This window comes from Finegoldia sp. P2-F-LR (assembly GCF_052932265.1).
The window spans coordinates 1-57,671 of sequence record NZ_JBRFJF010000005.1 but is presented as its reverse complement, the minus strand read 5'-3'; the positions used below and the strand labels follow the sequence as shown (position 1 = coordinate 57,671).

62 protein-coding genes and 1 rRNA gene (1 of these 63 running past the window's edge) are annotated in these 57,671 nt (G+C 30.7%); 5 read left to right on the top strand and 58 right to left on the bottom strand.

All coding sequences use genetic code 11. From position 1 onward, the window contains the following. Together typA and ACU68W_RS04280 are read right to left on the bottom strand one after the other, a co-directional pair. On the bottom strand, positions 1-1,782 hold the 5' portion of the coding sequence (gene typA, locus ACU68W_RS04285; protein WP_094223627.1) for a translational GTPase TypA. Its footprint begins 78 nt before the window's first position; the window shows 1,782 of its 1,860 coding nt (coding positions 1-1,782); it begins with the start codon at positions 1,780-1,782; its stop codon lies off the left edge, out of view. Positions 1,783-1,872: 90 nt separating this feature from the next. After that, positions 1,873-2,265 carry an ATP-binding protein gene (locus tag ACU68W_RS04280; protein ID WP_094208806.1) on the bottom strand — a complete coding sequence of 131 codons (393 nt, stop codon included), beginning with the start codon at positions 2,263-2,265 and terminating at the stop codon, positions 1,873-1,875. Positions 2,266-2,430: 165 nt separating this feature from the next. Here ACU68W_RS04280 and rd point away from each other — a divergent pair, with 165 nt between their 5' ends. After that, positions 2,431-2,592, top strand: coding sequence for a rubredoxin (rd, locus tag ACU68W_RS04275; RefSeq protein ID WP_002836766.1), 162 nt, complete (start codon positions 2,431-2,433; stop codon positions 2,590-2,592). A gap of 109 nt (positions 2,593-2,701) precedes the next feature. Here rd and yihA read toward each other — a convergent pair whose 3' ends face one another. The 8 genes from yihA to kdpF all read right to left on the bottom strand — a co-directional run bounded on the left by yihA (position 2,702) and on the right by kdpF (position 11,000). Next, on the bottom strand, positions 2,702-3,307 hold the full coding sequence (gene yihA, locus ACU68W_RS04270; RefSeq protein ID WP_094205921.1) for a ribosome biogenesis GTP-binding protein YihA/YsxC: 606 nt from the start codon (positions 3,305-3,307) through the stop codon (positions 2,702-2,704). A gap of 86 nt (positions 3,308-3,393) precedes the next feature. Then, the gene (locus ACU68W_RS04265; protein WP_094223592.1) at positions 3,394-5,322 is read right to left on the bottom strand and encodes a DUF4118 domain-containing protein; all 1,929 of its coding nucleotides are present in this window, start codon (positions 5,320-5,322) and stop codon (positions 3,394-3,396) included. A gap of 1 nt (position 5,323) precedes the next feature. After that, complete coding sequence (locus ACU68W_RS04260; RefSeq protein WP_002836769.1) at positions 5,324-6,043, bottom strand: response regulator transcription factor; 720 nt, start codon at positions 6,041-6,043, stop codon at positions 5,324-5,326. Between the two features lie 110 nt (positions 6,044-6,153). Beyond that, a complete protein-coding gene (gene kdpC, locus ACU68W_RS04255; protein ID WP_094223593.1) occupies positions 6,154-6,756 on the bottom strand; it encodes a potassium-transporting ATPase subunit KdpC in 603 nt (200 codons plus the stop codon). Positions 6,757-6,768: 12 nt separating this feature from the next. After that, positions 6,769-8,826 (bottom strand): potassium-transporting ATPase subunit KdpB, encoded by a 2,058-nt coding sequence (gene kdpB / locus ACU68W_RS04250; RefSeq protein WP_278735326.1) that lies wholly within the window; start codon positions 8,824-8,826, stop codon positions 6,769-6,771. Positions 8,827-8,834: 8 nt separating this feature from the next. Further along, on the bottom strand, positions 8,835-10,571 hold the full coding sequence (locus ACU68W_RS04245; RefSeq protein ID WP_278735324.1) for a potassium-transporting ATPase subunit KdpA: 1,737 nt from the start codon (positions 10,569-10,571) through the stop codon (positions 8,835-8,837). A 26-nt stretch (positions 10,572-10,597) separates the two neighbouring features. Further along, complete coding sequence (locus ACU68W_RS04240) at positions 10,598-10,900, bottom strand: tetratricopeptide repeat protein (protein ID WP_002836773.1); 303 nt, start codon at positions 10,898-10,900, stop codon at positions 10,598-10,600. A 22-nt stretch (positions 10,901-10,922) separates the two neighbouring features. Next, a complete protein-coding gene (gene kdpF / locus ACU68W_RS04235) occupies positions 10,923-11,000 on the bottom strand; it encodes a K(+)-transporting ATPase subunit F (RefSeq protein ID WP_080545264.1) in 78 nt (25 codons plus the stop codon). A 285-nt stretch (positions 11,001-11,285) separates the two neighbouring features. Between kdpF and ACU68W_RS04230 the strand changes: the two genes are divergently transcribed. Continuing rightward, positions 11,286-13,175 carry a sensor histidine kinase gene (locus tag ACU68W_RS04230; protein ID WP_278735323.1) on the top strand — a complete coding sequence of 630 codons (1,890 nt, stop codon included), beginning with the start codon at positions 11,286-11,288 and terminating at the stop codon, positions 13,173-13,175. 98 nt (positions 13,176-13,273) lie between these two features. On the opposite strand, the gene ACU68W_RS04225 is transcribed toward ACU68W_RS04230, so the two are convergent. Further along, complete coding sequence (locus ACU68W_RS04225; protein WP_002836776.1) at positions 13,274-13,765, bottom strand: ferritin; 492 nt, start codon at positions 13,763-13,765, stop codon at positions 13,274-13,276. Between the two features lie 60 nt (positions 13,766-13,825). Beyond that, the gene (locus tag ACU68W_RS04220) at positions 13,826-14,101 is read right to left on the bottom strand and encodes a hypothetical protein (RefSeq protein WP_002836777.1); all 276 of its coding nucleotides are present in this window, start codon (positions 14,099-14,101) and stop codon (positions 13,826-13,828) included. A 106-nt stretch (positions 14,102-14,207) separates the two neighbouring features. Between ACU68W_RS04220 and ACU68W_RS04215 the strand changes: the two genes are divergently transcribed. Beyond that, positions 14,208-15,401 carry a S41 family peptidase gene (locus ACU68W_RS04215; RefSeq protein WP_094223597.1) on the top strand — a complete coding sequence of 398 codons (1,194 nt, stop codon included), beginning with the start codon at positions 14,208-14,210 and terminating at the stop codon, positions 15,399-15,401. Between the two features lie 30 nt (positions 15,402-15,431). On the opposite strand, the gene ACU68W_RS04210 is transcribed toward ACU68W_RS04215, so the two are convergent. The 20 genes from ACU68W_RS04210 to uraA all read right to left on the bottom strand — a co-directional run bounded on the left by ACU68W_RS04210 (position 15,432) and on the right by uraA (position 33,472). Next, on the bottom strand, positions 15,432-16,328 hold the full coding sequence (locus tag ACU68W_RS04210; protein ID WP_275077102.1) for a cation diffusion facilitator family transporter: 897 nt from the start codon (positions 16,326-16,328) through the stop codon (positions 15,432-15,434). A gap of 22 nt (positions 16,329-16,350) precedes the next feature. Then, positions 16,351-16,572: a cation transporter gene (locus ACU68W_RS04205; protein WP_275542315.1), complete on the bottom strand. Its 222-nt coding sequence runs from the start codon at positions 16,570-16,572 to the stop codon at positions 16,351-16,353. 10 nt (positions 16,573-16,582) lie between these two features. After that, positions 16,583-17,128, bottom strand: coding sequence for a glutathione peroxidase (locus ACU68W_RS04200; RefSeq protein ID WP_094208814.1), 546 nt, complete (start codon positions 17,126-17,128; stop codon positions 16,583-16,585). Between the two features lie 9 nt (positions 17,129-17,137). Continuing rightward, on the bottom strand, positions 17,138-17,587 hold the full coding sequence (locus tag ACU68W_RS04195; RefSeq protein ID WP_094223598.1) for a MarR family winged helix-turn-helix transcriptional regulator: 450 nt from the start codon (positions 17,585-17,587) through the stop codon (positions 17,138-17,140). 43 nt (positions 17,588-17,630) lie between these two features. After that, a complete protein-coding gene (locus ACU68W_RS04190; RefSeq protein ID WP_102163980.1) occupies positions 17,631-18,362 on the bottom strand; it encodes an aminotransferase class IV in 732 nt (243 codons plus the stop codon). Then, entirely contained in the window at positions 18,359-19,687 is a 1,329-nt protein-coding gene (locus tag ACU68W_RS04185) for an anthranilate synthase component I family protein (RefSeq protein ID WP_094223600.1), read from the bottom strand. The genes ACU68W_RS04190 and ACU68W_RS04185 overlap by 4 nt, the downstream gene beginning before the upstream one ends. Continuing rightward, complete coding sequence (locus tag ACU68W_RS04180; RefSeq protein WP_446756159.1) at positions 19,674-20,267, bottom strand: anthranilate synthase component II; 594 nt, start codon at positions 20,265-20,267, stop codon at positions 19,674-19,676. Before ACU68W_RS04180 ends, ACU68W_RS04185 begins: the two co-directional genes overlap by 14 nt. Positions 20,268-20,354: 87 nt before the next feature. Then, positions 20,355-21,560: an ABC transporter permease gene (locus ACU68W_RS04175; RefSeq protein ID WP_094223602.1), complete on the bottom strand. Its 1,206-nt coding sequence runs from the start codon at positions 21,558-21,560 to the stop codon at positions 20,355-20,357. Continuing rightward, entirely contained in the window at positions 21,550-22,233 is a 684-nt protein-coding gene (locus tag ACU68W_RS04170; RefSeq protein WP_094205934.1) for an ABC transporter ATP-binding protein, read from the bottom strand. The genes ACU68W_RS04175 and ACU68W_RS04170 overlap by 11 nt, the downstream gene beginning before the upstream one ends. A 2-nt stretch (positions 22,234-22,235) precedes the next feature. Next, entirely contained in the window at positions 22,236-23,372 is a 1,137-nt protein-coding gene (locus ACU68W_RS04165) for an efflux RND transporter periplasmic adaptor subunit (RefSeq protein WP_094205935.1), read from the bottom strand. 47 nt (positions 23,373-23,419) lie between these two features. Continuing rightward, a complete protein-coding gene (pepD, locus tag ACU68W_RS04160) occupies positions 23,420-24,817 on the bottom strand; it encodes a beta-Ala-His dipeptidase (RefSeq protein WP_094223603.1) in 1,398 nt (465 codons plus the stop codon). Then, on the bottom strand, positions 24,817-25,263 hold the full coding sequence (locus ACU68W_RS04155) for a GatB/YqeY domain-containing protein (RefSeq protein WP_094223604.1): 447 nt from the start codon (positions 25,261-25,263) through the stop codon (positions 24,817-24,819). Before ACU68W_RS04155 ends, pepD begins: the two co-directional genes overlap by 1 nt. A gap of 10 nt (positions 25,264-25,273) precedes the next feature. Next, positions 25,274-25,903 carry a phosphatase PAP2 family protein gene (locus ACU68W_RS04150; RefSeq protein WP_094223605.1) on the bottom strand — a complete coding sequence of 210 codons (630 nt, stop codon included), beginning with the start codon at positions 25,901-25,903 and terminating at the stop codon, positions 25,274-25,276. Positions 25,904-26,003: 100 nt separating this feature from the next. Further along, the gene (locus ACU68W_RS04145; protein WP_094223606.1) at positions 26,004-26,639 is read right to left on the bottom strand and encodes a phosphatase PAP2 family protein; all 636 of its coding nucleotides are present in this window, start codon (positions 26,637-26,639) and stop codon (positions 26,004-26,006) included. Then, positions 26,636-27,661: a molybdopterin-binding protein gene (locus tag ACU68W_RS04140; protein WP_094223607.1), complete on the bottom strand. Its 1,026-nt coding sequence runs from the start codon at positions 27,659-27,661 to the stop codon at positions 26,636-26,638. Before ACU68W_RS04140 ends, ACU68W_RS04145 begins: the two co-directional genes overlap by 4 nt. Before the next feature lie 90 nt (positions 27,662-27,751). Then, entirely contained in the window at positions 27,752-29,707 is a 1,956-nt protein-coding gene (locus tag ACU68W_RS04135; protein ID WP_094223608.1) for an ABC transporter permease, read from the bottom strand. Further along, positions 29,697-30,461, bottom strand: a complete 765-nt coding sequence (locus ACU68W_RS04130; protein WP_094223609.1) for an ABC transporter ATP-binding protein — start codon at positions 30,459-30,461, stop codon at positions 29,697-29,699. Before ACU68W_RS04130 ends, ACU68W_RS04135 begins: the two co-directional genes overlap by 11 nt. 92 nt (positions 30,462-30,553) lie before the next feature. Continuing rightward, positions 30,554-31,441, bottom strand: a complete 888-nt coding sequence (locus ACU68W_RS04125; protein ID WP_242428002.1) for a sensor histidine kinase — start codon at positions 31,439-31,441, stop codon at positions 30,554-30,556. Between the two features lies 1 nt (position 31,442). After that, positions 31,443-32,135: a response regulator transcription factor gene (locus ACU68W_RS04120; protein ID WP_094223611.1), complete on the bottom strand. Its 693-nt coding sequence runs from the start codon at positions 32,133-32,135 to the stop codon at positions 31,443-31,445. Between the two features lie 80 nt (positions 32,136-32,215). Continuing rightward, on the bottom strand, positions 32,216-33,472 hold the full coding sequence (gene uraA, locus ACU68W_RS04115; RefSeq protein WP_094208828.1) for a uracil permease: 1,257 nt from the start codon (positions 33,470-33,472) through the stop codon (positions 32,216-32,218). A 122-nt stretch (positions 33,473-33,594) separates the two neighbouring features. Between uraA and ACU68W_RS04110 the strand changes: the two genes are divergently transcribed. Together ACU68W_RS04110 and ACU68W_RS04105 are read left to right on the top strand one after the other, a co-directional pair. Continuing rightward, a complete protein-coding gene (locus ACU68W_RS04110; protein WP_094223612.1) occupies positions 33,595-34,017 on the top strand; it encodes a Fur family transcriptional regulator in 423 nt (140 codons plus the stop codon). After that, positions 34,010-34,855 (top strand): helix-turn-helix transcriptional regulator, encoded by an 846-nt coding sequence (locus ACU68W_RS04105; RefSeq protein WP_094205947.1) that lies wholly within the window; start codon positions 34,010-34,012, stop codon positions 34,853-34,855. Before ACU68W_RS04110 ends, ACU68W_RS04105 begins: the two co-directional genes overlap by 8 nt. Before the next feature lie 39 nt (positions 34,856-34,894). Here ACU68W_RS04105 and yaaA read toward each other — a convergent pair whose 3' ends face one another. The 26 genes from yaaA to rrf form a co-directional block, all read right to left on the bottom strand. Further along, positions 34,895-35,629, bottom strand: coding sequence for a peroxide stress protein YaaA (gene yaaA, locus ACU68W_RS04100; RefSeq protein ID WP_446756158.1), 735 nt, complete (start codon positions 35,627-35,629; stop codon positions 34,895-34,897). A gap of 94 nt (positions 35,630-35,723) precedes the next feature. Next, complete coding sequence (locus tag ACU68W_RS04095) at positions 35,724-36,374, bottom strand: V-type ATP synthase subunit D (protein WP_094205949.1); 651 nt, start codon at positions 36,372-36,374, stop codon at positions 35,724-35,726. Then, positions 36,374-37,762 (bottom strand): V-type ATP synthase subunit B, encoded by a 1,389-nt coding sequence (locus tag ACU68W_RS04090; RefSeq protein ID WP_094205950.1) that lies wholly within the window; start codon positions 37,760-37,762, stop codon positions 36,374-36,376. Before ACU68W_RS04090 ends, ACU68W_RS04095 begins: the two co-directional genes overlap by 1 nt. Continuing rightward, positions 37,762-39,525 (bottom strand): V-type ATP synthase subunit A, encoded by a 1,764-nt coding sequence (locus tag ACU68W_RS04085; protein ID WP_094223614.1) that lies wholly within the window; start codon positions 39,523-39,525, stop codon positions 37,762-37,764. The genes ACU68W_RS04090 and ACU68W_RS04085 overlap by 1 nt, the downstream gene beginning before the upstream one ends. A 13-nt stretch (positions 39,526-39,538) precedes the next feature. Next, complete coding sequence (locus ACU68W_RS04080) at positions 39,539-39,850, bottom strand: V-type ATP synthase subunit F (RefSeq protein ID WP_002836812.1); 312 nt, start codon at positions 39,848-39,850, stop codon at positions 39,539-39,541. Next, positions 39,843-40,841 (bottom strand): V-type ATP synthase subunit C, encoded by a 999-nt coding sequence (locus tag ACU68W_RS04075; RefSeq protein WP_446756157.1) that lies wholly within the window; start codon positions 40,839-40,841, stop codon positions 39,843-39,845. The genes ACU68W_RS04080 and ACU68W_RS04075 overlap by 8 nt, the downstream gene beginning before the upstream one ends. An 8-nt stretch (positions 40,842-40,849) precedes the next feature. Beyond that, a complete protein-coding gene (locus tag ACU68W_RS04070) occupies positions 40,850-41,404 on the bottom strand; it encodes a V-type ATP synthase subunit E (RefSeq protein ID WP_094205952.1) in 555 nt (184 codons plus the stop codon). An 11-nt stretch (positions 41,405-41,415) separates the two neighbouring features. Further along, positions 41,416-41,892, bottom strand: a complete 477-nt coding sequence (locus ACU68W_RS04065; protein ID WP_002836815.1) for a V-type ATP synthase subunit K — start codon at positions 41,890-41,892, stop codon at positions 41,416-41,418. Positions 41,893-41,901: 9 nt separating this feature from the next. Continuing rightward, positions 41,902-43,842, bottom strand: a complete 1,941-nt coding sequence (locus tag ACU68W_RS04060; RefSeq protein WP_446756156.1) for a V-type ATP synthase subunit I — start codon at positions 43,840-43,842, stop codon at positions 41,902-41,904. Then, entirely contained in the window at positions 43,842-44,153 is a 312-nt protein-coding gene (locus tag ACU68W_RS04055) for a hypothetical protein (protein WP_446756155.1), read from the bottom strand. The genes ACU68W_RS04060 and ACU68W_RS04055 overlap by 1 nt, the downstream gene beginning before the upstream one ends. Before the next feature lie 79 nt (positions 44,154-44,232). Beyond that, on the bottom strand, positions 44,233-44,862 hold the full coding sequence (upp, locus tag ACU68W_RS04050) for a uracil phosphoribosyltransferase (RefSeq protein WP_002836820.1): 630 nt from the start codon (positions 44,860-44,862) through the stop codon (positions 44,233-44,235). Positions 44,863-44,906: 44 nt separating this feature from the next. Further along, on the bottom strand, positions 44,907-45,935 hold the full coding sequence (locus ACU68W_RS04045) for an L-threonylcarbamoyladenylate synthase (RefSeq protein WP_446756154.1): 1,029 nt from the start codon (positions 45,933-45,935) through the stop codon (positions 44,907-44,909). Between the two features lies 1 nt (position 45,936). Further along, positions 45,937-46,923: a gluconeogenesis factor YvcK family protein gene (locus tag ACU68W_RS04040; protein WP_278725567.1), complete on the bottom strand. Its 987-nt coding sequence runs from the start codon at positions 46,921-46,923 to the stop codon at positions 45,937-45,939. After that, positions 46,892-47,749, bottom strand: coding sequence for an RNase adapter RapZ (rapZ, locus tag ACU68W_RS04035; RefSeq protein ID WP_094205957.1), 858 nt, complete (start codon positions 47,747-47,749; stop codon positions 46,892-46,894). Before rapZ ends, ACU68W_RS04040 begins: the two co-directional genes overlap by 32 nt. Positions 47,750-47,757: 8 nt before the next feature. Next, complete coding sequence (locus ACU68W_RS04030) at positions 47,758-48,507, bottom strand: PHP domain-containing protein (RefSeq protein WP_094224893.1); 750 nt, start codon at positions 48,505-48,507, stop codon at positions 47,758-47,760. After that, a complete protein-coding gene (murB, locus tag ACU68W_RS04025; RefSeq protein ID WP_446756153.1) occupies positions 48,497-49,402 on the bottom strand; it encodes a UDP-N-acetylmuramate dehydrogenase in 906 nt (301 codons plus the stop codon). The genes ACU68W_RS04030 and murB overlap by 11 nt, the downstream gene beginning before the upstream one ends. Further along, positions 49,389-50,636: a bifunctional folylpolyglutamate synthase/dihydrofolate synthase gene (locus ACU68W_RS04020; RefSeq protein ID WP_094223622.1), complete on the bottom strand. Its 1,248-nt coding sequence runs from the start codon at positions 50,634-50,636 to the stop codon at positions 49,389-49,391. Before ACU68W_RS04020 ends, murB begins: the two co-directional genes overlap by 14 nt. Before the next feature lie 88 nt (positions 50,637-50,724). Continuing rightward, positions 50,725-51,792, bottom strand: a complete 1,068-nt coding sequence (prfA, locus tag ACU68W_RS04015) for a peptide chain release factor 1 (RefSeq protein WP_094207346.1) — start codon at positions 51,790-51,792, stop codon at positions 50,725-50,727. Between the two features lie 2 nt (positions 51,793-51,794). Continuing rightward, a complete protein-coding gene (gene prmC / locus ACU68W_RS04010; RefSeq protein WP_094223623.1) occupies positions 51,795-52,586 on the bottom strand; it encodes a peptide chain release factor N(5)-glutamine methyltransferase in 792 nt (263 codons plus the stop codon). Continuing rightward, the gene (locus ACU68W_RS04005; protein ID WP_094223624.1) at positions 52,580-53,476 is read right to left on the bottom strand and encodes a DUF1385 domain-containing protein; all 897 of its coding nucleotides are present in this window, start codon (positions 53,474-53,476) and stop codon (positions 52,580-52,582) included. The genes prmC and ACU68W_RS04005 overlap by 7 nt, the downstream gene beginning before the upstream one ends. 78 nt (positions 53,477-53,554) lie before the next feature. Continuing rightward, positions 53,555-53,758 carry a 50S ribosomal protein L31 gene (gene rpmE, locus ACU68W_RS04000; RefSeq protein ID WP_002836835.1) on the bottom strand — a complete coding sequence of 68 codons (204 nt, stop codon included), beginning with the start codon at positions 53,756-53,758 and terminating at the stop codon, positions 53,555-53,557. Between the two features lie 100 nt (positions 53,759-53,858). Then, complete coding sequence (rho, locus tag ACU68W_RS03995) at positions 53,859-55,175, bottom strand: transcription termination factor Rho (RefSeq protein WP_094223625.1); 1,317 nt, start codon at positions 55,173-55,175, stop codon at positions 53,859-53,861. Positions 55,176-55,186: 11 nt separating this feature from the next. Continuing rightward, positions 55,187-55,870: a cytochrome c biogenesis CcdA family protein gene (locus ACU68W_RS03990; protein ID WP_094205966.1), complete on the bottom strand. Its 684-nt coding sequence runs from the start codon at positions 55,868-55,870 to the stop codon at positions 55,187-55,189. Continuing rightward, positions 55,863-56,489 (bottom strand): thioredoxin family protein, encoded by a 627-nt coding sequence (locus ACU68W_RS03985; protein ID WP_446756152.1) that lies wholly within the window; start codon positions 56,487-56,489, stop codon positions 55,863-55,865. The genes ACU68W_RS03990 and ACU68W_RS03985 overlap by 8 nt, the downstream gene beginning before the upstream one ends. A 782-nt stretch (positions 56,490-57,271) precedes the next feature. Beyond that, positions 57,272-57,457 (bottom strand): hypothetical protein, encoded by a 186-nt coding sequence (locus tag ACU68W_RS03980; protein ID WP_094205968.1) that lies wholly within the window; start codon positions 57,455-57,457, stop codon positions 57,272-57,274. A 106-nt stretch (positions 57,458-57,563) separates the two neighbouring features. Continuing rightward, positions 57,564-57,671 (bottom strand): 5S ribosomal RNA (rrf, locus tag ACU68W_RS03975); the annotation flags it as partial.

The following is a 57,671-nucleotide window of genomic DNA, read 5'->3' as shown; positions in this document are numbered from 1 at the left end:
AATTTCAATTAATTCATCTTCTTCAACAAATTCCATCATTTCTTCCAAACTCATGATTTTTGGAGGAGATAGTTTTAATGATTCATCTGCTGCGGATGATCTGATATTTGTTTGTGCTTTTTTCTTACAAATATTTACTTCAATATCCAATCCTTTTGCATTAGATCCTACAACCATTCCTTCATATACTTCATCTTGAGGTTGTACGAATAAAATTCCCCTGTCTTGTGCTGAATTTAATCCATAAGCTGTAGCAACTCCTGTATCAAATGAAATCAATGAACCTAATTGTCGTTTAGGAATTTCGCCTTTATATGGCTCATATCCTTTAAGTTCTGTGTTGATAACTCCATTACCCTTTGTATCGCTCAAAAACTCTTGACGATATCCAATAAGACCTCTAGAAGGAATTTCAAAAGTAAGCCTTGTATATCCGCTAGAAGTATTTGAAATATCTTGCAACTCACCTTTTCTTGTTCCCAATTTCTCAATTACAGTACCGACAAATCCTTCTTCGACGTCAATCGTAACTATTTCAATTGGTTCAAGAACTTTTCCATCTTCATCTTTTTTGAATAAAACTTCAGGTTTTGAAACTTGGAATTCAAATCCTTCACGTCTCATATTTTCTATCAAAACAGATAAGTGAAGTTCTCCTCTACCACTAACTCTAAAAGTATCTGTAGAATCAGTATCTTCAACTTTTAGACTTACATCCGTTTCTAATTCTTTGTACAATCTAGCACGAACTTGTCTACTTGTTACAAACTTTCCATCTCTGCCAGCGAATGGAGAATTATTAACTGAGAAATTCATCGCTAACGTAGGACTTGAGATGCTTACAAATTCAATAGGTTCACAATCTTCTTCATTTGCTAATGTGTCTCCAATTTCTATTCCCTCTACACCAGTCAAGGCTACGATAGAACCGAATTTAGATTCATTAACTTCGACTCTGTTTAATCCATCGAATTCGTAAATCTTAGTTACTTTAATCTTCTTTTTCTTATCTGGATTATTGTAATTTACTATAACACAGCTATCATTAACTTTTACTTTACCTTGTTCAATCTTACCAATTCCAATTCTACCAACGTAATCGCTAAAATCAGTTGTAGAAATCAAAAGCTTGAACGGTGCATCTTCTTCTCCTTCTGGAGCTGGAATGTAGTCTATGATTTTGTCCAATAAAGCAGTCATATCTTCTGGTCTTTCTTCCAAATCGTCAGTTGCAAATCCTTCCCTTGCAGAAGCAAATACAAATGGAGAATCCAAATAGGATTCATCTGCATCTAATTGAATAAATAAATCCAAAATTTCATCTACTACTTCATCTACCCTAGCTTCTTTTCTGTCAATTTTATTGATACAAATAATTGTAGGTAAATTTAATTCAAAAGCTTTTTTCAATACAAATTTTGTTTGTGGCATAGGTCCTTCAAAAGCATCTACTACCAACACCACTCCACTCGTCATTTTCAATACACGTTCTACTTCTCCTCCGAAGTCAGCGTGACCCGGAGTATCTATAATATTAATTTTATGATTTTTGTAGTCAATTGCAGTGTTTTTAGAAAGAATAGTAATTCCTCTTTCACGTTCTATATCATTACTATCCATTACACGATCTTGTACGTCTTGATTTTCTCTAAAAATACCACTTGTTTTTAATAACCCATCTACCAAAGTTGTCTTACCATGGTCAACATGGGCAATAATTGCTACGTTTCTTACATCTTCTCTTTTCAAAATTCCACTTCCCTCTAATTTGTGACACTTCATTATATCATAAATTGAAAAAAATAAAAGAAAAATTTGTGTAAAATCACATTTAATAATTTTTTGCAATAAAACAAGCTATTAGATCACTAATTAATTAGGTCTTACTAATAGCTTTGCTTCAACACAATTCTCTTTAATTTTTAATTCGTCAGCCAATTTACTTACTATAAATAATCCTCTACCTCTGACATAAATATCATTATTAAAATAACTGTTCGAACAATAATCAATCCCTGTACCTTCGTCCTGTACACATATTTTTATCGAATCATCATTTAATTTTATTTTGAAAGTTATTTTCTTATTTATATCAAACTGGTTACCATGTTCTAGTCCATTAAAAATCAATTCATTAGTTATTAATCGTATATCATAAAGTAGTTCATCATCTGGTACAACTTTTCTTAATAGTCTGAGCATAGTATGAATATTTTTAGTAGCAATTGTCCTATCGCTGACAAATTGTCTCTTAAACATATACATATTATCACCCAATATTTATATACCCATATGTTCAATAAATTTAACAACTTATCATTAAATATTTAATTTATCAATAAAATCAGAAAAATGATTAGAAATTTTTACAGTGGGTATATATAATTTGTACCTGATAACAGGTAATTATCTTAAAGGGGGAAATTAAACATGAAAAAATATGTATGTGACGTATGTGGATATATTTATGATCCAGCTGAAGGAGATCCAGACGCAGGTGTTCAACCACAAACAGCTTTCGAAGATTTAGCTGAAGATTGGGTTTGCCCAATTTGTGGCGCTGGAAAAGACGACTTCTCTGTTGTTGAATAATCCAACAAAATTATATGATTGGCAATAATAATTCATACATGACATAAAATTATTGTCACACACAAAATATTTAAAAACAAAACCCCAATTACTTGGGGTTTACTTACTTTTATTCTTCAATTCCACTACCGTATTTTAAAATCATTTCAAGCTGTTCCATAACAGCTTTTTTATTTGTTTTGGAAGTTGAACTGTATTCGTAGATGAGATTATCATCATCTATGTTGAGTTCTTTTTTTATTATGTTCAAATTCTTCTTAATCATGGTTTTGCCGATTTTGTCTAATTTTGTAGCTATTACAAACCCACAAAATCCACTTTGGATAATCCAGTTGTACATTTCCTTATCTTGAACGGTTGGTTTGTGTCTAATATCCACAATCAAAAACACTTCGTACAAATTTCTTCTATTATTTAAATAAGTTTCAATAACTTGAGCCCATTTTTTCTTTTCAGATTTTGATGTTTGCGCATACCCATATCCTGGTAAATCAACTAATCTAAACTCATTATTTGCATTGTAAAAATTTACCGTACGCGTTTTCCCTGGTTTAGAAGAAGTCCTAGCTAGATTTTTTCTATCCAAAATAGAATTAATAAAAGATGATTTACCAACGTTACTTCTTCCACAAAAAGCAATTTCTGGTAGAGATTCATCAGGATATTGTTCTTTCAAAAAAGCAATTTTTTCCAAATCAGAATTAATTATTTTCATGTTCACCTCCATATAGTGTATAATTGATTATATCAAAACTTTAAAAATTTTCATAAATCCTTATATAACGGTATTAATTTATTATTTTATAATGCTTTGAGATTAAAAGTAAATATTGCTCCTTTGGGCTTATTGTCTTCAACTTTTATTGACCCGCCATGTGCTTCTACTATGATCTTACATAGATATAACCCTAAACCTATACTTCTTTTATTGTCAGATATTTTATCATTGGATGTATAAAATTTTCGAAATATTTTTTCCTTATCATTATCTCTTATACCATTTCCATCATCACAAATTTGTATTATTGTATTTTCGTCCTTTTTAAAAGCTTTAATCAGAATATTTGATCCTTCATCTGTATATTTTATAGCATTATCTACCAAGTTTATGATTACTTGAATAATTAGCCTTACGTCCATGTTTGCCATCAAATATTCATCTTCAATATCAACATTTATATTGTGTTTTCTTTTATCTCTATTTATATGCTTTAAAGCTTCATCAATTACTTCTTCAACAATTTGTGGTTCAATTTTTAGCTTCATCCTTCCTTCTTCTACTCTAGTAATAGATAGTATGTTTTCTATCAGATTTAACAGCCATTGAGAATCATCATAAATATCTTGAAATAGTTCTAATTTCATTGATTCAGTCAAGTTTTTATAATTATTTAGCAATATATCCGAATCCCCACAAATAGTGGTTAAAGGTGTTCTCAAATCATGTGATATAGATCGTAATAGATTGGTCTTAAATTGCTCATCTTTTATTTTCAAGTTTGCTCTATTCTTATCCTCAATCACTTTTTCCTTCTCAAGTGCTAGTGACATATCTCCTAGAATAGCTAATAAGATTTTGTTTTCAACCGAATCCAACCTGTCCTTGTATAAATATATACCAATTATTCCATAAACATTTGTATTATTTCTTATAGTATAATACAGATACTTAGCCTCTGGTAAATATCTGGTAGTAGCCCCAGCATTACTATTGTGTAAATAAGCCCATTCTACTATTTCCTTTTCTTCTTCCGGATCCGAAATTTCATTATCCTTTACAGAATTATAACAAAATTTTAATGGCTTTTGAATTTCATTATCTAATATATCATAATATTTAATATTTCTTTTTAATAGATTCGATAACTGATTACATCCTGTTTCAATTATTTCAGATTTCGTTATTTTAGATTGTAACATCTGATTTGTCTCTAATAATAACTTAGTAATGTATATCATATTAGATGAATTTTCTGCACTTTTTTTTATACGACTAGCTAATTTACTCGTCAAAAATGAGACTATCAATAAAACTAAAAATGTTATTATATAATTTTTATTATAAAAAGAAAAACTCAAAGTTGGCTCAGTAAAACAAAAATTAAAAGCTAAAACACAAATTATCGATGCCGTCATACTTAAAATTTCATTATACGTTATAAGCGCTATAAAAAACACTCCTAATATATATATCATTATAATATTTGATTCACCAAATTTATAAAAATAAAATACATAACCAGCTAATGTGCATAAAATCAATATAAATAAACTAATAAATACATCTCGAATGATGTTTTTATTAGTTTCAAATCGTTTAATTGAAAAATCCTCGTAAAAAGGAACGATATGAATGTCTATATCCTCAATCTTTTCAATCACTTCATCACAGATGCTTTTATTTAATATAAAAAAATTCGTCTGGTTGTTGTTTCTCCCCAGAACAATTTTTTTTACTCTGTATAACTTTGCAAAATTAACTATTTGAGCCGCAATATCATCATCATAAATTATTTCAATCATGGCTCCGATACTTTCAGCTAAATCTAAGTTTTGTTGTAAAAATCCTTTTTCTTGTTTTTTTTGGTAATCATTTCTATCGCAAACATATAATGCAATAAGCCTTGCGTTTTCTTTACTAGCTATTTCGTTGGCTTTCTTTATTACCAAGCTATTTGACTTTGCATCAGATATACAAACTAATATTGAATCTTTAGCTTTTTCAATCATATTATTTCTCCGAATCTGACTTATTAACCCTTATCATTTTATATCCTACGCCTATATGAGTTTGAATATACTTCTCACAAGATACTTTTTCTATTTTTTTCCTAAGAGAAGTCATATAAACTCTTAATGAAGATAAATCGGAATCTAAATAATTCACCCAAATAGTTTTTAAAATATATTGATGAGTAAGAACTTTACCTATATTTTTGGATAGTAAACATAATAAACTGTATTCAATTGGCATTAAATGGATTTCTTCTCCTTTAACAAACACACTTCTTGAAGGATAATCAATTTTTATATCACCATTCTCAAATGTTACATTATTATCTATTCTATTATTTTCAGAATAATTTAAACGCCTTATCGTAGAGCGAACTCTAGCCAATAATTCCTCAACATTAAATGGTTTAGTTAAAAAATCATCAGCTCCTGCATCTAATGCTTCTATTTTATCTTCGTCGTTACTCCTCGCACTTATTACAATAATCGGAGTAGTTGAAAACTCTCTGAATTTTTTAATAAGATCAATTCCGTCAATATCAGGTAACCCTAAATCTACAAAAACTATATCGTATTTGTTCGTAGTAAATAACAATAGTGCTTCACTACCATTTACAGCTAAATCATAATTAAATCTATTTATTTTTAAAGTATTAGAAATTAGATTTCTAACTGCTCTGTCATCTTCTATTATTAATATTCTTGTGTTGTCATTCATTTTTCACCCCTCTATATTATACAATATCTATTTAAAATAGAATTAAAAAAACTAGGTCTCTGACAAAATTTTCTATATGTGGGACCTAGTTTTATATCATATACCTATAATTATTTTTTCAACTCTTTAATCAAGTCAATATTTAGTTCAAGTACATTAACAGTGTTTTCTCCAAAAATGCCAAATAGTTTATATTTAGTATTCTTTTTAATTAATTCTTCAATAACTTTTTTAGATAATCCAGTGTTTTTTTCTATTCTGTCAACTTGAATATTTGCAGCTTTTATAGATATATGTGGATCTAGACCAGATGCTGATTGTGTTATTATATCTTCTGGAATATCAGATTTTTTTATTGATGGATTTTCAAGTAATAATTTATTAGTATCTTGGCTAATTCTTTGCTTTAATTCTGGATTACTTACAGCTAAATTTTCACTACCAGAAGATATTGCTTCATGTTTATTTCCTGTAAATACATTATAATTAACTGCAGATGGTCTGCAATGAAATAACCTAGGATCTGTAAATTCTTGACCTATTAACTTTGAGCCTACAACTTTATTATTGTAACTTACTAAACTTCCATTAGCTTGTTTGGAAAAAATGAGTTGACTTATTCCTGTAAGAAAGAAAGGATAAATAACTCCACACAAAACAAACATAAATAACGATACAATAAAAGCTTTTTTAATTTTTTTCAAAAACTTCATTAATTTCTCCTTTTAAACCCCAAGTAAAGTTAACAATGGGCTAACCAAAATATCTATTATTTTTATTCCAATGAACGGACAAATTATTCCTCCTAAACCATATATAAGCATATTCTTACCTAACATTTTTGATGCTGACATAGGTTCATATTTTACCCCTCTCATGGCTAAAGGTATTAAACAAGGAATAATTATAGCATTAAATATCAATGCTGATATAATTGCACTTGATGGTGTACTCAATGACATAATATTTAATACTTTCATTTTTGGAATTGCTACTGTAAAAATCGCTGGTATTATTGCAAAATATTTGGCTATATCATTTGAAATAGAAAATGTCGTTAATGATCCTCTAGTTATCAGTAATTGCTTTCCTATTTCTATAACTTCCAAAATTTTTGTTGGATTTGAATCCAAATCTACCATATTAGCAGCTTCTTTTGCAGAAGTTGTTCCACTATTCATTGCTATCCCAACATCTGCTTGAGCCAATGCTGGAGCATCATTTGTGCCATCTCCCGTCATTGCTACAATCTTACCTAGCGATTGTTCTTTTTTTATAGCTTCTATCTTATCTTCAGGTTTACATTCTGCAATATACCCATCGACGCCAGCTTCTGCCGCTATTGTCGCAGCTGTTAATGGATTGTCTCCAGTACACATTATAGTTTTAATACCTATTTTTCTTAATCGTTCAAATCTTTCCCTTAAACCTGGTTTTACAGTGTCTTTTAAATAGATAATGCCGTAGATTACATTATCAACACAAACAACTAATGGGGTTCCACCCAATTTAGATATGCCACTAATTTTTGTTTCTAAATCCCCTGGAATTTTTCCCCCTTTATCTCTTATTAATTTAATTATGGCATCTCCTGAACCTTTTCGAATTGAAGTTCCATTTTTTAGATCTACACCACTCATCTTACTTGACGCTGTAAATTCCACAAATGATGCGTCATTGTAGTCATCAAAAATAACTTTTGATCCTAATTTTCTTGCCAATTCTACTGTTGATTTACCTTCAGGTGTATCATCTTTTAGAGATGCAATACAAGAGTAATCAATAAGATCTGACTTATGGATGCCATCTAAATTTATAAAATCACTAGCCAGCCTATTTCCAAAAGTTATAGTTCCTGTTTTATCCAAAATCATTGTGTCAACATCTCCGCATGATTCAACAGCTTTTCCTGACATTGCTATTACATTGAATCTAGTTACACGATCCATTCCAGCAATTCCTATAGCGCTCAATAGTGCTCCTATAGTTGTAGGTATCAAGCAGACTAATAAAGCAATTAAAGTTGATACTGATACTTTAACATTAGCATAAACAGCTATTGGATATAGAGTTATTATTACAATAATAAAAATTATAGTTAGAGAAACTAGCAGAGTGTTAAGTGCTATTTCATTAGGAGTTTTTTGTCTTGATGCTCCTTCTACAAGAGATATCATCTTATCCAAGAAAGACTCTCCTGGTTCAGAAGTAATTTTCACTTTTATCCAGTCAGAAACTACCAAAGTTCCACCTGTAACTGAACAGAAATCTCCCCCACTTTCCTTTGTAACAGGAGCAGATTCACCAGTAATAGCGGATTCATCTATGCTTGCAATTCCTTCTATTATTTCGCCGTCATTAGGAATTATTTCGCCTGACTTTACTAAAACAATATCTCCTTTTTTTAACTCATTACTTGATTTTTCTATTTCTTCGCCATTTTCCAATATACATCTTGCTTTCGTATCTTTTTTTGTTTTCTTAAGGCTTTCTGCTTGAGCTTTACCTCTACCTTCTGCAACAGATTCTGCAAAATTAGCAAAAACTAATGTTATAAATAAAATAACAGACACTAAGCCATTATAAATGTTAGAATTTCTACTTCCATCATCAAATAGTCCCGGAAAGAAAGCAAGTAATAAACATATGGAAAATCCTATTTCAACGACGAACATTACCGGATTTTTTACCATATATTTTGGATTTAGTTTTAAAAAAGCTCCTTTTATGGATGATTTTAATATATCGTTTGTCACAAATTTTGTTTTTTTATTTTTACTCATAACTCCTCCTATAAGGTCAACCACTCTGCTATTGGTCCTAATGCAAGAACCGGCAAGAAAGTTAATGCAGAAAATATATAAACAACAATGACTATAATTATTGAGAAAGTAAGATTATCAGTTTTTAATGTTCCTATAGTTTCGTTAACATTAACTTTTTTAGATAAACTACCAGCTATAGCTAGCTGAATTATTATGGATAAATATCTCCCCAAAAACATTACTAATCCGCAAGTTATGTTCCAAAAAAGATTATTATCTGATAAGCCTTCAAACCCTGAACCATTATTTGCCGCTGAGGAAGAAAATTCATAAAGCACTTGGCTCAACCCATGAAATCCAGGATTAGTTATTCCTTGTACTCCACCATTAACACTAACAGCTAAAGCTGAAAACCCTAAAATTAATAAAGGATGTATTATTATTGATAAGGCAGCTAATTTCATCTCGTTTCCTTCTATTTTTTTACCCAAGTATTCCGGAGTTTTTCCTATCATTAGTCCACAAATGAAAACCGCCAAAATGGCATATATTAACATATTCATTAGTCCGACTCCAGCACCTCCGAATACTACATTCATCATCATATTAATAAGAGGAACCATTCCCCCTAGAGGTGTAAGTGTATCATGCATATTATTTACTGTACCTGTTGTAAAAGAAGTTGTTACGGTGGTAAATAAAGTAGATTGAGAGATACCAAAACGCATTTCTTTTCCTTCCATATTTCCAAGATTTTGTGAAATTCCTGAAAGTGTGGCTCCATTAATTCCGTGACTTTCAGTGAAATAACAAATTCCCAATCCTATTAAAAACAATATCGACATCGCTACAAATACAGTTCTTCCTTCTGTACCAATTAATATATGCTTTCTATTAATTGATTTTATACTTTTGTGATCATCATTGTTTGTGGCTTTTTCTTTTGAATTATCATAAGCCATTTTACCAAAAATAAAGATACACGATGCTGGCAATATCATCATAGATAGTAATTCGATTATATTTGAAATGATATTTGGATTTTCAAAAGGTGTTGAAGAGTTCGCTCCAAAAAAACCTCCTCCGTTTGTCCCCAAATGTTTAATTGATTCCAATGCCGCCACTGGTCCAGATGCAATTTGTTGGTTTTTCCCTTCAATTGTACTTACTATCATATTACTATTTAGATTTTGAGGAACTCCTTGTGATACTAATATTATTCCTACTATAATCGAGGCTGGTAATAAAAATCTAGTTATTATTTTAATAAAGTCAACATAAAAATTACCCATTTTTTTACCTAAAATACCTCTTATCATTGCAACACATGCAGCATATCCTGTAGCTGCTGAAGTAAACATCATCATTGTAATTACAAACATTTGAGAAAAATAGGATAAACCAGATTCCCCAGAATAATGTTGTAAATTAGTATTAGTCATAAAAGATATAATAGTATTAAAACTTAATGATTCTTCCATTGCCTGTATTTTATTTGGATTAAATAAATTAAATGATTGAACTCTTAGTACTAGGTATCCAACAAATACCAAACATGCATTAACTAACAATAAAGTTTTTGCATATTGTTTCCAATCCATATCATTTTTATCTATTTTTAATACTTTAAAAATTAATGAATCAAATCTGTCAAAGATAAAATCCAAACAAGTTTGTTTATTAACAGTTATCTTATACAAATAATTTCCAATCGGAAATATAATAATTAAAAATATCAGTAATGTTATCAATATTTGAAACATAATTTCTCCTTCTTAAATTAAAAATCTTATGAAAACACATATAATTTTCTCGATCCATTTGAACCCATATTATCTAAATTAATACTAGCAGGTGTGTAACTAGGATCTAGAGCCCAAGCAGCTCTTAAGTGTTTCATTGCTAAAAGATGATTGCCTTTAATCTCCATCAATATTCCCAATAAATTATGTGGTACTGGATCATGAGGAAACTCAGCCATTTTTTTATAAATTAACTCTAAGCATTCATCGTATTTTCCTAAATCAACTTTGTGTTTTATTATTAAACTAAATTCATACATACAATCTTTTTCATTTTTTATTCCTTCCATAATTTACCTCCAATTTAAAACCCTAAAATTTTTCAGGATTAATTAAAGCATAAAAAAGATAACAAATAATTCCTAATATTAATATTGATATAAATATCATAAAATCCTCCCTATTTTATTTCTTATTTATAATACGATCTATCATATATACAAAATATTTCAACATCAAAAATGATAAAAGTAAAATTAGTATCATAATGATATCTTTCATATATAGCGCCTCCTATTTATTAAACTGTAAAATGAGTATATCATCATAGACCTTAAAATGGTTTTAAAAAAAGCCACTGCAATATTAAAATCGCATTAAAATTTAAGCTAAAGCAAAAATTCGATTGTATTTATAGTAAACTATATCTGATAGAGTTTTCTAGGAGATGATTTTATGGATAAAAAAGGAAAATTAACCATATTCTTTGGCTATTGTGCTGGCGTAGGAAAAACTTACAGTATGCTAAAATATGCACATGAAAAAGACTTGGATGGAGCAGATGTTGTAATTGGATATATCGAACCTCACGACAGAAAAGATACGCTTGATTTAATAAATGGTTTGCAGAGAGTAGAAAACAAAAAAATCACATACAAAAATCATGTTTTTTATGAATTAGATTTAGATTCTATTATTAAAAGAAAGCCTCAAATTGTATTGGTTGATGAATTAGCACACACTAATGCTCCAACTTCTAGGCATAAAAAAAGATACCAAGATATAGAAGAGTTGCTGAAAGCAGGCATCGACGTATATACTACATTAAATGTTCAGCATTTAGAAAGTCTTCATGATATCATCGAATCAATAACGAGAATAAAGATAAATGAACGTATTCCTGATTATATTTTTGATAATGCTGATAATATAAAAATTATCGATATTGAAGTTGAACAGTTGCTCCAACGATTAAAAAGCGGGAAAATATACAATACGATGCAATCACAAAAAGCACTTGCTAACTTTTTTACAAAGGGTAACCTGGTTTCGTTGAGAGAAATAACTCTGAGAAGATGTGCTGATCGTATAAATTTATACACTGATGAAAAAAATAGACCTTTTTTAAAAGAACACATTTTAGTCTGCATTAGCCCTTCACCCACAAATCAAAAAGTAATTAGAACTGCTTATAGAATGGCTAAGTCTTTTCATGCAGAATTTAGTGCATTATTTGTTGAAACATCAAATTTGAAGTTTTTATCTCAAAAAGAAAAATACGATTTACAAGCTAACATAAATCTTGCAAAACATTTAAAAGCAAATCTAGTTTCAACATATGGAGATGACGTAGCTTTTCAGATAAGTCAATACGCAAAAGTCAGCGGTATTTCAAAATTAGTTTTAGGAAGATCCCTTCAAAAAGTATCTTTATTGAGAAAATCAACAATCATTGATTCAATTACAAAAACAAATCCAACACTTGATATATTTATAATCCCAGATGCAAATCAAGAACCTAAGAAAGTAAAGCTAAACCTTGAAAATCCGTTTCAATTTGATATAGAAGACTTTTTGACTACTTTTTCTATTATTCTAGTATCAACACTGTTGTCTTTTTTCTTCTTTGAACTTGATTTTAGTACAACAAATATTGTATTGGTTTACATTTTATCAACATGTATTGTTGGATTTACAACGAAACATCCAATTTATAATGTAATTTCGTCAATAATTAATATCCTGATAATTGATTATTTCTTTTTAGAGCCTTACTTTTCCTTTATAATTAACTCTAAAGAATATTTTATGATATTTTTAATTATGAGCATTGTGTCATTTATAATATGCTTAATGCAAAACAAATTAAAAAAAGAAAATTTATTAGCTATTGAACAGTCTCATAACTTTGAGATTTTATTTAAAATTAGTCAAAGTTTACAGTCAGCAAATAATTACGATAAAATAATGTATCAAACTTGTTATCATCTTTATAAATTATTGAATAGAGTTATAGTTTTTTATCCTATAAAGGATAATGAACTTAAAGCTCCCAAAATTTATAATCCCGAAAATAATGAAAGCGCAAATAACACATATGTTTCAGAAGCAGAAAAAACTGTAGCTCAGTGGGTTTATTTGAACAACGAAAGTGCAGGAGCTACTACAAATACGCTCTCTAGTGCTAAAGGGCTCTACTTTGCTATTAGAAAAGGAAATTACGTATATGGTGTAGTCGGAATCGACATGTCATATAGTAAAAAAAATATTTCTTTAAGAGATAAATCTCTTCTTTTAGCTATGTTAAACGAAGTTGCATTAGCAATGGACTCCATAGAACATTGAGCAATAATACAATAGAAATATTTGATTCAATAAAAAACAAAGTCCCCATAAGTTAAAAAATATTAACCTACGGGGACTTTTATACTAATTTGCTAGAATTATTGTCTTTGTGCCATTTCGTGATCTAATATTGCAAGACCAGCATTACTGTTTTCAGTTCTTTCAAGTTTTGCTATGATATTATCAAAAGTAGCTTCTTCTTCGATTTGTTCGTCAATAAATTTTTGTAGAAGAGTGTATACTTCATAGAATTTGATTTCATGAGCTGCATCAAATAATTCTCTGATTCTTCTTGTAACTTCTTTTTCGTGTTCTAAAGCCGCTTTAAAAATGCTTAATACATCTTTATCGTAGTCAGCTTTTGGAGCTTCAATTGTTTTATATTCAATCTTATATCCAACTTCTTGTAACCAATGTCTGAAGTATTCAGCGTGTTCATATTCTTCATGAGCTTGCTTTTCCATGAAGTGTTCAAATCCATCCCAATCCATATCATTGAATTCAGAAGCCATTTGTTTGTATTCATAGCCTGATTGTAATTCAAAAACTAATTGTTCGTCAATTTTTTTTAATAATTCTTCTCTGTTCATTTTATCATACTCCTTATAATTTAATTTATGTGACTGTTAGTTAATCATTTTACCATAAATTTAAGAATACAAATCATAAACACCATAAACTTTCAAATTATTTTCCACCAATACCTTCATGATTTCAGGAATCAATTTTGCCTTTTGTTTGGTAGTAAACCCATTGTAATTTATTTCGGTGTTATTTAAATCCATATATTCTGATGAGTCAATAACCTTAATTATTTTATCGTGAACTTCTTGTAAATGCATGTCTGCAATTACAAAAGTAATGTTGCAAATTCTATCGTCATCAATTGTAGGAATTATTCTATTTATCAGTAAAACATTATTCATAACTAACCTCTTTTTCTCTTTCTATATTTATATACCCAATTTCTACTATTTTATTCAATTGACCCTTTCTTTTTTTTATATTATACTGATTAAAAAGAGGTGAGAAATGAAAACATCACATAATAGAGCGAATAAACAAAGAAAAAGAAATAAAATTGCGAATAAAATATTTTTATTGGTTTTATTACTTATCTTTTGCTTTTTCGGTTACAAATACATAAATTCTAGACCAGCTGAGTACAGTCAAATGATTCCCAAAAAATACATACTCAGAGATTTTGATGAGTTATGTAATCAAATTGAAAGTTCATATATGAATTTACCACAAACAAAAAAATACAAAGATATCGACTTTTTATCTTTAAAACCCAACTTTAAGTCTAAAATAAAATTGGAATCAGGCAAGAAGAAAGACGAAATGTCGACACAAGAAGTAGTTGATTTGTACAATGGTATTTTGAAAAAGCTCTATGATTCAAATGTTAGAATAGCGGATAAACACACTTTTAGTGAAATTCTACAACAAGATAATCACAATCAAATATTAAATAATTTATCAATGAAGAGATATTCTAATTTGACTGAAGAAATTCCTGAAAAAACTTTCAGAGCATATTCCATAGATAATTACAAAGATGCATTATATGTAAAAGTATCAGACTTTGATTCAGTAAATATTCAACAGGACGCCCAAATTTTCAGCAGTATCTTGAAAACTAATAAAAAGAAAAATAAAATCATAATAGATTTGAGAGATAATGATTCCGATAATTTAGATTATGCGATTAATGTGATAATCAAACCTCTATTAAAATCAGACATAAATGTTGAGTTTAATGTCGCAAATAAAACTCAACCTATTATCTCAAAAAACATTCTAGATAGAAATGGTATCAGCTTTAAAACTACAGAAAATGTGGCGAACATCAAAATAAACGATAATCAAAAAAGTATAAAATACATTACTAATTTTAAACTAGCAATAAAAAAATCAGAAGAACAAAAATGCGATGTGTATTTATTACAAAACAAAAATACCAGAAACAGTGCTGATTTCGTGTGTCAAATAGCCAACAGAACGAAGTTTGCAACTACTGTAGGAGAAACAACTTCTGGAAATGGTCTGAATATAGTTCACACTTACAAGTCACTTCCTAACACAGGATTAATCGTGGAGTATCCACTTGGACAAGGTCTTAATGAAGATGGCACAACTAATGAAGAAGTTGGAACTATACCAGCTATAAAATTAGATGATAACAGCGAAATCGTAAAATTATTATTATCTAGAATAAATTAAGAAAAACGACTAATATTAGTCGTTTTTCTTTTAAACATCTGTAATATCTATATCTGGAATCATAAGTATTTTGTAATCAGGATACTTTTGTTGCACTTCATCAGTTATAATTTCAACTGCATCTTTAAAATCTTTTTCAAAACTTACAATTACATCAAACCTCATGTTTTTTTGTTCAATATCAATATAAAATCCATGTAACTGTAATGCCCAATCATGTGATAATACAAGCTTTTGAACGTCATTCCTAATTCTAGAAGTTTCATCGTCTTTTGTGTTGTAGGAATCTACCCCTACTCCAATTAAAATAATTTCCATTTTTTTGTAAACTTTCAATTGAAGTCTTCTTGTTAATTGATCTACTTCAGCTACAGACATTGTGTCAGGAAGTTCTAAATGAACTGTAGCGTAGTATTTATCGGGACCATAATTAAAAAGTATCAAATCATAAGTTCCTATTACCTGTTTTTCGTCATTAATTAGATCTTTTATTTTATTTGAAATCTCTTTATCTTGTCTTTGACCAATTATATGATTGATAGTTTCCATCATCATTTCAAAACCGGCTTTTATGATAAATCCAGAAAGTAGTACCCCAACATATGCTTCAAGCGAAATACTCCAAATCATATAAATTATTGCCGAGATGAATACAGATAATGATAGAATTGAATCGAAAATCGAATCTGCACCTGAAGCGATTAATGCTCCAGAGTCAACTTTTTCACCTTGTCTCTTAACGTATTTCCCGAGTATAAATTTCACTACTACGGCTACTGCGATGATAACAATTGAAATAATACTGTATTCAGCTTCTTGTGGATGAATTATTTTCTTTATTGATTCAACCAATGAAGTAATACCAGCATATAAAACAATTGCTGCCACAATCATTGAACTCAAATATTCAATCCTTCCATAGCCCATAGGATGCTTCTTATCTGGTGCTTTAGAAGGCTAACTTTGCTCCAGCAATAGTAACAACAGATGATAACGCATCTAAAATGTTGTTGATAGCATCCAAAATTACAGCAATAGAATTTGTAATGTAACCAATTATAGCCTTGAAAATTGCTAGAAATACATTGGTAATAATTCCTAAAATACTTGTTTTAATAATAATCTTTTCTCGTCTAGAATTGTTTGCTGTTAAATTTTGGTTTTCGTACATAATCAAACTCCTAAAGGACACTTTGAACTTTTTGTTTTACTATATCCATATCTACAGTAGGTTCGAATCTTTCTAGAACATTTCCTTGTCTATCGATTAAAAATTTTGTAAAATTCCATTTTATATAAGCTTTGTCTCCAAATTTATTATTGTTTAACTTGGCAAATTTATCAAGTGCAAGGTTTTTTATTCCTTTACCAAACCCTTTAAACGGTTTTTCTGTAGCTAAATAAGAAAATAACGGATCGGCATTTTCTCCATTTACATCGATCTTATCGAATTGAGGAAATTCTGTTCCGAATTTCATTGTGCAGAATTTTTGAATGTCTTCATTACTTTCAGGAGCTTGATTTGCAAATTGATTACAAGGAAAATCCAAAATTTCAAAACCTTTATTCTTAAATACTTTATACATTTCTTCCAAAGGTTCGTAATGAGGCGTAAATCCACAACCAGTAGCAGTATTAACTATCAGCAATACTTTACCTTTGTATTTTTCTAAGCTTACATCGTTTCCATCCATATCTTTGACATTAAAATCATATACATTTTTCATAGTTTTCTCCTATTTCTTATTGTTAGAATTGCTATTCAAAAAATCTTGTAGTAAATCATATAATTGAACTTTTTTCTCATCAGGTAATTCCAAGCAACCATTCATTAATTTTGGAATATCTTTTACTTTTTCTTGTAATTTTTTCCCTTCATCTGTTAGATAAATTATTACAACTCGATCGTCTTTTGAGCTACGTACTCTTTCAAGATAACCTTGTGATTGCATCTTTTTGATAACAGGCGTGATAGTACCGTTATCCAAATATAACTTTTCACACAACTTTCCTACAGTAATTCCATCTTTTTCCCAGAGAACTAATAACACAATGTACTGAGTGTAGGTAAACCCTAGAGGTTTCAAAAATTGTGTGTATGTACTTGTCACCATTCTAGAAGCTGCATAAAGTTTAAAACAAAGCTGATTTTCCAACTTCATGTAGGTTTTGTAGTCTTGATCCATAAACTCCTCCGATTTCAAAAATACGTCATTTTAAAATTGTAAATTAATTTTCTTTCATAAGTTTTTCCGATAATTCGCAAAACAGATTGTTTTTCGAAAACATTATCTCATTAATTTGTTTAACAAATCTCATTTCCATTAAAGAATTCGTGACAAAACAACAATCCATAACTCGTATATCGTTTAACTTAATTGACTTTACAATGATATTATAACCATTTGTCTCTAAAAATTCTATAAGTTTTTTGCGAAAAATTCCTGGCAACATACCATCAGTTACAGGTGGCGTGATGATTGTGTTTTCCTGAATAAAAAACAAATTTGTGTACGTTCCTTCTGTTACATTTCCGTCTTGATTTAGAAAAACCCCCTCATCAAACCCTTCTTTCAATAACTCTTTGTGCAAATAATCATTCAGTAAGTAATTATTGGTTTTGTGATAAACAAGAGGATTGTTTTTGTCTCTTAACTGATTGAGAACTTTTAATTTCAATCCTTGTGTGTACTTTAAATCGGAATAATCTGTGTTTCTAGTGTTAATATATAAATCATAATCGCCATTGTTATCCAATACCATTATCCTCAAACAATCTGCATTCAAATCAATATTTTGTATTTTTTCGTAGATGTTGTCTCTTAAATCATCCGTATTTATTCCCAGAAAATTCATTGAATTTTCAAGTCTTTCAATATGATCTTCCCAATAAATTGGCTTAGAATCTTTAACTTTTATCGTTTCAAAAAGTCCTTTACCGTATTTTATTCCATCGTTCATATCAAAGCCTCATACACTTTTTTTGATTTTTGAATTGTTTCATCATATTCGCTATTCATTTCAGAATCCCAAGTTATAGCACCACCACCTGAAAAATAACAGCGATCTTTTATTTTTAAAATCGTTCTGATTAAAATATTTAAATCGCAATTTTGATTAAATGAAATGTAGCCAATAGATCCTGTATAAATATTTCTGTTGTATTTTTCAACCTTATCAATAGCTTCAATTGATGCAAGTTTTGGAGCACCCGTGATTGATCCTCCTGGAAAAATATTTTTGATTAAGCTAAACACATCTTCATCTTCTCTCAATTTACCAACAATTGTAGCTACTAAATGATGAACATTTTCATAACTTTCCAACGTATAATTGCTAATAGCTTTTATAGTTTCAGCATCACAACTCATTCCCAAATCATTTCTCATCAAGTCCACTATCATCAATAATTCTGAAATATCTTTGTCGCTATTTAGTAATTCTTTTTTCAATTTTTCATCTTCATCTTTATCATCAGATCTTCTAATGGTTCCCTTAATAGGTCTAGCTTGAACAAATCCGTTTTGACAATCAAAAAACCTCTCTGGAGATGAAGATAAAACACAGTATTCCCCAAAGTCCATATAAGCCATAAAATCTGCCTTGTTAACTTCGCGAAGTTTCTTATAAATATCGAACTTATCTTTAGTCGTATCTACAATGAATTGCTGTGTTAAGTTAACTTCGTACACATCACCATTTTCAATCATAGTTTTTATGTCATCAAAGCTTTTCGCATATTCTTCTTTTGTTACAGTTTTTATAAGTTCAGATGTTTTATATTCCTTATCTACATAATCTGGTTTGACAAATGCTGCTTCAACATCTCTAATATCTGTATCATCCAAGTAATAAATCGTGTATTCTTGTGTATTATTGTCAAACTCTATTATTTTGAAGTAAATTCCAAAATAAGCATCGTATACTTCGGTGTTTTTTTCAGAATTTAAAACTACATTACAATTAGAACTTGTAAAATCATAAGATAAAAGTCCAACCGCTCCACCAATAAATTGATTATCATCTTCTTCAAAATAATCATCCATCAATATTTTGAGTTGATTAAGCGGATTATCACATACTTTTTTGTTCACAAAACCACTGATTTCAACGTTGTTATCCTTTGATTTTAAAACAATTTCCGGATCAAAACCGATATATGATTTGTTACCTTGATTGTAACTTCCCTTTGCACTATCTAATAAAAAAGGTAAACTCTTGTCTTTAATGTTATATAAAATATCTAGAACGGTTACATCTGATTTGATTTTTTTAGAATGAATCATTTCTTACCTCCTTTAAGAAGTTCTCAATCATTTTCAAGCCAAAATCAGTTCCCACGCTTTCAGGATGAAATTGAACAGTTTCTATCTTATTTTTCGAATCTCTAAATCCCATAATTATTCCATCAGAAGTCTTTGATGTTATAACCATATCTTCATACATTCCATTTTCAAATTTGCTATCATCAACGATTAACGAATGGTAACGCATAACCTTTACAGGATTTGGAATATCAGTAAATATTCCTTTGCCGTCATGTTTAATCTCTGTCATTTTCCCATGCATTGGACGTGGCCCTTTTATAATGTGAAGCCCCATTGAGTAAGCCAATGCTTGATGGCCCAAACAAATTCCAAGAATTGGATATTCCCCTTTTAATTTTTCAAATATTTCAAGAGAAATTTTGGATTCTTTTGGAGTTTTAGGCCCTGGAGAAATCACAATAATTTCCGGATTTAATTTTTTGATTTTTTCCAAATTTATCTCATCATTCTTTTTCACAATAACTTCTTCTTTCAAAATTCTCAAATAAGAAACAATGTTATAAGTGAATGAATCGTAATTATCTATCATTAATATCATTTAATCACCCACTAAAAATATATAGGATTTTATGCTAAAAATCAAATAAAAAATGAGCTTATTGATTAATAAACTCATTTTCTAATCTTAAATAATATCTATTACATTTTTGTTTGCCGCTGTATTTGCCGGAGAATAAGTGAACACAATTCCTATGCCCAAAGATATTCCTAAAGATATCAAAACCGGCATCAGTTCTAGTTTGATTGGAAATGGCAAGAATTTGGATGCAATAAATGCAGCTATCATTCCAATAATGTATCCAATTATTCCACCAATAACAGTTACAATAATCCCTTCTAACATAAATTGATACAAAATTTCTTTTTTCTTTGCTCCAATTGCTCTTCTAATTCCTATTTCTTTGATTCTTTCAGCTACTGAAATGTACATCATATTCATCATCCCAATTCCTGCAATTAGAAGAGAAATAGCAGCTATTAAAGATATAAATATAGTAACCGAACCTAACACATTACTAATACCTTCAATTTGTTGCGCAATATCAACGAAGTTATATGATCCTGCAGCTTTCATTGGACCATTTTTTTCAAGATATTCTTGGATTTCTTTTGCTTTGTCTTGAACTTTTGTACCATTTTTCAGAATAACATTAATCATCGATATTGAATTATTATTTTTAGGTTTACGAGATTCAACCGTACCTTTCGGCAGTTCTACATCATTTCCCATGACAAATAAATTTGTAGCAGCATTATTTTCCTTAATACCGACAATAACATAATTATCATTTTTTAAAATCACTGTTTTATTTATCGGATCTTCATTTTCAAATAAATCATCTGCTAATTTTTTTGATATTACAGCGACTTTTTGATTAGTATCTCCGTCTAATTTCGTAATAGCTCTACCATTTACAATTTTGCTTTCAGTTTTTTCGACAGGTTTTGCAAATCCACTTTCTAATTTTCCATCATTTTTTCGTATCGAAACATTTAAAAGATTATTTTGAAATTGTTCTGGATCGGATTCAACTTTTACGACATCTGTCATTTGCTGAATATCTCGAATATTTTTCTCTGTGAAGACGGATGTATTGCTTCCCACTGAATTTGTTGGATTTTCAGGCTGGAAATAAAACGCAACGCTAAGTTCCTTTCCTTCTCCACCCATTAAACTATCAACAACGTAATCTTGGAAACCTCTACCAATTGCGATAATAGTTATTACTGCTGCAATCCCTATAATAATTCCAAGCATAGTAAGTAAAGATCGCTTTTTATTTTTGATGATATCTTTGAAGGCAGTATTTAATAAAATATTAAACTTCATAACTATCCCTCTCTTTTAAAACACCATCTAACATAAAATATTTTCGGTTGCAATTATGTGTAATATTTTTATCGTGAGTAACCATTATTATCGTGATTTTGAGTTTTTGATTCAATTCATTAAAAAGCGCCATTATTTCCTTGCTTGTTTCTGAATCAAGCGCACCTGTTGGCTCATCTGCTATAATAAATTTCGGATTGTGAACAATGGCACGTGCTATAGCTGCTCTTTGTTGTTGTCCACCTGAAAGCTGTTTCGGTCTTTTGTCTGCTTGAGTTTTAATTCCTACCAAATCCAAAGCTTCCAATGCTTTTTCTCTTGCGTATTTATAGGATTTACCTTGATACAATAAAGGTAGTTCTACATTTTCAGCTATGGTGTAATTTTGGATAAGTTGAAATTGTTGGAAGATAAATCCCACGGATTTGTTGCGAAGATCGGACAATTTATTATCTGTAAATTTACCTACCTCAACATTTTCAAACTTATATAGTCCTGTAAATTTTTTATCCAAAAATCCAAGGATATTTATCAACGTAGACTTTCCAGAACCAGACTCACCCATTATTGCGACAAAATCACCACTATTAATGTTAAGGCTAACATCTTTTAGAACGTGAAGCTTGTTTTCTCCTGAATTGTAAAACTTATTGATTTTAATTAAATCTATCATAACTAATCTTCAACCTTTATTTCTTGATTATCTTTCAAATCTTTTACTTTAGAAATAATTTTGTCACCAGATTTCAATCCAGAAATCACAGTATAAGAATTAGTATTTTTTTCTAGTTGAACTTCTTTTTTCACAGCTTTTGAATCCTTGTATTCAAACACATAGTATTTAGAATCTTCTTCTTTTACCATGTCTTTTGCAAGTTCAATCTTATCTGATTTTTTTCTTACTTGAACGTTGAATCCAATGTGTATAGGTTTTTGTGTTTTTATTTTAAATACAAAATTTGAAGAATTACTTCCAGATTGTTCTGTCATGTTTTGCATTTGATTAGCTTCAAATGATCCAGCTTGACTTTCTGGAGTATTAGAAATCTCTACTACAGTTCCTTTTGTTTTTTCGTCCCCATTAATAGGAATTACTTCAACCTCATCATTTTCTTTTAATTTATTGTAGTCGTATTCAGAAATATTTCCTTCAATAATATTTTCATCGCTAGTAACTTCAACCAATGCTCCTTGACTCATCGGATTATCGATGTTTTTTTCATTAACTTTACAAACTCCAGATATAGTTGCATTAATTGTTTTTCTGGAACTTTCTTTTAAATCATTAAGTTGTTTCTTTTGCAACTCTACTTGGTCAAGTGCTTGTTTGTAAGCTCTATTTGATTGGTTAAGTGTCGGTTCCATTTGATCAATTTGCATTTCCAATTCTGGAGAAAAAGTTTCGTTATATTTTTCTACTAATTTATTGTAAGATTTGTATGCACTATTTCGATCCTCAAGTGCATAATTTGCTTGACTTTTTGCTTGTTCTAATTGCAATTGCATCTGATCAATTTGTTTTTCAACTTCCTTGTTCACAAAAGTAATCAGTGAATCTCCTTTTTTAACAGATTGACCAGTTTTTACATGAACTTTTTCAATCTCACCATAAGCTTGATTGTTATAAACTTGTTGTGCATCGCCAGTTTTTGATATTGCATTGAACACCAAATCACTTCCTGCAGATACCGTATACAAGCTATACTTGGTTTCGTTTTTCTGACTAGCTTTAACTAATTTAAAGACCAATCCTCCAACACAGGCTAAAACAATTATGGCTAAAATAATTGCAAACTTTTTATTATTTTTCATACGACCTCCTAATTGTATTTCTGTAATACTATTATAATACAGCGTAACTAATTAGTCAACATATTCAAAATTTCATTGTAGAATTTAATAAATCTCTCTAAAGATTCAATATCTAATCTTTCTTTTGTTGTGTGTACATCGTGCATTGTAGGTCCAATTGAAATGCAGTCAATTTTTTTATATTTTTCTGCAAACACTCCACATTCAAGTCCAGCGTGGATTACTTTAACATCTACTTCTTTGTCGTTTACTTTTGAGAAAGCTTTCTTTGCAACTTCCATCAACTCTGATTTTTCATTGAATTCCCAAGTAGGATAATAATTGTAATCGAAGGCAGTTGCATTGTGTTTGTTCGCTTTTGAAACTATATCTTCTCGTAGCGCTACTAATTTGTCATGATTTGAAGATCGCGTAGATAATATGATTTCGAATTTATCGTCCAAAGAATTTACAATCGCCAAGTTACAAGATGTTTCGACTGTTTCATCAAGTCCTTCAATGTAAGAAATCACACCAGAGTTTAATTCTCCAATTAAACCAGAGAAATTTTCTGTTGTATTTTTATCTAAGCATTTTTGGGGACTTACATCTTCAATTAAAAGCCTCAAATCCTTATCAAAATCTTCCAAATCAACCTTAGATATAAATTCTTCTGATTTTTTGTTAAGTGAGTCAATGGATTCATCTGTAGATAAGATTATTTCTGCATTTGTAGGAATAGCGTTGTCCTTTGATCCAGCTTTGAAATCACAGATATAATAATCATCTAATGATTCCAAGAATTTAAACACAACCTTGATTGCATTTTGGTGGTTCTTATCAATTTCCATTCCAGAGTGTCCACCTTTAAGTCCTTTTACAGAAATTTTGTAAAAATTGGACAAGCTTTCTGAACCGTAATTCTTGTTTATTTCAATATTGACATTTTCCCCACCACTGCTGCCTACAATCAATTCATTTTCATCTTCTGAATCTATGTTAATGAAATATTTTCCAGACAAATCAAAATCGAAATTCATCGCACCACTCATATCGACTTCTTCACTTGTAGTCACCACAGCCTCTATTTGAGGAAGTTTGTAATTGGATGTCAAAGTAGCCATGGCTATGGCAAGTCCAATTCCATTGTCTGCCCCAAGGCTTGTCTTGTCAGCAAACATGAAGCCATCTTTTTCCATGATTTTGATTCCATCGTTAAAATCATAATCTTCATCAGAAACACAAACCATATCCATGTGCGCTTGTAGAATTATTCCTGGTTTGTCTTCCAAACTTTTGTCTGATTCTCTTTTAATGTAGATATTGTTGAACTTATCCCTTTTGCACTCTAAACTGTTATTATTAGCAAAGTTTTCCAAATAATCCGAGATTTTTTCTTCATGCTTTGAGCATCTATTTATTTTAGAGAAATCTTTAAAATAATTTAATACAGTATTCTTATCCACTACGCACCTATAATCTCTTCAACTACTTTATTAACAGTCTTACCGTCAGTGAATTTTCCGTATTCTCCCATGACGTATTTCATTATTTGTCCTCTCGACTTATTTGATTTTTCAAGGGAGTTTTCTTCAATGAATTTTTCTATGATTTCTTTTAATTTATCTTCAGATAACTGTTCTGGAAGATATGATTTAATAATTTCTATTTTTTGTTTTGTTTCTTCAATCGCTTCAACTCTATCTTGTGGAGTTTGTTCCAATGTATCCATTGTTTGTTTCAATTCTTTTTTAACAAAAGCTAATTGTTCTTCGTCTGTCAAATCTCTTTTCTTTTCTTTTTGTTCCAATAAAATGTTGCTCATAATCAAAGAAATAACTCCGGATTTAACTTTATCCTTGTTCTTCATAGCTAACATTTTGTCTTTTCTTAATTTTTCAATTGTACTCATAATTTCACTCCTAACCAAAAATAAATGTAAAATAATAATTCATTTTGAACATATATATAGACCAATATGCACATATTAGCCCAATAAAACTACCTATTACGACATCCGTAAGCCAATGTACTCCCAAAATAATTCTGGAAATGGCAATCATAAACGCAAACACAATGGCAATCAACATCGTCACGAAGAAAAATTTATATCCATAACTTAGCACATAAGCAATCGTCAAATAAAAGCTCATACTAACACATGAATGTCCACTTGGAAAAGAATATCCCATATAATTGATACCGGTTGTAACTTTTGGTCTTTTTCTTCTAAATATAAATTTTAAAGTGTGAACCGCTATAACACTTAGCATAACGCTCATAATTATAGCTGATGCTGATACATAGTTATGCTGACTTACAGTGAAAAAAACTATTGGAATGCTTATAATCATAAGTGTTTCAACATTTCCAAACTTCGTAATTTTTGCCATCATCGCAATAAGGGAATTATGTCCCATTTTAGTAAAATGTTCCTTTAATCTTCTATCCAAATTTGTTTCGTTGTCTTTTAATACAACAAATCCAAGAAAAAAAGTAATCGATAACAGAACAATGCTACTTATTATTACAAACCAATCGTATTTATTCATTTTTAATCCTTCCTTTAATACTTCATATTAAATTTTATACCAACCAAGTTCAAATGTATAGTAGGAAACTTCCAATAAAAAATGAACCATAAAAATAAATTTATAGTTCATCAAGATTTTTATTTGATTTTATTATATATTTTTCTGCTACAAAAATCGTAGCTAGATAACACACATATCCCACTAACATTCCAAAAAACACATCTGTTGGCCAATGCACTCCCACAACCAACCTACTAAAAGCAATTACAAATGGAATTATTCTCAAATAAATGAATTTGTAATTTTTCAAACTGCATAACAAATAACTCAAAGTAAAATAAAAGCTTGTACTTACCAAACTATGACCGCTAACATAACTGTAACCACCTTGTTCTATTTTGAAAAAATCTAACGGCCTTACTCTCACAAAACTATATTTGTACACATTCATAACTACAAGGCCAATTAAACAAGACATTAATGTTATTGAAAAAAATGAATTCTTGCCAATACGTTTTGAATAATATAAGCTAATAGCTAATATCAAAAAATACGTGCTGAAATTTCCAAGTATTGTGAATGATTTGAAAATATAAAAAGTAAAATTATCTGTAAGATTTTGTGCAAAATTCATTATTTTCGGTTCGAATGAAAGACCCGATTGTTTTCTAATGAAAACCCCAAAAATCAACGAACCTACAAGAATTGCTGCCGATAAATATATTTTTTTCTCGTTTATTACTTTTCCAATCATAACCCTTTACCATACTCACAATTTGGGAAGTGACACTCTGAACATTGCATACAAAATCCACCATAACCCAAACTATTAATCATATCTTTTGTAACTTTAATATTTGCAAAAATATAAGGCAAAATAATGTCGAAAACTGTAGATTTGTTAAACATCACACAACCTGGAAGTCCCATAATTGCAGTGTCGTTTTTATAAGCCAACATAAACATCGCTCCTGGTAGTACAGGAGAACCGTAAGTTATCACTTCTGCCTTGGAATCTTTTATAGCTTTTGGTGTCATATCATCTGGATCGACGCTCATTCCACCTGAAACCAAAATTATATCAGATTTGTTTTCTAATGCTTTGTTGATTTCTCGTGTAATATTTTCACTATTATCGTCGACTATGACGTGATTTATTACTTCACAATTGTAATCCTTCATTTTTTGTTTTAACACAGGTCCAAATTGATCTTTGATTAGACCTTTGTACACTTCAGAACCAGTTGTAATGATTGAACATTTTTTTGTCTTATCAAATGGAATGATTTCCAAAATAGGAACTCCATTCATTATTTTCTTCGCTTCGTCCATTATTTTTTCTTTTGTGAAAAGTGGAATAATTCTCATTCCAGCAATTTTTTGTCCTTTTCTTACTGGTTGATTGCCAAGAACAGTTGCAATGGAAATGTCATCAATTGAATTTAACTTGAATAACCTATCTCTGTCGACTTTCAAAAATCCATCCACATCAGAAATTATTTCTATCTTGCCTTCTTTTATATCAGATGAATGCATATGTTCATTAATACAAATATCTTTCAAAATAATTGCACAATCATTCTCGTGTAAATCATCATCTTCCAATTCCATAACATAAATATGTTCCTTGCCCATACTTAATAGAACAGGAATATCTTCTTCTGTAATAACGTGACCTTTTTTAAAAGCTCTTTCTTTAACCACGTCCTTTACAATTCTAGTCATATCGTGCGGTAAAATATGACCTACCGCATCTTCAGTTCTAACTACTTTCATTTTAAAACCCCTCTTAATTGATATTCCTATTTTATCACGAAACCATTATTTTTTAAAACACACAACGAAAAAACTGGAGTTTCCCCCAGTTTATTCTTCTTCGCTTACCAAATTATAGTAGACGTTACTTGTTATTTTAAATATTACGAAATACACTACAATTATTATAGCTACTGATATCGCAAACGGAATAGCAAATTCAGATATATTTCTTATTCCAAAAACTCCACACAATTGATACAACATTTTTGATGCAACTGCAGAGTGAATTACTGCCACAAAAAGTGGCAAGAAGAACATCCAATATATTTGTTGAGATGATGTCTTTTTAATCATTTTGTTTGACAATCCGACTTTTTTCATCGTTTGAATGTTTTTTCTATCTTCAATTCCTTCTGACAAATGTTTGTAATATGCAATAATTGAAGTTCCTACTAATAAAACAAAGCTGATTATAAAGCCAATGTACAAGAACGCTCCAAACAAACTGTACACTCCTGTTTTAGTTTCTTGCCTAGATTTAAACTTTATAGAATCGTCTTTTGAAATAAAGTCTTCTTCATCTAGTTTTTTGTCTGAATCCAAAAAGTAAGTTACATTTACTTCTAAAGGCTTGTATCCTGCATCATTTTCCATTGGCATTTTGAAATCATTGCAAAATCTTACCAAATCCTTATCGTTTTTTACAACGACGTAGAACATATCCACTGCGATATTTCTTCCTTCAAGCTCATCTATTTTTTTGAATTTATAATCAACACTTCCCAATGTTATCTTATCTGATGTTAAATATTTCATGTAATTTGAATTTAATAAAATTTCTCCGTCTTTCAAAGAATAATTTTTGGAAAACTTATTGTTAAATGAATCCAACGTTTGAATCATAATATAGATAGGCTTGTCATTATTCCTTCCAATTCTTGTGAATTTATTACCTTCAAGGTTTGCAAACATCATTGTACTAACTTGATAATAATCATTTTTAGGATTTGTTTTTTCTGTGACTAAATTTTTTAATCTAGTTTTTTCTTTTTCGATATTTTTAGAAAAATCCTTATCTGGTATAATCGTTCCAGTCAATTTGTAATCTCTGTTTACAGTTGAATCGACAACTTTTTCTGCACTGTTGTAGATCGCCATTGTAGTCGACGATGATACTACAACTCCTGTGCATAAAATTGCAATACTAGCTAATCCGACTGCATTTGATTTCATTCTGTAAAGCATTCCAGAAACCGTAATAAAATTTTTCGATTTATAGAAGAAATTCTTGTTTTTCTTCATCAATTTTAGTACAAAAATTGTTATTGCAACAAATCCACAGTACGTTCCAAACAATACAAGTAAACTTGCCACGAAAAACATCAACAAGCTTTCCAAGCTTCCTTCGATTGTCAACGCAATGTAATAACCAATGGCAGTTAGAATTATTGCTAGAATGAAAAATACTACTTTGACTTTTGGTTCAGATTCCGATTTTTGTCCCTTTGCAAATAAATCCCTGGTTGTAGCTGATTTTATATTTAATATATCGAAGATAAATGTTAACACACTAATTACAAGATTAAATAGCAGTGATAATATAACTGCTTTGGTTGAAACTCCAAACTGCATTATGCTGAAATTTTCTTGCATCAATTTTCCAACGGCTAAGAACAATACTTTCCCCAATGTAATACCGAATACAATTGTTAATGTTGAAATAAGCACAAAAAATATCGACTTTTCTTTTAGCAAAATTCTATTTATGTGTTTGTTCTCCAATCCAAAAACACGATATAATCCGAATTCTTTGAATCTTCTTTTTATCAAAAACCTATTCGCATACATAATAATCGCAAATGTAAATATCGCAATAATAATCGATCCGAAAACTATTATCGCTCCAAATTGGTCTTTTTGCATAACGTATTTGTTATCTAATAGAGATATCATAATAAACAAAATCGCCACCATAATACTCGTTGACAAAATATATGGAATATTTACAATTTTGTTTGCTTTTAAGTTTTTGAGAGCAAATTTTGTAGATAATTTAGAATTCATTATCTACACCTCTATTATTTATCACAGATAATGACTCATTAATTCTTTGCATAAATTCATTGTTGTCGCTATTTCCCTTGTAAATCTCATGGAACACAACACCATCTTTTATGAATATTACCCTGTTAGAAAACGAAGCTGCCTTCACAGAGTGAGTTACCATTAATATAGTTTGTCCTAATTTATTAATTTTTGTGAATAAATCAAGTATCATATCTGATGATTTTGAATCCAATGCACCTGTTGGCTCATCAGCCAATATCAAATCTGGTTTTGTAATCAAAGCTCTTGCAATAGCAATTCTTTGTTTTTGTCCACCACTAACCTCATAAGGATATTTGCCCACAAAAGATTCAATTCCTAACAAACCTTGAATTTCAGATAATCTTTTCTCCATTTCTTTTGGCTTATAATCTGAAAGCACCATCGGCAAAAATATATTGTCTTTGTTTGAGAAAATATCCAATAAATTAAAATCTTGAAATACAAATCCCAGCTTTTCCCTTCTGAACTTTGCAACTTCCGATTCTTTTAAAGTGGATATATCCTTGCCATTTAACACAACCTTTCCATTAGTTTGCTTATCTAATGTTGATATTACATTAAGTAAAGTTGTTTTACCTGAGCCTGATTCTCCCATTATCGCTATAAATTCATTCTTTTCTACAGAAAAATTCACATCTTTTAATGCTACTGTTTCAACATTTTTCGTTTTGTATACTTTTCTTACGTTGTTTAATTCTAAAATATTCATAACACCCTCCATAACTATATGTTAAATGAATTTAGAAAAAGTAGCATTTATCTAAACTAACAAAAATCATTCAATCTTACAAAATTGTAAGATTAGTTATTCACAATAATATAAAATTTACTACCTTGACCTACAACAGAGTCGACTTTCAATCTAATATCTAGTTTATCTGCGATAGATTTCGCCAAATACAATCCCAAACCACTTGATTTTTGTTTCAATCTTCCATTAAATCCCGAATATCCTTTATCAAAAATTCTATTGATATCTTCTTCTGGAATCCCTATTCCCTTGTCTTCAATTAAAATCACTACTGAATTATCTTTTTTGAATGAATCTATGATAATTTGTGAATTTTCAGAATATTTAATCGCATTAGAGAGGATTTGTTCCAATAAAACACTTAACCATTTGCTATCTGTAATGCATTTTATGTCGTGTTTTCTAAAATCTAGGCTAATATGTGAGTTTATAAACAAAAGTGAGTATTTTTTGACCAAAATATTCAGTAAATTATCCACATCTACAACGCTTATATCCATGTCTTTTTCGTGCAAATTTAACTTCAAATAATTTATAGCCATATTCGTGTAATTGTCGATTGATTTAAGTTGCATCTTCATTTCTTTATTATCTTCTATCAGAATTTCCAAGCAAGTTATCGGTGTTTTAATTTGATGTACCCACATAGAAAAATATTCTTGGATATCTTTTTGCCAAGAAATATACTGATTTCTAATATTTTCAATTTGAATTTCCAAATCTACTATTTTCTCATCTTTTGACAATTCTTTTTGAAAATCTAAGTATTTAATCACCAAATAAATTAGAAATACTATAAAGCAGATTTCAAAACCTTGTAAAAATACTTTTAGGTCTACATTGTTCAAATAAACAACCATAAAATAAATAGCATTTATTGACACAAAAAACAAAATAGAATTGAGATTTTTCTTCAAAAAACACACTAATTTATCCATTTTAATTTCTTCCATCATTTAAATAGTATCCTGAATATTTCTTAGTCAACAAGAAATCGTCCAAGCCAAGTTTGTTTAATTTTTTTCTTATTCTATTGATATTCACAGCTAAAGTATTATCATCTATGAAAAAATCATTTTGCCAACATTTATCCATCAATTTTTCCCTAGTGACTATTTCACCTTTAGCTTCAAATAGCGATTTTAAAATTAGCATTTCTGTTTTTGTGAGATTAATTTCATTGTCATCGAATTCTAATCTGAATTCATTCACAAAAAGCATGACTTCATTAAACTCCAAAACGCTTTTGATGATGTTGTTTCCGTAATATCTTTTCATTACGGCGTTGATTTTAACCATTAATACATCAAAATTAAATGGCTTAGTAATATAATCGTCAGCTCCCATCTGCATTCCCATTATTATATCCAAATCCTCTGATTTTGAAGATATGAAAATTATTGGAATATCAGTTGTTTTTCGTATTTTTTCGCACCAAAAATATCCGTTAAAACTAGGAAGTATAATATCCATCAATATTATATCTGGCTTTTTATTCTTGACATCCTCCATAATATCTATTCCAGAATTTGTGAACACTTCGTATTCCCAATTTTCTAAATATTTTTTAAGCGAATTTAAAATTATTTTATCGTCTTCTATAATTAAAACCTTCATACTAAAATTATACATAAACTTGCGAAAAAATGATACGAATGCTATTTTTCAATAAAAAAATTAGTGAACTAATAAAAGTCCACTAATTATACTTACTAATCGTTCATTATTCCCAATCTATCAAATACATAGAATAATAAGCTCAATACTACTGCAACAACTGATGCTAGAACCATTCCTGATAATGATACTCCCAAGAAGTTTATTTTCAATCCTGAAAGTCCAGTTACAAATATTACAGAAGTTAATATTAAGTTTTTGGATTGTGAGTAATCTACTTTTTGATCTACTAATAATCTGATACCACTTGTTCCAATCATACCGTAAAGTAAGAATGTTACTCCACCTATTACATTTCCTGGTATTGATGAAATAAGCGCTGATAATGGTCCAATAAATGCCATTAAAATTGATATACAAGCTGCTCCCGCAATTACATAAACTGAATAAACTTTAGTAATTGCCATTACGCCGATATTTTCACCGTAAGTTGTTGTTGGAACTCCGCCTATAAATCCAGATATTGCAGTTGAAAAGTTGTCTGCAAAAATCGATCTATGAAGGCCAGGTTCTTTTAATAAATCTCTTCCTATGATATTACTTGTAACTACTTGGTGTGAAATGTGTTCACTTGTTATTACCAAAATTACAGGCAACATTGTGATTATAGATTTTAGGTCAAATATTGGAAGTTGAAATTTAGGCAACGTAAATAATGATGCTTGCATTACCGGTGTAAAATCGACCATTTTTAATGCTACACTTACAATATAACCTGTTATAATTGCGATTAATATCGGTATTGTAGCTAAGAATTTTTTGAATAAAACAGAACCTAAGATTGCTACTGACAATGTGACCAAGAAAACTATAAGATCGTTTGTAGTTCTTGTATCCGTCATAATATTTGCACCGATTTTACCGCCAGAAACAGTTGCTTGTGCAAGTTCAAATCCTATCAAACTTACAACACTTCCCATAGCAGCCGGAGGCAGAACGACATCAATCCAATCCGTTCCAAATTTATAAATTATGTATGCTAAAATACATCCAATAAGTCCTATCGCAACGAAAGCTCCCTGTGCATAACGAAATCCCGATTGTCCAATTATTATGGTTGCAGGTCCTAAGAAGGCAAAACTACTTCCCAAATACGCCGGTGCTTTTCTTTTTGTTATCAAAATAAATAACAGTGTACCTATACCGTTCATCAATAAAACAATACTAGGATTAATCCCCAAAACTATAGGCACCAATACACTCGCTCCAAACATAGCGAAAGTATGTTGAATACTTAGAGGTATTAGCATCTTTGGAGATACTTTTTCGTCTACTCCAATAATTCTTTTCATAAAACACTCCTTTGATTTTTTATCCTATATATTCTACATTGAAGTCAAATATATTTCAAGTGGTTTGACTTGTATATCTTCTAGCTGATATAATAAAAAGCGTTATTTGAAAGGAAATTATTATGGAAAACAATGGAAATTATTTAAGAACAAAATTACTAGACAATGGTATTAAACCTACATATCAAAGAATTGTAATTTTAGATTATTTGGAAAATCATCATATTCATCCAACTGTAGATGATATTTACAGAAATTTAGCTCCTAAATTGACTACATTATCTAGAACAACTATCTATAATACAGTTAAAGTCTTCGTGAAAGCTGGTATTGTATCTGAACTTAACATCGATAACTCAGAGCTAAGATACGACATAACGACTGAAACTCATGGACATTTTAAATGTGATAAATGTGGCAAGATTTACAATTTTAATACGGAAAATACAGTTGAAAGTTCCGATTTGAAAGGATTCAAAATCTATTCTACAAATATTTTGATTAACGGAATATGCAAGGATTGCTTGGAAAAAGAAAATGAATAGTGAATTTTACAAGATTGAGCCTAGAGATGATTTATACATCAAGTTATTATTTATTTCTAAAACAGAACTTAAAATGAATGAAGAAATAAAAAGAGGAATACTTCCTTTTTATCAAATGTACTATTGTCTTAGAGGAAATGGAACTTTTATTGTAAATGACAAAAAGATAGAAATTCTTCCTTTTGATGTATTAATAGTAAATCAAGGTTCCAGAATTACAGAAATTTCTAAATCAGAAAGTTTTGAATTCTATACACTAGCTATTTCTGAAGTATCTTTTGATACAGAACAAAAAGATAAAGCAGTGCTTAGTATCAAACACAATCACATCAATGACCGTGATATGGTAATTTTGTACTATATCAACAAAATATTGGAAGAAGCCAAGTACAAGAGATTTAGATATCAAAGAGTGTGTTCTTGTTTGATTAGTATTTTGATTACAGAAATTCAAAGACGTGGCGATTTAAAATTCACAATGGATGATCCTGCACAAGATTCATTTACTAAACATGTCGAAGATTATATTTATGAAAATTTCAATCAAGAAATCACACTAGATTCTATTTCAGAAAAATTTATGGTCTCTAAGTCACATTTAATCCACGAATTCAAAAATCATTACGGTAAAACTCCAATGCAATTTTTGCTAAACAGAAGAATGGAATCTGCGATGTTGCTATTAAAAACATCAAACAAGCCAATCAACGATATAGCAAAACTCTGTGGATTCAATTCCCAATCATATTTCGATCAGGCATTTCGTAGAGTGGTGAAAGTTACGCCTAACGATTATAGAAACAAATACAAAACAAAAATCAAAAAAATCAAAAAATAGACTTTGTTTAACACATGTTACAAACAAAGTCTTTTTTAATTAATCAGACACTTTTGATTTCACAAAAACAAGCTTATTTATATCACTGTAATCTTCAGAATAATTATATCCATCACAAGAGAACTTCTTCAATTGTCCAATATCTTCAACATTATTTCTTGCCATATAATTTACCATTCTACCTCTAAGAATTTTAGATGGAGTTGCTTTTGTCTTTAATTTTATATCTCCTTCTACAAATACTTCTTCTTTAAAATCAATCTTAACAGGTGTTTCATCTAAGTATTTGTAAATATTCTGACCATACTCTTTTGATGCCAAATCGATTATTTCCTCACCTTTAAAGTGATCTCTTATTTCATCTTCCCAAAATTCATACAGATTAATTAATTTGTCTTCAAAATCCAATCTATATTTTGATATTTCATCTAATGGTCTAAGTATTCCGTAAAGTCCCGATAATATTCTGAGATGTTCCTCCAGATATCCTAATTGATTTTCATCCAATGAGTTAACATCCATGTATTGATATTGTATTCCGTCAAAGCTTAATATCGCACAACCTTTTGGTGCCTCATCGAAATTTTGATAAAGGTTGTAACTTTCCTCTGCTATTTTGTCGGAACATTTCCACAATTTTTTAAGTTCTTCGGCTGATTTTTCTTTTATAATCGAAACTAGCTCATTTTTCTTGCTTTCATATAGACAATCACAATTTTTGTTTTTAATTTTTCTAATTTTAAAAGTTTTTGCGGGTGAAATTATAATCTTCATACTGTCCTCTACATATTTTTCATTCTACTAATTATATTACCATAAAAAAAGACTGAGTAATCTAATTCTAAGATTATTTTACCCAGTCTTATTTTTATGCTTCGTTTTCTTGTTTTGCGATAATATCTTTGACTTTCATAAGTCTTGTAATATTAGCACGTTCGTTTTCATCAAGCTTTGCTCTGATATATTTAATTGTTTCTTCCAAATCAGGAATAGTTCTATATTCCAAAGCATTTACTCTTCTTCTAGTTTGCTCAATTTCATCCGCCATTAATTGTGTAGCTTTTTCGATTTGAGCTAATGCCAACATATCATCCATAACTGAATTCAATGAGTCAATTGCCAAGTCCAAATCTTGTGATGTTTGAGCATATCCGTAAGGATATATTTCACTAGAATCAGCTTCACCTTCACGAGAGAATTTCATTTGTGGAATAATTACACTCATTACGTTTTTAGTTTCAATATCTACATTTACCTTTGTTTTAGGAAATGATACTGCTTCATCCAAAAACTCTGGACTCATTATTGCACTTGCCATTAGAAAATCGCTGAATGAGTTTTGAAGTTTTTCTTCAACTTTTTCTCTTAGAGCTTTGTTCTCTTTTATCATGTCGATGAATTGTCTCATAAGTTCGTCTTGTTTATCTTTTAATAACTTATGACCTCTGGAAGATGTTTTGAGTCTAGCTTTTAGCTCCGACAGAGCCATTCTTGTAGGATTGACGTTGAGTCTTGCCATTACTCATCAGTCCCTTCACCATTTCCAATATATTTATCTATCAATTCGTCTTTAATTCTCTTCAATTCTGTACGTGGTATTTCTTTTAATAAATCCCAGCCGATATTAAGAGTTTCTTCAATTGATCTATCAGTATAATAACCTTGGTCTACATATTCTCTTTCGAATCTTTCAGCAAATTTTGCAAATGCTTTGTCAGCATCGCTCAATGCAGATTCCCCAAGAATTGCAGATAATTGTTTTGCATCAAGTCCTGATGCATATCCTGCATAGATTTGGTTCATTGTATCTGCGTGATCTTCTCTTGTTTTGCCTTTACCAATACCTTTATCTTTAAGTCTTGACAATGATGGAATAGCATTAATAGGAGGTTCATATCCTTTCTTATATAATTCACGAGAAAGTATAATTTGACCTTCTGTAATGTATCCTGTCAAGTCTGGTATTGGGTGAGTAATATCATCTTCTGGCATTGTCAAGATAGGAATTTGAGTGATAGATCCTTCTCTTCCTACGATTCTTCCAGCTCTTTCATATAAAGTTGCAAGGTCAGTATACAAATATCCTGGATATCCTCTACGACCTGGAACTTCTTTTCTGGCAGCAGATACTTCACGAAGTGCTTCTGCGTAGTTTGTCATGTCTGTCATGATTACTAATACGTGCATTCCCTTTTCAAAAGCCAAGAATTCTGCACAAGTTAGTGCCATCTTTGGAGTTGAAAGACGTTCAATTGCTGGGTCATCAGCTAAGTTCATGAACAATACTGCTCTGTCGATAGCGCCTGTTTTGTTAAAGTCTCCGATGAAATATTGTGCTTCTTCAAATGTTATTCCCATGGCAGCAAATACTACGGCGAATTTATCATCTTTACCCAAAACTTTTGCTTGTCTTGCTATTTGAGCTGCTAATTTATTATGAGGAAGACCTGATCCTGAGAATATAGGAAGTTTTTGTCCTCTAACAAGAGTATTCAAACCATCAATTGTAGATACCCCTGTTTCTATAAATTCTGATGGATAATCTCTGGATACAGGGTTGATAGATGAACCATTGATGTCCACTTTATCTTCTGGAATAATTTTAGGACCATTATCTATTGGTCTACCTAAACCATCAAATACTCTACCAATCATATCTTCAGATACTCCAAGTTCCAAAGGTCTACCTAAAAATCTTACTGTAGTTTCTTGTAAGTTAATCCCTGATGTACCTTCGAATACTTGAACCATTGCTACATCGTGGTCAATTTCTACAACACGACCACGTCTTTTTTCTCCATCTTGTAATTCTATTTCAACAAGTTCATCGAACTTTACGCCTTCTACACCTTCTACCGCCATTAATGGTCCGACTACTTCTGTTACTGAATTATAATCTTTAATCATTAACGTTCACCTCCATTAACTAAATCGGTAATTTGTGATTTAATTTCTTGTTTAATTTCTTCAAATCTTTGTAGTTCATCTTCTGGAATATTTTTAGAACGTGTGATTTTTTCTCTTACAGCAAGTTTTGAAATTTCAGATACATAAGCTCCTTCTTCCAAAGCTCTCAAAGATTCCTTGTGGAATGTTAAGATTAAATCCAACATCTTTGCTTGTTTGTCCAATGAACAGAATGTATCTGTTTCGTGGAATGCGTTTTGTTGTAAGAAATCTTCTCTTAATGATTTTGAAGTTTCAAGTTTGATTTGGTCTTCATCACTTAATGAATCACGTCCAACCAATCTTACGATTTCTAATAAAGATGATTCTTCTTGCAATAACTTCATCGCTTGTTTTCTATAATCCGAGAAATTACTATCTACGTTACCATCCAAATATTCGTCGATTTTATCTTGATACAATGAATAAGAGTTAATCCAGTTTATTGCTGGGAAGTGTCTCATGTAACTTAATGCGTAATCCAAACCCCAGAATACTTTTACAATTCTAAGTGTTGATTGTGTAACTGGTTCTGAAATATCTCCACCTGGAGGAGATACCGCACCAATAACTGTCAATGATCCGTCTCTTCCATCACTACCTAAACATTTTACTTTTCCAGCACGTTCGTAGAAATCAGCAATTCTTGATGCCAAGTATGCTGGATAACCTTCATCACCAGGCATTTCTTCAAGTCTACCACTCATTTCACGAAGAGCTTCTGCCCATCTTGATGTTGAGTCAGCCATCATCGCTACCGAATAGCCCATATCTCTGTAGTATTCAGCAATTGTAATTCCTGTGTATATACTTGCTTCTCTGGCTGCTACTGGCATGTTTGAAGTGTTAGCTATTAAAACAGTTCTCTTCATCAATGATTGTCCAGTCTTAGGGTCAATCAATTCAGGGAATTCATTAAGAACGTCTGTCATTTCGTTACCACGTTCTCCACAACCTACATACACAACTATTTCAGCGTCTGCCCATTTAGCTAATTGGTGTTGAACTACTGTTTTACCACTACCGAAAGGTCCTGGAATTGCTGCAGTACCGCCTTTTGCAACTGGGAAAAATGTATCGATAACTCTTTGACCTGTGATCAATGGTTTGATTGGATCTTCCTTTTCTTTGTAAGGTCTACCATTTCTTACAGGCCATCTTTGAATCATATTTATTTCAATATCTTTTGACTCTTGTTCTACAACGCAAACTGTTTGATCAACAGTGAATTCTCCAGATTCAATTGATTTGATTTTACCAGATACATTAGCTGGAACCATTATCTTGTGAACAATTACTTCAGTTTCTTGAACTTCACCTATAATATCTCCTGCTTCTACTTCATCACCTACAGACTTAACAGGTTTGAATTCCCATTTCTTTTCTCTGTTTAATGATGGAGCGCTAACTCCTCTTAACAAGAAGTCTCCAGCTTTTTCTTGCAATGATTTTAATGGCCTTTGAATACCATCAAACATTTGCTCTAATATACCAGGTCCCAATTCAATTGATAGTGGGTGACCTGTAGATACAACTTTATCTCCAGGGCCAATTCCTGTTGTTTCTTCATATACTTGAATTGAGGCTTTATCGCCTCTCATTTCAATAATCTCTCCAATGAGCTTATCGTCTGAAACCTCAACAACGTCATATACGCTTGCGTTTTCCATTCCTTCAGCAACTACTAAAGGTCCGGATACTTTTAATACTTTACCTTCTTTCAATATAAGCTCTCCTTTACAAAATGTTCGCTCCAACAGCTTTTTCGACATTAGTATTGATTCTGTTCATTCCAATGTTCAAGCTACCTTGATTAGAAGGTATCAAGATAATTGCTGGTGAAACTTTATCATTATATCTATCTATTGTTTCTTTGATTTTTTCTGCTATTTGTTCAGTAATAAAAATCACTCCGTAGTCTTCTTTTGCTAATCTATCAACTGTTTTTCTAGCGTCTGTGCTCTCAATAGATTCAAATACATCTACTCCCAGAGCTTTGAAGACCAATACAGAATCTCTATCACCTACTACAGCTACTTTTTTACGCATAACTTAACCTCAACTTACTCCTGATATAATCAGGTTTCAATGAGTTAATCTTTCCTACAAAAATAATCCTAAAATTCTTAATTTCAGTTTCTTTTGCAAATAAATATCCAAACAAAACCTCAGGTCCATAAGTAACCTTTTTGATTTCTTTGATTTTTTCCATCAAATAATCATCCATTGCCTTTTCAAAGGCAGATAAACTATTTGATTTCTTATACTCACTGATAGCTTCTTTTACATAGTAGTAAATTCTAGCTTGTTTGAATAATGGACTATCTTCGGTAATTTCAGAATGCAATTCACTTTCAAACTTTTCAGATTCAATACTACCATTAGGAATAATGACTTTTTTCAAAAATTCTAAACTTTTCTTTTGGTTTTGAACTCTAAGTAAAGTTTTAATATTAGTAAAATCTATCAAATCTTCGACGTATTCATTTATCAAATCTGAATCAATTTGTTTAGCAATTTCTGAAGTTTCCACAAAATACTCTCTGTCGGCATAAATATCTACCATTTGAGGATCTTTGTTTTCTTCGTAATCAGCGATTGACTCTTTGATAACTTTATCAAAATGTTCCATTTCAATTTCAGTATTTTCTCTAATTGAATCTCTCATGCTTTTGAATTCAATTCTAGTTATATCGCTTAACATTGAAGAAAAATCTTCATCTTTTAGATATTCTTTAATCAACACTTTTAAATTATGATAATCGTATTTTAATGCCATTAAGTCGACAGGAAATTGGAAACTACTCATATCATACATGTATTTATAAGTCTTTTTTAACTCATTTTTCAAAGCAACATCGTAATTCTTATAATTATCAAGCTTTGCAAATTCTGATTGATACACTGAATCCGAAAGTAATCTTACAGTTTCTTCTAAATTACTTGCATCTATCAGTCTTTCATAATCATTCTTACTCAACAATTCCTTTTCTTTGACACGAGTTATAGCAGATTGATGTATGAAATCTTCTTTTTTCATATTATCACCTACTTCTTAAAAAGAGTTTTTGCAATTTCTACTTCCAATTCATCTTTCATTGAATCGACCAGTGAAGAAAAATTATTATTGATTAATACATTACCTCTTTTAATACAAAATCCGCTGTCAACAGTTTCATCCGATATTTTTACATTAAAGTTTTCATTCTTCAAACTATCATACTTATCAGATTGTAATACTAACAAATCATCACTATTTAAATCCATTTTGGATAAACTGTTTGTTAGGTATTTTTTATAATCTTCAAGTGACATATTCTTTAATTTATCTTTTATTTTTTGTAAAACACTATCGATTACTTCTTGTTTTGCAAAAAGCGCATTATCTCTTGATTTTAAAACAACTTGAGATAAGTGTCTATCGTACACGCCTTTTGCTTCAGATTCTGCTTTGTTTAATATTGTATCTTTTTCTTGATTAGCCTGGTCTATTTTAGTTTCAATGATTTTTTCTTTTTCTTGATTTGCATTATTTAGAATTTGTTCAGATTCTTTTTTTGCATCTTCAAGAATTTCATTAATTATATTATCTAAATTAGACATCTAAATCACCATTAAGCTTGGATTTGGTTCATTAATAAGAATGAAATAGCGAATGCTAAGATGGCATATAACTCAACCATTACTGCATAGATAATACCTTTTGCTTGTTGAGGTTCATTCTTTGCTAAGATATTGATACCACTAACTGCTACTTTACTTTGAGCAATTGCTGAGAAATATCCTACAACTCCTACTGGTAATGCTGCTGCAATGTAAACATATCCTTGCGCTAAGGAAATGCTTCCACCTGCAAGTTTGAATAGAATTAAAATACCAATTACGAATCCATACAAACCTTGTGTACCTGGTAATAATTGAAGTACTAATGACTTACCGAATTTTTCTGGTTCTTCAATAACTACTCCAGCTGCAGCTTCCCCTGCTCTACCTACACCTTTAGCAGATCCCATACCTGAGAATAAAACTGCTATTACTACTGATAATACTCCTAAAACTAATCCACCGTTTTCTAAAAAGAATTTTTCCATAATATCCTCCTATTTGTTTGTTATGTTAAAATATTCTGATTCTGTTATAAGTTTCTTGAATGGCACTCCACCACCTTCGTAGAACTTATTGAACATTTCTACGAAAATCAATCTAGCAGAGTGAACGTATGCCGACAAGTACGATAAGAATGCGTTGAATGCTTGGAATACCACGAATACGATAAGTCCAAATATAAATCCTATGATACTTGATTCAGCCATCATTTTTACAATCATATTAATTGCTACCGCAATATATGCTCCTGATAAGCCCAATGCCATAAGTCTCATATAAGATACAAAATCTCCAATCCAGCCAGATATTCCGTACAATGAATACAATCCTGAACCAAGCTTACCACCGATGCTTTTTGCATCTCTTCCTGCTGTAAGAATAATTCCAACAGCTGATGCTATAGCAATCCATTTTGCAATTGTCAATGCCACAGCTGGCAATGCTAAAGTCTTACCGATTAGTAAAACTAATATGCTAATAATAATTAAATACCATAGTCCAACATCATAAAATGCATCTAAAGGCTTGTGATCTCTAATCAACATGTAAGCCTTGATTCCCAATGCAAAGAATAAATGTATAAAACCAAAGATTAAGCATAAAACTATTAAAGTCATTGCGTTTTTGCTTGTGTCAATGATTGGAGTCATCGGTATAATTCCACCGAAGAATGATCCATAAATGTATCCCCAGAACATTGAGGCAATTGATATGAACATAAAGAATTTCAAGAATTGCTTTTTCTTTTCATCAAGATTAAAAATCTTGAGAGCTACTATTATTGCTAAAAATACAATCAATCCGTATCCCAAATCACCAATCATCATTCCTGAAAAGAAACAATAGAAAGGTGCCAATAATGGTGTTGGATCAACTTCGTTGTATTTTGGCAATGAATACATTCCCGTTATACTTTCAAAAGCTTTTGCAAAACCTCTGTTTTTCAAAATAATCGGTACATTTGGATCGTTTTTATCTGCTGGATTCATTTCCAAATAATACTTATTATTCAATGAGTTTTGTAGTACATTTTCAAAATCTTTTTCTTTGTCGGTAGGAACATATCCTTCGATTATATCAATCTTATCCGTCTTTTTAATTTTACTTGTAGCTTCTTCTTTTAAGCTGTTGTTTTCAAGATAATCATGATAAATCTTAAATTGTTCAGTCAAATCTGTCTTTGATTTAATTTGATCTTCAATTTCTTTGTAATGCTTTTTGTTTGCAATGATTTGTTCGTCAATATTCTTAATTTCATCTTTTACAAGTCCATGTGCTTTAATATTAATGTTGACAAATCCATTGTCTCTTAGGATATCTTGCGCTTTTTCATAATCCTTAGCAATAACAAGCAAGTAAACAAAGCCTGAATTTCGAGAAATTTCTTCGATATAAATATCTTCAATGTCTTTTGTGTTTAATTTTAACTGATCGATGAATTTATCACTTACAGTTCCAGTAACCACCTTAACTCTTTCAAAATCATCGATCTTTGAAATATCCAAATCCAAATTCTCCCATGGAGTTAATTCAGATTTTTTTTGGTTCAAAGTTTGATTGTTCTGATCAAGTTCAGTTAGTTGTTTATCCAAAGATGAAAGTTCTTTGTAGTGTTCATCAAAGTCAAAATCAAGTGCTTTTTTAGTAAGCTCATCTAGTCTAAATGTTTTCTTACCTTGCTTTAATTCGTCTATCTTATTGTGCTTTTCTGAATACTTTTCAAGCAAATCTATAGACCATTTTACTTTGGTAAGCTTTTCACTAGTGCTAACAATTTGTTCAGAATTATCTAAATTCCTTACACCTTGATTTTCGTCTTCTACTTTCTTTTCATCAATATGAACATAATTAAACTTTTGAAGATCTTCGAGTAATTTTTCTCTATCATAATCAAATGAATACAAATCAAATTTGCTCATTTTTACAATAGCCATTAACTCACTATCCTTTCAACGATTTTGTCTACAAGTCCTTCAACTGTATCAATGTCGATGTTTTTAATACTTTCGTCATTCATCTTGGCTTTTTGTTCCAAATCTTTTGATTCTTCAATTGCTTTATTCTTTGAAGATTCTAGTTTTTCATTTCGAACTTTTTGTGCTTCGTTGATAATTTCATCGTATTTTTGCTCAGCTTCTGATTTTGCATCTTCTAAAATGCTTTTTCTTTTTTCATTAGCTTCATCGACAATAAGCTTAGCCTTCTCTTCAGCTTCTTTAATTTTTGATATAGCAGTATCTGACATTGTTTCACCTCCTAATTAGAGATGGTTTTAGAATATTAAAATACTCTAAAACCATAAGTATATAACTAAAAGCTTAAAGCTATTTAGTACCAAATAATCTGTCTCCTGCATCCCCTAAACCAGGTACAATATAACCGTGTTCGTTTAATTTTTCATCAAGACCTGCCACGTATATATCTACATCTGGATGCTTTTCTTGAACCATTTTGATTCCTTCTGGAGCTGCTATGATATTAACCAATTTGATGCTTTTACATCCATGTTCTTTTAAGAAAGTAATCGCTGCTTCTGCAGAACCACCTGTTGCAAGCATTGGGTCCACAACAATAATATCTCTTTCTTCAACATCTTTTGGCAATTTACAATAATATTCAACAGGTTTTAATGTTTCAGGATCTCTGTACAATCCAATGTGTCCAACCTTCGCTGCTGGTAGTACACTCAAGAATCCTTCAACCATTCCCAAACCTGCTCTTAAAATTGGAACTACTCCTAATTTTTTACCACTAAGAGTTTGGCCGGTAGTTGTTCCTATCGGAGTTTCTACTTCACAATCTTCTAATTTAAAGTCTCTAGTAACTTCATAGCACATTAAAGTTGCTATTTCAGAAACTAACTGTCTAAATTGATTGCTTCCTGTGTTTTTATCACGTAAAATTGTTAATTTGTGTTTAATCAACGGATGATCAAATACAGTTACTTTACTCATAATTCCTCCTATAAAATAAACTTTATACTCTTTATTATAACATACTAAATTACTTCTATGTTATTAGCACAAGATTTTTTAAGCCTGTTCATTATACTTATACCCATTTTTTGTTCATTTACCCCTTCACAAATTAATAATTTGTAATTTAATTTATCTAACTCCCTGAGGTAAGCGAAGATATTATGCGCAAAGTTCAAATAATCATTTCGTTTTGAAATAATTTTTACATTTTTGAAGTTTACATTCTGCGCTGTTTCTTCTGTGAGTATAAATCCAATTTCATCGGTATTTATTTCTAAGCTATCAACATAATTTTGTATGTTATCCATGTTTCCTTTGATTACTATGAGTTTTGTTTTAGGTGCGTAGTGCTTGTATTTTTGTCCTGGTGATTTCGGAATAGTCCTAGAATCGATTAATGATTTATCGTATACAACCTCATCCAAATACTCTTCCAAATCTTCTTTTGTGTAAAACCCCGGTCTAAGTATGGTGTATGGTTTTTCTGTCAAATCGACAACCGTGGATTCTATTCCGATGTTGCAACTTCCTCCATCCAAAATCATTTCAATCTCACCTTGCATATCGCTGTACACATCTTGTGCGTTAGTTGGTGATGGCCTTCCCGATTTATTTGCAGATGGAGCTGCTATTGGACAATTTGATTTATCTATCAAAAACCTTGCGATTTCATCCGATGGATTTCTAATTGCAACTGTATTTCCTCCACAACTTACAACGTCATTAACTTTGTCACTTTTTTTGAAAATTATAGTCAATGGACCTGGCCATAAATTATCCATCAATTTTTTTTGATCTTCAGTGATTTCTGACGATAAATTTCTGACCATTTCATAGTTAGTTACGTGCAAGATTAGTGGATTGTCTCTTTTTCTTCTCTTGACATCGAATATTTTTTTGCAAGCTTCTTCATCTAATCCATTTGCTCCTAATCCGTATACTGTTTCTGTTGGAAATGCAACTACACTTCCATTTTTTATTAAATCTGCAGCTTTTTCAAGTGCATGTATTTTGTTTTGTCCGTCTAATTTTTCAATAATCGTATTCATACTAATATCTTTCTAATATAGTTTTCATCAATTTATTCGAATCATGCACAATATAATCATAGCTAATATCACATATATCAGCTTCTATGATTTCTATGCCTAATTTTTCCATATTTTCGCGATCTTCATCTGTAATATAAATCGGCGTAGAGTTTTCAATTGATTTGTATCTGTATTTCGCATATTTGTCTACTTCCTTGGAATTAACGACGATTTTGTCAATAATGTTTGAATTTGCGTGATCAATAATGGCAACTACATGATCTGTAACGCTGTAACCATTAGTTTCTCCAGGTTGTGTCATTATATTCAATATGTACACAACTTCTGCCTTTGTTTCTTTTAGTGCTTGTGATATGTCTGTTACTAGAAGATTAGGAATTATAGATGTGTATAATGATCCTGGTCCTAATATAACAATATCAGCATCCATTATACTATCTATGGATTCTTTTAATGGCAAAAGCAATTTAGGTGATGTGTATACCCTTTTGATTTTACCTCCGTTTTTTCTATTCAAAAACGTGATGTTCGATTCACCTTCAATAGTAGATCCATCTTCCAATTCAGCAAATAATTTGACATTATCCAAAGTCATTGGCAGTACTTTTCCTGTAATCGCAAGTACGTTACTTATTTCTTTTATTGCCTCGTTGAAATCGCCACATATATCATTCATCGCAGCTATCAATAAATTCCCTAAGCTCTGACCTTTTAATTGACCATTTGAAAATCTATAATTTATTAATTTTTCCATTATAGGTTCAGTATTAGCAAGTGCCACAAGACAATTTCTAATATCACCAGGAGGTAACATTCCCAAATCTTCCCTGAGAACTCCACTTCCTCCACCATCATCAGCTACAGTTACAATAGTCGTTATGTTTGATGTGAAATTTTTGACGCCTCTTAGCAATATAGAATTACCTGTTCCTCCGCCTATAGTTACTATTTTTTTACCAAAATTTTTGGTCTCTGTGGGATACATAAACTTTTTCTCCATTTCCCTCAAGCCTTGTTGTCAAAGCTTGTGCTATTGCAACGGACCTGTGCTTTCCGCCGGTGCATCCTATTCCTATAACCAAGTTTGTTTTTCCTTCTTTTGAATATTTAGGAATCAAAAATTCCATCATATCCACCAATTTATCCAAGAATTCATTTGCTTCTTCAAATCCAAATACATACTCTTTTATATCTGTATTTAGTCCAGAAGATTTTTTTAATTCTGCTATATAGTAGGGATTCGGAAGAAATCTGACATCAAATATCAAATCTGCATCCAACAAAATTCCATGCTTAAATCCAAATGATACTACAGATATTGCTAGTTTTGTGTCTACATCTTTAAGTGAAAATGCAGATAATATTTTTCTTCTCAATTCTCCCAGTGTCAAATTAGAAGTGTTGATGATTGAATCTGCTGAATTTCTGACTTCACTTAGAAGTTCTCTTTCATTAGCTATACCTTCTAAAATATTTCCATTGACTGCCAAGGGATGTGGCCTTCTATGTTCTTTGTATCTTCTGATTAGAATTTCATCTGATGCATCCAAATATAAAATTTTAACATCAATACTTTGATTTTTCAAAAGTGTTATGGACTTCATCAAATCAGCGAAGAATTCTCCACCTCTAATATCTACTACGCAAGCTATTTTGTTGATTTTTTTCTTGCTTTTTGTAGTCAAATCGATAAAACTTAATAAAAGAGATGGCGGCATATTATCCAATGTATAATAACCCAAATCTTCAAAAATATCGCTACTGGCGCTTTTGCCAGCTCCACTCATTCCTGTAATAATTACAACTTCCATGAAATCTCCTAATCGATGTTTATAATTCTACTAATATCCAACCCTGATTCAATTACTCTTTTGATGCTGTCATTCACATTTGCAATATTTTTTCTGTGATGAGCATCACTCCCTAAACTAAATTTAACATTATAATGTGAAGAAATTTTGATTTCTTCTACAGATAAGTGTGGATGATGGTTGTTAATCTCCATAACTGTGTTTGTTTTTTCGCATGTTTGTGCGATTTTTTCGATATCAACATCTATTTTATCTCCTGGATGAGTTATTATAAAAATATCGTTGTTCTCCAATGCTTTTACCATTGTATTTGTATTCAAATCAATCATTTTTTTCCTGACCGATTGTCCCATCCAGCTCATTCTTTTTAAAACATGATAATTATAAAAAGATTTTTTGTCTACAAATCTAACTCCATCATGAAATCCAAGATTTATAAAATCAAAATACTTTTTCTCTTCTTCTCTAATATCTATCTCTCCGTCGTAGCCAATTACGTTGGCTTCAACTCCCATCAGAATTTCAATATCGTCGTACTTTTCTTTGAGCCTATCAATTTCTTCACGTTGTACAGGAATTAATTTTCTTTTTATTCCGTACATTAAGTGTCCAGGACCGTGATCAGTTATGCTTATAGTCTTTAATTTTTTTGCTCTCGCTTCTTGTACAATTTCTTCGATTGTACTTTTGCCGTGATTGTTACGACTATAAACTGAATGCACGTGATATTCTCTGGTTAATTTTATTTTATCTTCCACCGATAATTCTCACTTCTGGTTCTAACTTCACATTGAACTTATCAAACACGACTTTTTGCACATGTTCTATAACCGCTACAACGTCAGAGCATTTTGCATCTCCAACATTGACTATGAATCCACAGTGTTTTTCACTAATCATTGCATCATTGTATCTGTATCCTCTAAGCCCTGCTTCATCAATCAATTGTCCCGCAAAATGTCCTTCTGGCCTTTTGAATACAGAGCCACATGAAGGAAGTTCCAATGGTTGCTTGGATGTTCTTCTTTCTGTGTAATCGTGAAAATTATTGAGGATTTCTTGTTGATCACCTTTTTTTAGCAATAATTCAACTTCCAAAACGACTAATTTTTCATCTTGAACTCTTGAATGTCTGTAGGAAAAATCCATCTCATCACAGTTAAAATATTTTACATTCAAATCTATATCAATAACCTTAACTCTGTGAACAATATCTTTCATTTCTGTTCCATATGCACCTGCATTCATTGTAATAGCCCCTCCAATGTCTCCAGGTATGCCGCTAACAGCTTCAAAACCAGCGTAAGAGTTATTAATAGCTAATTTACTGACAGCGCTCAATAACGCCCCTGATTTTGCAGTTAGAATATCACCTTCAATTTTCATATCGTTGAAATTATCGTGTAATTTAATTACAACTTCTCTCAAGCCTTCATCGCTAACTAACAGATTCGATCCATTACCTATAATTCTGTAAGCAAAATCATTTTGTTTTATTAATTGAATGGCATTTATTATTTGTTCTTCATTTTTAGGAAATATCATAACATCACAACTACCTCCAATTTTGAAAGTAGTGTGATTTTTCATTGGCTCATCGTATAAAATTTCTCCGATATTTTTACCATCAAAAACTTTTTTATAAATGTTCATAAGCTTGCTCCGCACTGTACAACGTTCCAAAAATTATAATTACATCGTCTTTGAAATGTTCAATAGCATAATCCACGGCGTCATTTACATTTGGTTTTGCGACAACATTATCGCTGTAGGCTTCGATTTGCTTTTTCAAATCTTCTGCTTTTAATGCTCTTGGTGAATCTGGCGTAAATGTCACAAATGCTTTGGCATTTTCATGGATTAGTTTGATTTCATCGTTATAGTCCTTGTCTTTCAATACACCGTAAACAAATACGATTTTCTTATCACCAAACACAGATTCTATTGATGATTTCAAAGCTTTAACCCCATCGGCATTGTGTCCGCCATCGTATATTACTGTTGGGTTATGTCTAATCACATCAAATCTTGCAGGAATATATGCGTTTTTGAAACCATTGATGATATCTTCATCAGACAAATCGAGTTCATTTCTTAATACATCAATAGCACTCAATGCTAATTGCGCGTTAAATAATTGATATCTTCCAACCAATCTAGTTTCAATATGCAAATTTTTCCAATCAAAAGAATTATGAGTAGCGTTGATTTCAATATTTTTAGCTTCATCAAAATCACAAATGTATAGTTTGTTATCTCTTTCTTCTGCAACTTCTCTGAATACATCCAATACACTTTCTTGTTGATTATAAACCACACATCTTCCATTTTGTTTCATGATACAAGCTTTTTCATATGCAATTTCTTCCAAAGTATTTCCCAAATATTCTTGGTGATCCAATCCAATTTTTGTAATTACAGACAACAATGTTTCATCTGTAGCGTTGGTAGCATCCAATCTTCCGCCCATTCCAACTTCAAGAACCACATATTCGCATTTTTGTTCTGCAAAATAATAAATCGCGCACAAAGTTATAAATTCAAATGTGGACACCTTTATATCATTTTCTTCAATAGTGTCCTTGATAATTTCGAAAATTCTCATGAAATCTTCTTCTGAAATTTCTTTGTCGATTTTTATTCTATCGTAAAAATTAATAATGTGAGGTGATGTAAAAAGTCCAGTTTTATAACCATGTTCTTTTAGTGTTTGATATATAAAAGTTGATGTAGAACCTTTACCATTAGTTCCTGCAACGTGGATTATTTTAAAACTTTTTTCGGGATTACCTAGAATTTTCAAAGTTTTTTGCATTCTATCAAGTCCCAACTTGTAACCATCTCTTCCAATTTTATCCAAATATTCATAAATTAATTCACTATTCATTTTTATCTCCTAAATTTAAATATATATCTAATTATATCATTACTTGCTATAATATAAAAAACTCGAGCTTTTAAACTCGAGTTAATTTTTAATTCATCATTTTTAATTTTTCAGCTTGATCGTAGCTTGTCAAATCATCGATCATTTCTTCAATATCTCCATCTAAGAAATTTTGTAATTGGAATATTGTTTTGTTGATTCTGTGATCAGTTATTCTTCCTTGTGGGAAGTTGTAAGTTCTAATTCTTTCAGAACGATCCCCTGTACCAACTTGAGATTTACGAGCATCTGCTCTATCTTTGTTCTTTTCTTCTTCCATCAAATCATATAATCTAGATTTCAAAACTTTCATAGCTTTATCTTTATTTTTTATTTGAGATTTTTCATCTTGACAAGTCACTACAAGGCCTGTTGGAATGTGCGTTATTCTAACAGCAGAGTCAGTAGTGTTTACACATTGACCACCATTACCACTTGCTCTGAACACGTCAATTCTCAAATCTTTTTGTTCGATCTTAATATCAACATCTTCAGCTTCCGGTAACACAGCAACAGTTGCCGTAGATGTGTGAATTCTTCCTGAACTTTCAGTTTGAGGAACTCTTTGAACTCTGTGAACTCCTGATTCGTATTTTAATCTAGAATAAGCTCCTTTTCCTTTAACCATCATTACAGCTTCTTTAACACCGCCAACACCTTGTTGTTGAATATCCATAACTTCTGTTGTCCAACGTTTTTTATCAGAATACATTTGGTACATTCTCAAAAGTTCACCAGCAAATAAACCTGCTTCATCTCCGCCAGCACCTGCTCTTATTTCAATAAATACGTTCTTTTCATCGTTAGGATCTTTTGGCAACAACAAAATTTTCAATTCTTCTTGATCGTTTTCGATTTGTTCTTCCAATGTTGAGATTTCATCTTTCAATAGTTCTTCCATTTCACTATCTCCAGTAGTACCCAACAGCTCCTTATCTTCTTGTAAATTTTTCAAATTATCTTTGTATGACAAATATTTATTAACAACTGGTTCTAAATCAGCGTGTTCTTTCATTAATTTCGTCCAATTTTCCATGTCAGCGATAACTTCAGGATCTGCGACTTTTACTTCTAAGTCTTTGAATTTATCTACAACACTATCCAAATTTTCAAACATAATTACCTCCTCGCAATTATTACTCTATCAAAACCGTTAAAGTCTTTAATGCAATAGTGATTTTCAAATCCGTTTTCATCTAAAATTTGAAATATACTCTCTCTTTGATTATATCCTATTTCAAAAGCAAGCATACCATCTTCATTCAAATAATCACCAGCTTTATTTATTATTTTTCTATAAAAATATAGCCCATCATCTCCGCCAAAAAGCGCAGAGCGTGGTTCTTTTAAAATCTTTGTTTCAAGTGAATCGAAATCTTTTTTGTCTATATAAGGCGGGTTGGAAACTATCAAATCATACTTAGAATTCACATTCTCATACAGATCAGAATAAATAAACTCAACATTAGTAGCATTTAAGCTTTCTGCATTTTTCTTGGAAAGTTCAATAGCCTTTTTGTTTATATCCACTCCCAAAACTTTTGAATCCAATTCCAAATTCAAAGTGATCGATATTATACCAGATCCAATTCCGATTTCAAGTATATTGTCAAACTTACGATTAGTCTTGATTATTTCATCCACCAAAATTTCAGTATCAAATCTTGGAATTAAAACATCAGGATCTGTATAAAACTTTCTATTGTAAAAGTACTTAAACCCAAGTATATATTCAATTGGAATATCCTCATCATAAAGTCTTTTGTATTCTAAAATTATTTTCTCATCATTCCCATTTATCTCATCATTCGAGTGAATAATAGAATCAGAAAAACTATAGTTATACAATTTTTCCAAAATCATCAGACAATCAGATTTGTCGAATAAACTGTAAATATCCTTGATTACCATAAATCTTCATCTTCTTTTTCTGGAATAACACTTTTAAGTGCCAATATAGCAACTTCTATCATCTTGTCGTCAGGCTCTCTTACTGTAAAATACTTTTGAACCCATAATCCAGGTTTAACAAGTAGTGCCGTTATTGTATTATCGTATTTGCCAATTAATCTGTTAATTTCATAAGAAATAGACACAATTACAGGCAATAATACAATGCGATACAACATTCTCATTAAAGGATTAGGCCAGCCAACTAAACCCAAAACCAAAATAGAAATAATCATAACTGTGAATAAAAAGCTAGTGCCACATCTTGGATGAAGTCTACTTTGTTTTCTAACATTTTCAACAGTCAAATCCAGTCCTTGTTCATAGCAATAAATACTCTTGTGTTCAGCACCATGATATTCAAAAACTCTTTTCATATCTTTTGAATGAGAAACTATAAAAAGATATGTGAAAAATATTATAATTCGTATCATTCCTTCGATTAAATTGAAACTGAAAGATGAATGATTTAGCTTAACAAATGATGTAAGAAAAGTTGGAATGAAGAAGAAAAACACTAATGCCAATGCTACTGATGCAATTATAGAAAACACATTTTCTACTTTTCTGGCATTGTTTTTGAAATGCTTATCGAAGAAGTTTTCGCTATCATCTTCGTAAAAACTTGCTGAATACATTAATGCATCCATTCCCAACTTCATAGAATCAAACAAACTAACAACTCCTCTTATAAAAGGAATCTTCATCAAATTTATTTTATTGTTTTCTAAGTCTTTTACAACCAAATCAATTTCTTGATCAGGCTTTCTGACCGCTATGGAGTACTTTGAAGGGCCTCTCATCAGAATTCCTTCAATTAAAGCTTGTCCTCCAATTGTCGTTTTCTTCATGTCAATTTACCTTTTCATTATTCATTATCTATTTTTTAACACAAAAATACCAGCACCTAAAAGGTACTGGCAAAAATGCTAATCCATGTTGTATTTTTTCTTGAATTTTTCTACTCTACCACCATGTTCTACAAATCTTTGACGTCCTGTATAAAATGGGTGACATTGACTACAAACTTCGACGTTTATGTTTTCTTTAGTAGATCCTACTTTAAAAGTATTGCCACAAGAAGCGCAAGTTACTGTAGCTTCGTGGTATTCTGGATGTAAATCTTTTTTCATATTATCACCTCGTTTTTCTCAAAATTATTTTCGACTTACCTATTATAACACATGAGTATGAACTTGTCTACAAAATTTGAATATTTCAGTATAAATTTATTTACAAACTTTGCAAATTATTTATTGATTTTACAAATTCTTGGTTTGATTTTGTGTTTTTAATCATTTTTATAATTTGGTCTGCAATATTTTTGTTTTCTTGTGAATTCAATTGTTTCCTTATTTTATTAATTGCTGATAATTCTTCTTTTGTAAGAAGTAATTCATCTTTCCTAGTTCCAGATTTGTTCAAATCAATTGCAGGGAACACTCTCTGTTCCGACAGGCTCCTATCCAATTTGATTTCCATATTTCCAGTTCCCTTGAATTCTTCGAAAATAACATCATCCATTCTGGATCCTGTTTCAATTAAAGCCGTCGCCAATATAGTCAATGAACCGCCTTCTTCAATATTTCTTGCCGCACCAAAAAATCTTTTAGGACCATTCAATGCTAAAGGATCAAGTCCGCCGGACAAAGTCTTACCTGAATAAGGACTAGTAACATTATATGCACGAGATAATCTAGTAATTGAATCGACCAATATTACGACATCTTTTTTGTGTTCTACAAGCCTCTTGGCCCTCTCTATTACGATTTCAGCAACCCTAATATGATTTTGAGGCATTTCATCAAAAGTAGATGCTACAACATCTGCTCCCAAAACAGAACGCTTCATATCTGTAACTTCTTCCGGTCTTTCATCAATTAACAAAACAATAACATGAATTTCCGGATAATTTTTTCTTATAGAGTTTGCTATATTTTTTAGTAAAGTTGTCTTACCTGTTTTAGGTGATGCCACAATCAAGCCTCTTTGACCTTTTCCAACAGGACTTATCAAATCCATAATTCTCATTGAAACATTCTTTGAATCTCTTTCTAAAGTCAATCTTTCTCTTGGATAAATCGGCGTCAAATTCTCAAAATCAGGTCTATTTCTAAGATTTTCAACAGTATCTCCATTTACACGATTCACATAAATCAAAGCATTGAATTTTTCTTTATCCTTTTTCTCACGAGATAATCCCTCTACAAAATCCCCTGTCTTTAGTTTAAATCTTCTAACTTGAACAGGAGGTACGTAAATATCATCATCTCCTGAATCGTATCCTTCCGATCTCAAAAATCCATATCCGTTTTCGTGTAAATCCAAGATTCCTTCCACTTTCAAAGGATCCTTCAAATCTTTTTCTTCATTAGAAGAAGAATCTTCGTAATCATCCTCAGAATTATTTCTCTCATTAATATTAACCTGACTAATAATCTCTTTTATCAAATCTTGCTTATTATATTTACTAATACCTGCAACACCTACAGCTTTAGCAATAATCTTTAAATCTTGTAATTTTTTAGATTCTAATATATCTTTTTCCAATAAATTTCCTCCTAAATACCTTGGTACAAGAAATATAATCCAAATAACATCAATACTGCACCAAGAACTATTTCTATTATTTTAGAAACCTTAGTATATGAATCATTTTGAATAATCTCTTCGACTTTACCCATCAACAAAGCAGACATAAATACCAAAAAGCAATTCCCAATACCATAAAATACGAACAAAATAATAGAAAATAAAATATTTCTAGTATTAGCCGCTATAGCCATCAATGAAACTAAAACAGGTGTTGAACATGGAGATGCAAACACCGCTTGAATAACGCCAGCTAGAAAAGCTCCCAAAAGTCCAGTTTTTGTAATTTTGCTAGACTTATTTAAGCTAATAATCTTAATAACATGCCAATTTTGAAACGCCATAAGAATTAAAAGTATTCCAATAACAATATAAAAAACTCTACTAAATTGATTTAAAATTTTTCCTACTAAGGCAGCCGTCAATCCAAAAATTGTAAAAACTAAAATACTACCTAAACTAAAAACTAAAGCCACCTTGAACGATTTTTTCTTATCGTAATTATTCCCCGACAAATACCCAATTATAATTGGAATCATCGGCAATGAACAGGGAAGAAAACTAGTCAAAATCCCCGCAACCAAAGAAATAATAGGAGCCAAATAAACATAATCCTTGACTAATTTTGACAAAAATTCTAATAAACTATCCATTTATCATATCCGAAATCAATATTTCTAATTCGTTTTCTTTTAACAAACCTTCGTGAATATATCCCTTTTTACCATTAACAGTAACCTCTTGAAAATACTCATCCATCACGCTTTGAGCCTTACCAGAAAATTTAAAATTTTCTTTTAAAGGAATAAAAATTTGTGTAGGAGTAACTCTAATACCAGCTTGTGATGCAAAATCATTGTTCACATTAACTTCAACATCCTTAACAACGGCTTTCCCCTTGAACTTATTGAAAGTATTGTCTATATATGGAGCCATTTCCTTACAAGGAGCACATTCAATCCACGTAAAGTTTATAAAAACAGGCTTATCATATGAAAAAAACTTCTCAAACCCAGCATCCTTTCCAGCAAATAAAACATCTTCCTTGTCTACTTCCTTGTAAGCTTCCTTGAAATTATTCAAATCTGATGAACTTTTATTCTCACTACTAGAACTACTATCTTCTTTAACATTTCCATCAGTCTCAGTTTGCTTAGAACTATTATCTTTATTAATTGGCATAACTGGTTTATTCTTTATAAAAAACATAATCAAAACAGCTACCGTAATAAATGCAATAACTAAAATAGATTTTGATTTATTACTCTTCATAATCATTTCCTTTCTTTACTTTTGACCTATTAGATATTCAAATTACTATTGATTTACTATATTATTATATCAAACTTACGTTATTATTTACACCTCAATTCATTTTCATAATATAAGATTTTCGCTGTGAGGCTGGGCGATTGAGAACATTAAATTTTTCACAAGATATTCGTGGAAGATGTTTGCTATGGTCTCAACCTATGTGTATCTTTCAGCTGTTGTCCAGCGAATCCACTGCACTATTTTCTATCCTTGTCATGCAATACTCAAAATTCGCGAAACCTTAAAGCAAACATTCGAAGCTAAGAATATCATACGGAGAAAATAATTATAAATTCAAGCGAAGTGAAGCGTTAAAAAATTGTGCTGTTTGAGTGCGTAGCACGAGTTCACAATTTTAGGTTCACAAGCTTAGAATTTATTTATTTTCGTAGTCTAGATATTCGTGCAAGATGTTTGCTATGTCCTTAACTTATGTGTATCCTGAAACTGTTGTCCAGCAAATCCACTGCACCATTTTCTATTCTTGTCATGCAATCCTCAAAATTCGCTAAACCTTTAAGCAAACGATCGAAGCTAAGAATATCATACGGAGAAAATAATCATAAATTCAAGCAAAGGGAACCGTTAAAAAATTGTGCTGTTTGAGTGCGTAGCACGAGTTCACAATTTTAGGTTCACAAGCTTAGAATTTATTTATTTTCGTAGTCTAGATATTCGTGCAAGATGTTTGCTACTATCTTGACCTATGTGCATCATACTCCGCCTGTCTAACGAACTCTTTAATTCATTTTTTCTCGTTGTCCTACAATCCACAACCTAGCGAAATCTTTAAGCAAACAATCGAAGCTTACGAATATCATCATATAAAATTTAATGTTTTTCATGAGCGACGCTTCGAACGATGAAATCTTCATTTCTTTTTCTAAGAGAAGATTTCTGAAGTGAGGCTGAGCGATTGAAATCATTAAATTTTTCCATAGATATTCGTGCGAGATGTTTGCTAAAATAATTTAATGCGTTTATATTGCACAAAAAAAGATCTAACGGATTATATCACGTTAGACCTTAATTGTTTGGCGACTACCTACTCTCCCACGACGTTTCCATCGTAGTACCATCGGCGTTAAGAGGCTTAACTTCTGTGTTCGGCATGGGTACAGGTGTATCCCTCTTGCTTTT

Excerpts from the sequence above, each read along its gene's own strand:
- ACU68W_RS04105 (WP_094205947.1), top strand. The coding sequence starts at position 34,010 with ATGAATAGTGAATTTTACAAGATTGAGCCTAGAGATGATTTATACATC.
- kdpC (WP_094223593.1), bottom strand. The coding sequence starts at position 6,756 with ATGAAGTTTTTGAAAAAAATTAAAAAAGCTTTTATTGTATCGTTATTT.
- yihA (WP_094205921.1), bottom strand. The coding sequence starts at position 3,307 with ATGAAAATAATTAATTCTGATTTGGAAAAAATTGCTTTTTTGAAAGAA.
- ACU68W_RS04060 (WP_446756156.1), bottom strand. The coding sequence starts at position 43,842 with ATGGCTATTGTAAAAATGAGCAAATTTGATTTGTATTCATTTGATTAT.
- prfA (WP_094207346.1), bottom strand. The coding sequence starts at position 51,792 with ATGTTTGAAAATTTGGATAGTGTTGTAGATAAATTCAAAGACTTAGAA.
- ACU68W_RS04080 (WP_002836812.1), bottom strand. The coding sequence starts at position 39,850 with ATGCGTAAAAAAGTAGCTGTAGTAGGTGATAGAGATTCTGTATTGGTC.
- yaaA (WP_446756158.1), bottom strand. The coding sequence starts at position 35,629 with ATGAAGATTATAATTTCACCCGCAAAAACTTTTAAAATTAGAAAAATT.
- ACU68W_RS04040 (WP_278725567.1), bottom strand. The coding sequence starts at position 46,923 with ATGTATCCCACAGAGACCAAAAATTTTGGTAAAAAAATAGTAACTATA.
- ACU68W_RS04020 (WP_094223622.1), bottom strand. The coding sequence starts at position 50,636 with ATGAATAGTGAATTAATTTATGAATATTTGGATAAAATTGGAAGAGAT.
- ACU68W_RS04190 (WP_102163980.1), bottom strand. The coding sequence starts at position 18,362 with ATGAACGATGGAATAAAATACGGTAAAGGACTTTTTGAAACGATAAAA.
- ACU68W_RS04165 (WP_094205935.1), bottom strand. The coding sequence starts at position 23,372 with ATGAAAAATAATAAAAAGTTTGCAATTATTTTAGCCATAATTGTTTTA.
- ACU68W_RS04055 (WP_446756155.1), bottom strand. The coding sequence starts at position 44,153 with ATGTCAGATACTGCTATATCAAAAATTAAAGAAGCTGAAGAGAAGGCT.
- ACU68W_RS04220 (WP_002836777.1), bottom strand. The coding sequence starts at position 14,101 with ATGAATAATGTTTTACTGATAAATAGAATAATTCCTACAATTGATGAC.
- kdpF (WP_080545264.1), bottom strand. The coding sequence starts at position 11,000 with ATGATATTTATATCAATATTAATATTAGGAATTATTTGTTATCTTTTT.
- ACU68W_RS04230 (WP_278735323.1), top strand. The coding sequence starts at position 11,286 with ATGGATAAAAAAGGAAAATTAACCATATTCTTTGGCTATTGTGCTGGC.
- ACU68W_RS04120 (WP_094223611.1), bottom strand. The coding sequence starts at position 32,135 with ATGTATAATTTTAGTATGAAGGTTTTAATTATAGAAGACGATAAAATA.
- ACU68W_RS04075 (WP_446756157.1), bottom strand. The coding sequence starts at position 40,841 with ATGAAAAAAGAAGATTTCATACATCAATCTGCTATAACTCGTGTCAAA.
- ACU68W_RS04200 (WP_094208814.1), bottom strand. The coding sequence starts at position 17,128 with ATGAAAAATGTATATGATTTTAATGTCAAAGATATGGATGGAAACGAT.
- ACU68W_RS04155 (WP_094223604.1), bottom strand. The coding sequence starts at position 25,263 with ATGAGTACAATTGAAAAATTAAGAAAAGACAAAATGTTAGCTATGAAG.
- ACU68W_RS04225 (WP_002836776.1), bottom strand. The coding sequence starts at position 13,765 with ATGAACAGAGAAGAATTATTAAAAAAAATTGACGAACAATTAGTTTTT.
- ACU68W_RS04065 (WP_002836815.1), bottom strand. The coding sequence starts at position 41,892 with ATGGAAAAATTCTTTTTAGAAAACGGTGGATTAGTTTTAGGAGTATTA.
- kdpB (WP_278735326.1), bottom strand. The coding sequence starts at position 8,826 with ATGAGTAAAAATAAAAAAACAAAATTTGTGACAAACGATATATTAAAA.
- ACU68W_RS04205 (WP_275542315.1), bottom strand. The coding sequence starts at position 16,572 with ATGTACGAAAACCAAAATTTAACAGCAAACAATTCTAGACGAGAAAAG.
- uraA (WP_094208828.1), bottom strand. The coding sequence starts at position 33,472 with ATGAAAAGAATTATTGGAGTAGACGAAAAAGTATCTCCAAAGATGCTA.
- ACU68W_RS04150 (WP_094223605.1), bottom strand. The coding sequence starts at position 25,903 with ATGAATAAATACGATTGGTTTGTAATAATAAGTAGCATTGTTCTGTTA.
- ACU68W_RS04215 (WP_094223597.1), top strand. The coding sequence starts at position 14,208 with ATGAAAACATCACATAATAGAGCGAATAAACAAAGAAAAAGAAATAAA.
- ACU68W_RS04260 (WP_002836769.1), bottom strand. The coding sequence starts at position 6,043 with ATGAATGACAACACAAGAATATTAATAATAGAAGATGACAGAGCAGTT.
- ACU68W_RS04245 (WP_278735324.1), bottom strand. The coding sequence starts at position 10,571 with ATGTTTCAAATATTGATAACATTACTGATATTTTTAATTATTATATTT.
- ACU68W_RS03980 (WP_094205968.1), bottom strand. The coding sequence starts at position 57,457 with ATGATTTCAATCGCTCAGCCTCACTTCAGAAATCTTCTCTTAGAAAAA.
- ACU68W_RS04090 (WP_094205950.1), bottom strand. The coding sequence starts at position 37,762 with ATGATTAAAGATTATAATTCAGTAACAGAAGTAGTCGGACCATTAATG.
- upp (WP_002836820.1), bottom strand. The coding sequence starts at position 44,862 with ATGAGTAAAGTAACTGTATTTGATCATCCGTTGATTAAACACAAATTA.
- ACU68W_RS04135 (WP_094223608.1), bottom strand. The coding sequence starts at position 29,707 with ATGAATTCTAAATTATCTACAAAATTTGCTCTCAAAAACTTAAAAGCA.
- rapZ (WP_094205957.1), bottom strand. The coding sequence starts at position 47,749 with ATGGAAGTTGTAATTATTACAGGAATGAGTGGAGCTGGCAAAAGCGCC.
- ACU68W_RS04180 (WP_446756159.1), bottom strand. The coding sequence starts at position 20,267 with ATGATATTAATGATAGATAATTACGATTCATTCACTTATAACATTGTT.
- ACU68W_RS04110 (WP_094223612.1), top strand. The coding sequence starts at position 33,595 with ATGGAAAACAATGGAAATTATTTAAGAACAAAATTACTAGACAATGGT.
- ACU68W_RS04130 (WP_094223609.1), bottom strand. The coding sequence starts at position 30,461 with ATGAATATTTTAGAATTAAACAACGTAAGAAAAGTATACAAAACGAAA.
- ACU68W_RS04145 (WP_094223606.1), bottom strand. The coding sequence starts at position 26,639 with ATGATTGGAAAAGTAATAAACGAGAAAAAAATATATTTATCGGCAGCA.
- murB (WP_446756153.1), bottom strand. The coding sequence starts at position 49,402 with ATGAACATTTATAAAAAAGTTTTTGATGGTAAAAATATCGGAGAAATT.
- ACU68W_RS04265 (WP_094223592.1), bottom strand. The coding sequence starts at position 5,322 with ATGATTGAAAAAGCTAAAGATTCAATATTAGTTTGTATATCTGATGCA.
- ACU68W_RS04185 (WP_094223600.1), bottom strand. The coding sequence starts at position 19,687 with ATGATTCATTCTAAAAAAATCAAATCAGATGTAACCGTTCTAGATATT.
- ACU68W_RS03985 (WP_446756152.1), bottom strand. The coding sequence starts at position 56,489 with ATGAAGAGTAATAAATCAAAATCTATTTTAGTTATTGCATTTATTACG.
- ACU68W_RS03990 (WP_094205966.1), bottom strand. The coding sequence starts at position 55,870 with ATGGATAGTTTATTAGAATTTTTGTCAAAATTAGTCAAGGATTATGTT.
- rd (WP_002836766.1), top strand. The coding sequence starts at position 2,431 with ATGAAAAAATATGTATGTGACGTATGTGGATATATTTATGATCCAGCT.
- ACU68W_RS04095 (WP_094205949.1), bottom strand. The coding sequence starts at position 36,374 with ATGGCAAGACTCAACGTCAATCCTACAAGAATGGCTCTGTCGGAGCTA.
- ACU68W_RS04045 (WP_446756154.1), bottom strand. The coding sequence starts at position 45,935 with ATGAATACGATTATTGAAAAATTAGACGGACAAAACAAAATACATGCA.
- ACU68W_RS04240 (WP_002836773.1), bottom strand. The coding sequence starts at position 10,900 with ATGGAAGGAATAAAAAATGAAAAAGATTGTATGTATGAATTTAGTTTA.
- ACU68W_RS04175 (WP_094223602.1), bottom strand. The coding sequence starts at position 21,560 with ATGAAGTTTAATATTTTATTAAATACTGCCTTCAAAGATATCATCAAA.
- ACU68W_RS04125 (WP_242428002.1), bottom strand. The coding sequence starts at position 31,441 with ATGGATAAATTAGTGTGTTTTTTGAAGAAAAATCTCAATTCTATTTTG.
- ACU68W_RS04005 (WP_094223624.1), bottom strand. The coding sequence starts at position 53,476 with ATGAAGAAAACGACAATTGGAGGACAAGCTTTAATTGAAGGAATTCTG.
- ACU68W_RS04070 (WP_094205952.1), bottom strand. The coding sequence starts at position 41,404 with ATGTCTAATTTAGATAATATAATTAATGAAATTCTTGAAGATGCAAAA.
- ACU68W_RS04210 (WP_275077102.1), bottom strand. The coding sequence starts at position 16,328 with ATGGGCTATGGAAGGATTGAATATTTGAGTTCAATGATTGTGGCAGCA.
- rpmE (WP_002836835.1), bottom strand. The coding sequence starts at position 53,758 with ATGAAAAAAGATTTACATCCAGAATACCACGAAGCTACAGTAACTTGC.
- prmC (WP_094223623.1), bottom strand. The coding sequence starts at position 52,586 with ATGGTAATCAAGGATATTTACAGTTTATTCGACAAATCTGATTGTCTG.
- ACU68W_RS04140 (WP_094223607.1), bottom strand. The coding sequence starts at position 27,661 with ATGAAAGTAGTTAGAACTGAAGATGCGGTAGGTCATATTTTACCGCAC.
- ACU68W_RS04280 (WP_094208806.1), bottom strand. The coding sequence starts at position 2,265 with ATGTATATGTTTAAGAGACAATTTGTCAGCGATAGGACAATTGCTACT.
- ACU68W_RS04195 (WP_094223598.1), bottom strand. The coding sequence starts at position 17,587 with ATGGATCAAGACTACAAAACCTACATGAAGTTGGAAAATCAGCTTTGT.
- ACU68W_RS04170 (WP_094205934.1), bottom strand. The coding sequence starts at position 22,233 with ATGATAGATTTAATTAAAATCAATAAGTTTTACAATTCAGGAGAAAAC.